Raw genomic sequence first — 55429 nt, forward strand, 5'->3', positions numbered from 1 at the left:
TGAAACCCTCGGCCTGCCGACCAGCCCGTACAAGTTCTGCGATTCGCTGGAAGAGCTGCAGGCCGCCATCGACGGCGGCATCGGCTACCCCTGCGTGGTCAAGCCGGTGATGAGCAGCTCGGGCAAGGGCCAGAGCAAGATCGACGGCCCGGCCGACGTGAAGGTGGCCTGGGACTACGCCATGGCCGGTGGCCGTGTCGGCCCGGGCCGCATCATCGTGGAAGGCTTCATCGACTTCGACTACGAAATCACCCAGCTCACCGTGCGCGCCCTGGGTGCCGACGGTGCGGTGGAAACCCAGTTCTGCGACCCGATCGGCCATGTGCAGGTCAGCGGCGATTACGTGGAGAGCTGGCAGCCGCACCCGATGAGCCCGGTGGCGCTGGCCGAATCGCGCCGCGTGGCCAAGGCCGTGACCGACAACCTCGGGGGCCAGGGCCTGTTCGGCGTCGAGCTGTTCGTCAAGGGCGACCAGGTCTGGTTCAGTGAAGTCAGCCCGCGCCCGCACGACACCGGCATGGTCACCATGATCACGCAGTGGCAGAACGAGTTCGAGCTGCATGCCCGCGCCATCCTCGGCCTGCCGGTCAACACCGCGCTGAAGAGCCCGGGCGCCAGCGCCGTGATCTACGGCGGGGTGGATGCCACCGGCATCGCCTTCTCGGGCGTGGATGAAGCGCTGCGTGTGCCCAACAGCGAAGTGCGCCTGTTCGGCAAGCCGGAAAGCTTCGTCAAGCGCCGCATGGGCGTGGCGCTGGTTCACGACGCGGACGTCGAAAAAGCCCGTGTCCAGGCCAAGCTGGCGGCCTCCAAGGTCAAACCGCACACAGCCTGATCAAAGGGCGACAGGCGCAAGCGGGCGGGGCGGGGCACAATCGCGCTTTTCCTCGCTCCTTGAATTGCATGTCGTCTTCGACCGAAAACGCGGCGCCGGCCGCTGAAAACCTGATCCCGGCTGACGTTCCGGACGCTACCCCCGTGGTGGCTGAAGCGGTGACGTCTGCTGACGCGATCGCAGCGCCGGCCGTGGTGGATGCTGATGCGGCGTCTGCCGACGCGGCAGACGCTGCGGCGGATGGCGATGTTGTCAATGACGTTGGCAATGACGCCGATGTTGCCAATGACGTTGGCAACGACGTTGCCGACAGCGATGCTTCCGACGACGCACCGGCCACCGGCGCTGCGCCTGCTGCCGCTGCTGCGCCCGGCATGTCGCCCGCTGCCTGCGCGCGTGAGCTGAAGAAGCGTTTCCCGGCGCTGTTCGGTGATTCGCCCAAGCCCCTGAAGCTGCGCATCCAGGCCGACATCCAGGAAGCCGCGCCCGGCGTGTTCACGAAGAAGGCCCTGTCCATCTTCCTGCACCGCCACACGGGCAGCACGGCTTATCTGGCCTCGCTGTCGCGCGCCACCAAGCGTTTTGATCTGACCGGTCAGCCGGCAGGCGAGCTGAGCGAAGAGCACCGCGCCGCGGCGGCTGAAGAACTCAAGCGCCGTCGTGCCATCAATGAAGAGCGCCGTGCCGCGGAAGACGAAGCCCGTCGCCAACGCATCCAGCTGCTGCGCGACTTCGAGCAGACCACGCTGACCCGCGCCAACTTCTGCGCCCTCAAGGGCGTGGCCGATGCCGACCTCGACAACCTGCTGGCTGCTGCCCGCGTGGAAGCAGCCGAGTGGGCTGCACGCCGCCCGGAACCGGGCCGAGGTGATCGTCGGGATGGTCGCGGTGACGGCCGCGGCGCCCCTCGTGGCGATCGCCCGCGTGGTGATGCACCGCGAGGCCAGGGCCCGCGCGGTGGTCGTCCTGACGGTGCGCGCCAAGCCGGCCCGCGTGGCCCGCGTCCGGACGGCGAACGCGCCGCGCCGCGCGGTGATCGTCGTCCGCCGCGTCGCGAAGGCGGCGGTGGTGGCCAAGATGGCAACCAAGGCGGCAATCAAGGCAACACGACCAGCTGATGCCTGCGCCGAGCCCCTGCAGGTCAGGGGCTTCGCTGCCAACATCAAGCGCCCGGCGAGAGCCCGGCGCTTTTTTCATGCCCGGCGGGCCTGCAGCCCCTCGCTCAGCGCCGCAACTCAGCGGGTTTGCAGCCAGGCCGCCACGGCCTGCAGCTGGGCCGGGCTCATCGGTGCCGTTTCCTGCTCCATCAGGATGCCGTGCGGCCGCTGGCGGGCCTGGAAGGCCTGCAGTTGCTGCAGCAGGTAGGGCGCATGTTGCCCGGCCAGGCGCGGGAAGCTCGCGGCACCCTCGGCCGCATCGCCGTGGCACGAGGCACAGGCGCGCACCCCGCGCTCCGGCTGTCCCTTGATGAACAGGCGCTGGCCCTCCGCCAGCACGTCGGCCGAGGCACCTGAGGGCCGGCCGGACAGCGGAATCTGCCGCTCGAAATAGTCCCCCAGGCTGCGAATGGCTGCGTCGTCCAGCCAGCCTGCCACGGCCTGCATGTCGCCGCTGCGGTGCACCTCGAAGCGCTCCTCGCTGCGCAAGGCCTTCAGCTGGCGCTGGATGTAGTTGGAACGCTGGCCCGCCAGCACCGGAAACTCCGGTCGCAGGCTGCGGCCATCTTCGCCGTGGCAGCTGGCGCAGATCTGCACCACGCGTTGCACGGTGGCTGACGACAGGGTGTCGGTGGGTGCTGTTGGCACTGGACCAGCCGCATTGCCAAGGGCGGGGGCCAGCAGGCAGATGGCGGCCAGGGCCAGGGCTGCGCGCGCATGACGCGGTCGGGTGGCTCGCCGTGGGGCGAGGCTTGGTGAGAGGCGTGTGGTGACCATCACCCATTCAACCGCAGCCCGGGGCTGCCTGGCGGTGCTGCAGCGCGCTTTGTCCCCTCTGATTGATGAAGCTCAAACTCCGACATCGCCTGATGACCGTGGCTAAACTTCGGGCCTACAAATATTCACGGAGTCCACATGACTGGTTCACGTTTCATGCGCGTGTCCTTCCTTCGCCCCTCGCTGCTGGCCCTGGCCAGCGCGGCCATGCTGGCCGCCTGCGGTGGCGGTGGTGGTGACAGCGGCGGCTCGTCCAGCACCCAGCTGGCCATCACGTCTGACAACGCCACCTCGGCTGCCCGTGCGGGCGTCGCCGGCATGATCACCAGCGAGATGGCCGGCACGGCCGACAACGGTGTTTTTGGCACGTCCGGCGTCAACGGCATCGTCGATCTGCAGACGCGCCGCGCCCAGTCGCTGGCCGCGCACGCGCTGGCCCAGGGCCGCAGCCATATCGCGGCTTCTGCCACGGTGAATTGCGCCGTCAGCGGCTCGATGACGGTGAACTTCGACGACAGGAACGGCAATGGCGCGTTTGATGCGGTGGGCGAGTCCATCAGCATCTCCGCAGCGAATTGCGTGCAGGACGCCGGCTCCTCACTCAGCGGCGCCTTCACCCTGACGCTGAACCAGTTCACCAGCCTGACCAACCTGACGCTGGGCCTGAGCTTCAGCAACTTCTCGGCTTCAGATGCCGCGTCCGGCATGTCGACTGCCATCAACGGCAGCCTGACGGCCGCGCGCAGCAGCGCCACGCTGGTGACCGTGCGCAGCGACGCGCTGACGGTGGGCGTCACGGCCAAGGGCAGCAGCCACAGCTACAGCGCGCAGGGCCTGGTGGCCACGGTGGACGCCAACAGCACCCGCACCCAGCAGACCCTGTCGGGCACCTTCAGCAGCAGCGACTTTGGCGGCAAGTCAGTCAAGGTCAGCACGCCGGTGGCGGTGCAGACGCTGGCTGCTGACGATTACCCGTCGTCGGGCACCGTGCTGGTGGAAGGTTCCACGGGCTCGGCCGTGAAGCTCGAGGCGGTGAGCGCCACTCAAGTGCGCCAGTCGCTGGATGCCAACGGTGACGGCACGTTCGAGAGCACGGTGGTCAAGCTCTGGAGCGAGCTGTTCTGACGACCGGCCGGCGTGAATGAAAAAGGGCGGCCCGAGAGGCCGCCCTTTTGTTTGGTGTTGCACCCACGCCCGCAAGGCGGACCTGGGCGCCACCCCTGTCTTACAGCCCAGCTGCGGCCCGAAGTGCCGCGGCCTTGTCGGTTCTTTCCCAGGTGAATTCCGGCTCTTCGCGGCCGAAGTGGCCGTAGGCGGCGGTCTTGGAGTAGATCGGGCGCAGCAGGTCCAGCATCTGGATGATGCCCTTCGGACGCAGGTCGAAGTGCGCCTGCACCAGCTCGGCAATCTTCTCGTCGGGGATGACGCCCGTGCCTTCGGTGTAGACGGTCACGTTCATCGGGCGGGCCACGCCGATGGCGTACGCCACCTGGATCTGGCACTGGCGCGCCAGGCCGGCGGCCACGATGTTCTTGGCCACGTAGCGTGCGGCGTAGGCGGCCGAGCGGTCCACCTTGGTGGGGTCCTTGCCCGAGAACGCGCCACCGCCGTGCGGGCAGGCGCCGCCGTAGGTGTCGACGATGATCTTGCGGCCGGTCAGGCCACAGTCACCTTGCGGGCCGCCAATGACAAAACGGCCGGTCGGGTTGATCAGGTACTTGGTGTCCTGCAGCCATTCCTTCGGCAGCACCGGCTTGATGATCTCTTCGATGATGGCTTCGGTGAACGAGGCCTTCATCTTGGTCGAGGTTTCGCTCTGGTCGGGGCTGTGCTGGGTCGACAGCACCACGGTGTCGATCGAGTGCGGCTTGCCGTCGACGTAGCGCATCGTCACCTGGCTCTTGGCGTCCGGGCGAAGGAAGGGCAGGCGGCCGTCCTTGCGCAGCTGCGCCTGGCGCTCCACCAGGCGGTGGGCGTAGTAGATCGGCGCGGGCATCAGCTCCGGCGTCTCGTCGCAGGCGTAGCCGAACATCAGGCCCTGGTCGCCAGCGCCGATGTTCAGGTAGTCGTCGGACGCGCGGTCCACGCCCTGGGCGATGTCGTTCGATTGCTTGTCGTAGGCCACGAGCACGGCGCAGCCCTTGTAGTCGATGCCGTATTCGGTGTTGTCGTAGCCGATGCGCTTGATGGTGTCGCGGGCGACCTGGATGTAGTCGACGTTGGCTTGCGTGGTGATTTCACCGGCCAGCACCACCAGACCGGTGTTGGTCAGGGTTTCAGCGGCCACGCGTGACAGCGGATCCTGCGCGAAGATCGCGTCGAGGATCGCGTCGGAGATCTGGTCCGCAACCTTGTCGGGGTGACCTTCCGAGACGGACTCGGAGGTAAAGAGATAATCGTTCGCCATGTTGTTCTCACTGGTTGCACTGACACTGAGGCGTCGTCCTGCTCGGCAACCAAAATGAGCGGCGAACGCTTTAGCGGCATTTGTCAGGTCGATTTCATGCGAAATCAGCCCGGCAGGATCGGTGAATAACCCCCTGCATCGCCCCGCAAGTTGTCCTGTTAACTCGGCGATGAATCGAATCTTATCTGAAGCATGAAGCTGTTGCTGCGCTGGATATCACGTTGGCCCTTGCCGCTGGTGCGCTTTTTGGGCGCCGGGCTGGGCTGGCTCGCCTGGGGCCTGTCGCCCACCTACCGCCGCCGTCTGGCGCTCAACGCCACGCTGGCCGGGCTCACGCCCGAGCAGCAGCGCCGTGCGGTGTCAGAGGCCGGCCGCACGGCCGCCGAAGTGCCCTGGCTGTGGTTCCGTGACGCCTCGCGGCCACTCGCGCCGCTGGTGCGCTGGACGGGCCGCGAGCTGGTCGCGCAGGCGCTCGACCACGGCAAGGGCCTGATCCTGCTGACGCCCCACCTCGGCTTCTTCGAGATGGCTGCCCGCGGCTACGCGGAAGAATTCGGTGCGCGCCAGCCCATCACCGTGCTCTACAAGCCGTCGCGCAACCCGCGGCTGGCCGAGATCCAGACCACCGCCCGTGAAGCACCCGGCATGAGCGCCGCACCTGCCAGCCTCTCTGGCGTGCGCCAGTTGCTGCGCGCCCTGCGCAAGGGCGAAACCCTGGGGCTGCTGCCCGACCAGGTGCCGCCAGATGGCCAGGGCGTGTGGGCGCCGTTTTTCGGCCGCACGGCCTACACCATGACGCTGGCCGCGCGCCTGGCCCAGCAAACCGGCGCCACCGTGCTGCTGTGCTGGTGCGAGCGTCTGCCGGGCAGCGCCGGGTTCGCGCTGCACTTCGAACCCATGAACCAGCCGCTGCCCACCGAGCCCGATGACGTGGCTGGCGCGCGCGCGGTGAATGCCGCAATGGAATCGCTCATCCGCCAGAAGCCCGAGCAGTACCTGTGGGCCTACAACCGCTACAAGCCGCCACACGGCTACAGCGGCCCGCCGCCCGAGGAGGCTGCGTGAAGGTGGGCGTGTGGGCGCGTGTGGGCGCCTGGGCGGCCATCGGCCTGATGTGGTGCCTGCACTGGTTGCCACTGCCGCTGCTGGCGGCGCTTGGCCGCGGCTTGGGCGCGGTGCTGTGGCGGGTGGCGCGCTCGCGCCGGCACGTGGCCATGACCAACCTCCGCCTTTGCTTTCCGGAGTTGACCGAAGCGCAGCGCCTGGCGCTGGGGCGTGAGCATTTCGACTGGCTCAGCCGCAGCCTGCTGGAGCGCAGCGTGCTGCTGTTTGCTTCAGCCGGCCGTCTCCGCCGACTGATCCGCATCGACGGCGACATCACCCAGGCCGGCCGGGAAGGCTGGGGCGTGATGTGGCTGCTGCCGCATTTCGTGGGCCTGGAGATCGTCGGCCCGGCGCTGATGCTCAACCAGAGCAAGCCCGGCGTCGACATCTACCAGCGCCAGAGCAACCCGGTGTTTGATGCCTTCCTGCTCAAGTCGCGGGCGCGCTTCGGCCATGCCATTCTGGTCGACCGCGCCTCAGGCATTCGCCCGGTGATGCGGGCCATCCAGCAGCAGGGCGCTGGCTTCGTCAACGCCCCCGACCAGGACTTCGGCCTGAAGGACGCGGCCTTCGTGCCCTTTTTCGGTGTGCCGGCCAGCACCTTGCTGTCGCCTGGCCGCATGGCCCGCAGCATGGGCCTGCGCATCCAGCCCATCGTGATGGAGATGCTGCCCGGGGGGCAGGGTTATGTGGCCCATGTGATGGCCAGCCCGCCCGGCATGGACGACCCCGACCCGGTGCTTGCGGCCACCGCGATGAACCGCTGGCTGGAGGCCCGCATCCGCGAGCGGCCGGCCCAGTACCTGTGGGTGCACCGCCGCTTCAAGAACCGGCCTGCGGGCGAGCCCGGGGTGTATTGAGCGACACCCCTGAGCCGCGCCCGGCCCGCGGCCCTGCAACAGCCCAGTTTTCAGAGGCGGCAGGGCCGATAATCACGGCATGAAGCTGCGATTCACCAAGATGCACGGCGCCGGCAACGACTTTGTCGTGATCGACGCCACGGCTGCACCGCTGTCCTTGAGCAATGCGCAGTTGCGCCTGCTGGGCGACCGCCGCTTCGGCGTGGGCGCCGACCAGATCCTGGTGGTGGAAAAACCCAGCCGCAGCGACGTGGATTTCCGCTACCGCATCTTCAACGGCGCCACGGGTGACGAGGTCGAGCAGTGCGGCAATGGCTCGCGCTGCTTCGTGCGTTATGTGCGCGACCACGGCCTGAGCGAGGCCCGAACCATCCGCGTCGAGACGATCAACAACCTGCTGGAGCTGACGCTGCAGGACGACGGCCGGGTGACGGTGAACATGAACACGCCGATGCTGGCGCCGGAGCAGCTGCCGTTCACGACCGAAGGCCTGCAGCCGCGCCGCGTGGGTGAGGCTGATCTGTGGCCGCTGGCGCTGCAAGGCGGCGTGGTGGCCGAGGTGGCGCTGGTGTCGATGGGCAACCCGCATGCCGTGTTGGTGGTGGCCTCTGCTGACGCTGCCCCGGTGGCCGACTGGGGCCCGCAGATCGAGGCGCATGAACGTTTTCCGCGCAAGGTGAATGCGGGCTTCCTGGAAGTGGTGAGCCGCAACAGCGTGCGGCTGCGCGTGTTCGAGCGCGACGCCGGCGAAACCCTGGCCTGCGGCACCGGCGCGTGTGCGGCCGTGGTGGCCGGCATTCGCCAGGGCCTGCTGGATGCGCGTGTTGATGTGCACACCCGAGGTGGTGTGCTGACGATTGAGTGGGCGGGCGGCCAAGCCCCCGTCATGATGACGGGCCCGGCCGTGACCGTGTTTGAAGGAGAGATGGAACTGTGAGCAGCACCCCCGAGCGCCTGGATGGCATCACCGAAGACGACATCGCGAATTACCTGGTGCACACGCCCGGCTTCTTCGACCGGCATGCCGATGTGCTGGCCACCGTGCAGCTGACGCACCCGCACAGCGGCCGCGCCGTGTCGCTGGCCCAGCGCCAGATGGACATGATGCGTGACCAGGTGCGCCTGCTCGAGCGCCGCATCATGGACATGATCCGAGCCGGCAATGACAACGTCGCTATCGCCGACAAGATGCACCGCTGGACCTGTGCCGTGATGCTGGCCCGCAATGCCAGCCTGCTCGGCCAGGTGCTGGTGGAAGAGCTGAAGCACGAGTTCATGGTGCCGCAGGCAGCGGTGCGGGTGTGGGGCGTGTCGACGCGCTATGCCGGCCTGCCGTGGGCGCAGCCGGTGAGCGAGGACGTGCGCGCCTTCGCCGCCAGCCTGTCCGGCCCCTTCTGCGGCTTGAACAGCAGCTACGAAGCGGCCAACTGGCTGGGCGATGCGTCGCCGGCGCAGTCGCTGGCCATGATCCCGCTGCGTCTGGGCAAGTCGGCCACCGAGTGCTTCGGTCTGCTGGTGCTGGGCTCGCCCGACGCGCTGCGTTACCAGGCCGACATGTCGACCGACTTCCTGGTGCAGATCGGCGACATCGCCAGCGCGGCGCTGGGCCGCATGCTCGTCGAAGACTGATACCTGCCATGCCCGGCGCCACTGCGCTGCCAGAACCCCTGCAGCGCTACCTGACGCACCTGCGGGTAGAGCGCCGGGTGGCCGACCGCACGCTGCAGCTCTACACCGAGGCCCTGGCCCGACTGGTGGCTGGCGCTGCTGACCAAGGCGTGGCCCTGGCCGCGGTGCAGCCCCACCATGTGCGGCGCTGGATGGCGGCGGCGCATGGCGGCGGTTTGTCGCCGCGCAGCCTGGCCCTGATGCTCAGCGCCTGGCGCGGCTTTTACCGCTGGTGGGGCCGCGAGGAAGCGCTCAAGCAGAACCCGGTGGAAGGTGTGCGCCCGCCCAAGGCGCCGCGCCCCTTGCCCAAGGCCCTGCCGGTGGACCAGGCCGTGGCCCTGGCCGACCACCGCAAGCGTGACGGCAACCCGGCCCTGCTGGCCCGTGACCACGCCATCGTCGAGCTGCTCTACGGCAGCGGCCTGCGGGTGGGCGAATTGGTGGGCCTCGATTGGCAAGCCGGCGATGAAGCCGCGGGCTGGGTCGATGTGCCTGACGCCACCGTGCATGTGCTGGGCAAGGGCCGCAAGCGGCGCAGTGTGCCGGTGGGCGGGCCGAGCCTGGCGGCGCTGGCCAACTGGCTGCATCACCGGGCTGATGTGGCCTCACCGGGCGAGCGCGCGCTCTTCGTGAGCCAGCGCGGCACCCGCATCACCGACAGCCAGGTGCGCAGCCGCCTGCGGGCGCTGGCGCAAGACGCCGGGCTGCCCGGTTCGGTGCATCCGCACATGCTGCGTCACAGCTTTGCCTCGCACCTGCTGCAATCCAGCGGTGATCTGCGCGCGGTGCAGGAGCTGCTGGGCCACGCCAACATCAGCACCACGCAGGTCTATACCCGGCTGGATTTCCAGCACTTGGCCAAGGTGTACGACGCCACCCATCCGCGGGCCCGCAAGCGCGATTGAGCCATCGCGGCTGAGCCAGCGAGGCCAGTGCGCGCTGGCTGCATTTCATCCCGCAGTTCTGCAGTCTGTCGCATCGATGCCCGGTGCCGGCGTGTCGCCGATACAGTGTGCTGCATCACCAACACACCGGAGTTCGCGATGCGCACCTGGGACGATCGACAGCCCATCTACCGCCAGCTGGCTGACCAGCTCGCAGGCCGCCTGCTGGACGGCGAGCCCACCGAGGGCGACCCCATGCCATCGGTGCGCCAACTGGCATCGAGCTTCATGATCAACCCGGTCACCGTCAGCCGGGCGCTGCAGGCGCTGAGCGATGACGGCTTGCTCGAAGCCCGACGCGGCATGGGCCTGTACGTGCGGCCCGGTGCCCGCCAGCGACTCAAGGACCTGGAGCGCCAGCGCTTCCTCGACCTGGAATGGCCGCAGCTGCAACAGCGCCTGCGCCGCCTGGGCCTGACACCCGAACAATTGAACTGGGAGGCATGACCACCATGAGCGACATCCTGATCGAGGCCCGTGGCCTGAACATGCATTACGGCAGCAAACATGCCGTGCGCGACCTGAGCTTCAGCATTCCCAAGGGCCGCGTGGTGGGCCTGCTGGGCCACAACGGCGCAGGCAAGACCACGCTGATGAAGGCGCTCTGCGGCCTGGCGCCGCATGAAGGCCATCTGAGCGTGCTGGGCATGGACCCGCGTGCTGACCGCACCGTGTTGCTGCAATCGCTGAGCTACATCCCTGATGTGGCCATCCTGCCGCGCTGGGCGCGTGTGGAAGAGCTCATTTCGCTGATGGCTGGCCTGCATCCGAAGTTCTCGGCGGAGCGGGCCCGGCACCTGCTGCAACGCACCAGCGTGGGCCTGAGCGACAAGGTGAAGAGCCTCTCCAAGGGCATGGTGGTGCAGGCGCACCTGGCGCTGATCGCAGCCATCGATGCCAAGGTGATGATCCTCGACGAGCCGACGCTGGGCCTGGATGTGCTGTCGCGCAAATCGTTCTACGAAATGCTGATCGACGAGTGGTGCGACGGCGAGCGCAGCGTGCTGATCTCGACCCACCAGGTGGAAGAGGTGGAATCGTTGTTGAGCGACGTGATGATGCTCAACGAAGGCCAGATGGTGCTGAACATTCCACTCGACCAGCTCGACCAGCGCTTCGTGGCCCTGAGCCACGACCCGGCCGCCGCTGACGCGATTGCCGCGGCCCACCCGCTGCTGCGCTACCGGCAGCACGGCCAGCAGGCAGCGCTGTTTGACGGCGCCCCGCCGGCCGATGTGCAGGCCCTGGGCCAGCGCCTGCGCCCCAACCTGGTTGATCTGTTCGTGGCCCTGACCCGCGCCCCTGAACTCAATGCCCGCAGCGCTCGCTGAGCCCGCGCCGAGGAGAACACGCATGACTTTCGCAATGACTTATTCGACCCTGCTGCGCCGCGAATGGCTGCAGCACCGCACCGGCTGGCTGGTGCTGGCCTTCGGCCCGATGGTGCTGATGGTGTGTGGCTGGCTGTTTGGCCAGGTGCAGGTGGACGGCACCGAGAGCGCGGCTTCCTTTTTCGCCATCAGTGCCGGCGCCTACGTGCTGGCCGTGACCGGCCTGGCCTGGCTGACCGTCGGCTTTCAGGTCGCCGGCCTGGCGCGCCGCGATGTGCAAGACCGCTCGATCGAGTTCTGGCGCTCGCTGCCGGTGAGTGATTCGGCCGCGGTGAGTGCCACGCTGGTCGCCCATCTGGTGCTGATGCCGCTGGCCGTGATGCTGGTGTCGCTGGCCTTCAGCGTGGTGGTCGCGGCTTTGCTGGTGAGCAAGGGCTTCGGCATGGCGGCCCTCGGGGCGGTGCCGATGGGTGAGGTGGGCAGTGCGCTGCTGGCGGCCTTGCTGCGCATGGCGGTGGGCCTGCCGCTGGCCAGCTTCTGGGCGGCGGCGCTGTTGATGCCCATCATGGCCGCCTCCGCCTGGCTCAAGCGCTGGGGCGCGCCGGTGGTGCTGGGTGTGGTGGGCGCCGGTGGTGCGCTGCTGAAAAACGCCTATGACATGCCCTTTGTGCTGGACACCGTGCATGGCCTGTTTTTGCAATTCAGTGTGGCTCTGGTACCGCTGAGCGCCATGGTCCAGCCCGACCCGACGCTGACCCGCCTGCCTGCCTTGCTGCTGCAGGACCTGCAAGCGCGCCTGGCTGATCTGGCTCACCCCCTGAGCCTGGTGGCGGTGGTGTTGATCGCAGGCAGCTTCGCGCTGCTGGTGCTGCGCCGCCAGCGCGCAGGTTGAGCGCTCACGCGTCAGCAGGGGCCGGTTACTTGTAGTAGCCGGCCTTTTTCATTTCCCGGTCTGCCGCGGCCTGCGACAGCTTCAGCGCATTGTCGACAGACGTCTTGCCCGCCAGCGCCATGCTGATCTGCTGGCCGACCGCGATGCCGATGGCCTGGAACTCCGGGATGGCCGCGAATTGCACGCCCACGTAAGGTGACTTCGGCAGCGTGGCGTCGGTCGGGTTGGCGGTGTCGATGGCCAGTTTTTCGGCGGTCGCAAACCGTGCGGCGCGCTGGAATTCCGGTTGCGCGTAGGTCGACTTGCGCGTGCCCGTGGGCACCGAGCCCCAGCCGTTGGTGCGCGCCACCAATTGCACGTACTCCTTGCTGGTGGCCCAGGTGATGAACTTCTGCGCCGCGTCCACCTTCTGCGAGCCCGCCGGAATGGCCAGGTTCCACGACCACAGCCAGTTCGCGCCCTTGGGCGACACGGCCACCGGCGCCTGGGTGAAGGCGATGCGGTCAGCCACCTTGGACAGCCGCGGATCCGACACAAAGGACGCCGCAATGGTGGCGTCCAGCCACATGCCGCACTTGCCGGCGTTGGTCAGCGCCAGGATCTCGTTGAAGCTGTTGGCGGCCGAGCCGGGCGGGCCGTAGCTCTTCAGCAGGTCGACGTAGAAGCTCACCGCGTCATGCCAGGGCTTGCTGTCGATCTGCGGCTTCCACTGCATGTCGAACCACTGCCCGCCGAAGGTGTTCACCATCGTCGAGATGAGCGCCATGTTGTCGCCCCAGCCCGGCTTGCCGCGCAGGCAGATGCCGAACACGCCTTCCTTCGGGTTGTGGATCTTCGCGGCCAACTCGCGCACCTGGGCCCAGGTTGGCCGCTCGGGCAAGGCGACGCCGGCCTTGTCGGCCAGGTCCTTGCGGTACATCAGCATCGAGCTTTCGCCGTAGAAGGGGGCGGCGAAGAGCTTGCCGTCCACCGACAGCCCGTTGCGCATCGCAGGCAGCAGGTCGTCCACGTCGTAGGCGGCATCGGTCACCAACTCCTGCAGCCAGCCTTTGCGGCCCCAGATGGGCGCCTCGTACATGCCGATGGTCATCACGTCGAACTGGCCGCCGCGGGTGGCGATGTCGGTGGTCACGCGCTGGCGCAGCATGCCTTCTTCCAGGCTCACCCATTTCAGCTTGATGCCCGGATTGGCGCTCTCGAAGTGCCGACCGAGCTTCTGCATCTCGATCATGTGGCCGTTGTTGACCGTGGCGATCACCAGCTCAGTCGCTGCATGTGCATGCAGGGCAGCAGCCAGACCGAAGGCCAGGGCAAGGGCGGCTTTGAGCTTCATGGAACCTCTCCGTTTTGGCGTGGCGCTGTGATGGTGCGGTGTCGATGTCAGGCGCACAGCGTGAAGCCATCCTACCCAAGCCGGCGGCCTTCTCCAATGCAGCAAATGCCTCCCCGTTGCGTGGGGCCACAGGTGACAATCCCGGCCATGAAAGTCATCCGATTGAGAGAAGGCAAGGACCGCTCGCTGCAGCGCGGCCACCCGTGGGTGTTTGCCGGCAGTGTCGAGAAGGGCAAGGCCGATGCCGGTGAGACCGTGCGCATCGACACCCACGACGGCCGCTTCCTGGCCTGGGGCGCGTTCAGCCCGGAATCGCAGATTCGCGTGCGCGCCTGGAGCCGAGATGAAGCCGAGCGCATCGACGCCGCCTTCTTCCAGCGCCGCATCGCGGCGGCGGTGGCCATGCGCCAGCGCCTGAACATCGCGAGCAACGGCATGCGCCTGGTGCACGGTGAGGCCGACGGCCTGCCCGGCCTGGTGGTGGACCGTTACGACGACATCCTCAGCGTGCAGTTCCTGTCGGCTGGCAGTGAGCGCTGGAAGCCGGTGATTGCCGACGCGCTGGTGGCCGCCACCGGCTGCACGCGCCTGTATGAGCGCAGCGACGTGGGCGTGCGCCAGCTGGAGGGCCTGGCCCCCGCCAAGGGCTGGCTGCGCGGCGACGGCAGCACCGTGGTGACGCTGCGCGAGCACGACCTGCAACTGACCGTGGACGTGGAAGAGGGCCACAAGACCGGCTACTACCTCGACCAGCGTGAGAACCGCGCCTTGTTTGCCCGGCTGGTGCGCCAGTTCGGCTGCAAGACGGTGCTGAACTGCTACAGCTACACGGGCGGCTTCAGCGTGGCGGCCCTGATGGGCGGTGCCACCGACGTGACCAGCGTGGACTCCTCCGGCCCGGCGCTGGAGCGCGCTTCAGCCCATGTGGCCTTGAACGGCTTTGATGCCGACGGCATTCACCACACGCTGGATGCCGACGTGAACGGCACGCTGCGGCGCTTTCTGGAAGAGGGCCGCACCTTCGACGCCATCGTGCTGGACCCGCCGAAGTTCGCGCCCAGTGCCGCCCACGCCGACCGCGCCAGCCGAGCCTACAAGGACATCAACCGCCTCGGCCTGAAGTTGTTGAACCCGGGTGGCTTGCTGCTCACCTTCAGTTGCTCCGGCGGTATCAGCGCTGATCTGTTCCACAAGATCGTGGCCGGCGCCGGCAACGACGCGGGGGTGGATGGCTACCTGCTGCAACGCCTGGAAGCGGCGCCTGACCACCCGACCACGCTGTGCTTCCCCGAGGGCGAGTACCTCAAGGGCCTGGTCATCCTGCGTCAGGCCTGAGGCGCAGCATCGGCGGGCAGCTCGAACCAGAACACGCTGCCTTGCCCGAGCTGGCTGCGCGCCCCGATGCGCCCGCCCATGCGCGACACCAGCTGCTTGCACAGCGCCAGCCCCAGGCCGGTGCCCCCGTGCTGTTGGGCAATGGTGTCGTCGGCCTGAACGAACTCCTGGAACAGCCGGGGCAGGGCGGCCGGGGCAATGCCCATGCCGGTGTCGGCCACCTCCACCCGCACGTTCAGGCTGATGGCCTTGGCTGGCACCGCGCACACCCGCACTTCCACCCCGCCGACCTTGGTGAACTTCAAGGCGTTGGATACCAGGTTGGCCAGCACCTGGCGCAGCCGCCGGGCATCGGCCTTCAGCGCGGTGGGCGTGCCCGGGGCCACATGGCAGTCCAGCGTCAGGCCCTTGAGCTGGGCATGCACCTGGTAGGGCGCCAGGCTCTCGGTCAGCCAGGCAGGCACATCAAACGGGGCCGGGTTCAGGCTGAACTGGCCGTGCTCCAGGCTGGCCATGTCCAGCACGTCGTTCACCAGTTGCAGCAGGTTGTCGGCCGTGCTTTTCATGGCGTGGGTGTGCTGCCGCTGGCGGTCGTCGAGGTCTGACATCAGCAGCAGCGTGGACAGACCCAGCATGCCGCTGATGGGGGTGCGCAGCTCATGTGCCACATGGGCCAGGAAGCGGGGCACCTTGGCGGGCGGTGGCGTTGGTGCTTGCGCGGCCTGCTGCACCGCCTGATCAACGGCCTGAAGGCGCTGCTCGTCCACCGCTGAAAACACCGCCGGCGCCAGCGGGTTCCGGGTAAGCCGGGTGTGCAGATAACGCGCCCGCGTTGAACGCCCGATGATGGGCAGGCACAGCGCTGTTGCGGCCAGTGCGGCGCTGGTTGCGCCTTCGGCATCGCCCAGGCCGGTGCAGGCCGCGTGCAGCAGGCGCAGCAGGGCCAGCTCGTCGTGCAGCGGGCGCTTGTGCGGCATCACGCGGTCGCGCTCGGCCAGGGCCAGTTGCCTGGCTTCGCTGAATTCACCGCGGGCGCACAGCAGGTGCAGGCGCATCAGCGCCGCCACGGCTTCGCGGTGTTCGCTGGAGGCGCCGTCGCCCGCCGGCAGCGCGTTCAGCCAGTCTTGTGCTTCGGCGAGCCGGCCCACGCCGATCAAGGCCTGCGTCAATCGCAGCCGCGCCAGCGCCATCACCAGGCCCGGGCCTGTCAGCAACTCGGCGGCCTCCGGGCGGGCCATCTCTTCGGTGAACACGGCGTGGGCGCGGGCGGGCTCGTCCAGTTGCTCCAGCGCCATCACCAGCTGGCTGGCGCACAGCAGCGCGGCCGGGCAAGGCGGCAGGCCGGCGTTGATGTGCCTGGCCCGCTCCAGATGGGGCAGGCCAGCCTCGGGGTTCAGCGTTTCGATGCAGAGAAGCTGGCCGAGCGCGGTGCAGGCAGCGGCCAGCCAGCGTGCGTGTGGTGCTTCGTTGGCGTGGAACAGCGCGCGGTGGCTGCAGCGCAGCGCGTCTTCCAGCTGCCCCGAAAACTGGTGGGCCCGCGCCAGCAGCAGCAGGCTGATGCTGCGCTCGAAGGGTGGACGCGCTGCTTCCGGATGCCGCAGTTGCCGGGTGCCGATGTGCACGGCCTGCTGGTGCTTGCCGGCCATCGTGAGGGCGAACACCTGCAGGTCATCCAGCAGCCACAGCGCCCGGGGCACGGCCAAGGCCTGGCAGCGCTGGCGGGCGGTGTCGATGCGCTGGATCAGCGTGCTTTCCGGCAGCACCACTACCAAGGGGTACAGCGCGTAGAAGCAGGCCAGCGCTTCGGATTCATGGTCGCCGCAGGCCCGGGCCAGCCATTGGGTCTGCTCGGCCAGATGGCCCATTGGCGAGTGCCCGAAATGCCCGTCGCCCAGCAGACTTTCCACTTGTCGCAGCAACTGTCTGGAGGCCGCAAATCGGGCGTTGATCGAAGACATGGCGGGGTCCAAAGGTGGGCGCCGAGCGGGCGCTTGGGTGGCCATTGGACACGGCCTGCCGGCGCCGTGCAGCCCTGGCGCGAACTGCTGCTGCGCTGGTGCCACGTGCGGTGGCGCTTGGCCATCAAACGCGGCGCAACTGGCGTAGAGTTGGGCGACAGGCTGAGGGTTGCAGCATCCGTTGTAGCCAGTGCCTGATCAGGAGAGCGCCATGCTGTTGCTTGTTCCGGTGGATGGTTCCTTGGCGGGGATGGACGCCGTGCGCCATGTGTGGACGCTGGCCCGTCAGGGCCTGGACGTTCAGGTGCTGCTGGCCAATGTGCAAGACGGCCCGCACTTGTATGAGGTGGTGCTGGCGCACGATGCCGACCTGCTGGCCGGCGCCAGCCACGACGCTGGCGAACATGTGCTGGCGCCCGCGATGGCGCTGCTGCGATCGGCCAAGGTGCCGGTGCGCGGCGAGGTGCTGATCGGCGAGCCTGGCCACCAGCTGGTGGATCTGGCCGAGCGCGAGCAATGCCACGGCATCGTGATGGGCAGCCAGGGCGTGGGGCTGCTGGGCGGCGCACGGCTGGGCTCGGTGTGCCAGTGGGTGCTGCTGCATGCCAGCGTGCCCGTCACCATCGTGCGGCACGCGGCGCCGGACACCGACTGAGCGCTTGACCGCGCTCAGGGCGCCGGCACGCGCGGGTCGAACTTCGCCCGCTTCAGCGCGAAGAAGCTCTTCACGTTGCGCACGTTGGCGTTCTGGGTGAACAGGGCCTGGCTGAGCGCCAGAAACGCGGACATGGTGGCGCTGTGGATCACCAGCACGAAGTCAGGCCCGGGCGACACCCGCCAGCATTGCTGCACCGCCACCTGCGCCACGGCCAGGGCCTCGAAGGCATCGAGGTGCTCGGCGCCCTGGCGGTCGAGCGTCACTTCGCAGATCGCTTGCAGGCCCTGGCCGGCAAACGCCGGCGCCAGCAGCGTGGTGTAACGCTCGATCACGCCTGCGTCACGCAGCCGCTTGATGCGCCGCAGGGCGGTGGCCGCCGACACATGCGCGGCCTCGGCCAGCGCCTGGTTGGTCAGGCTGGCATCGGCTTGCAGCAGGTCCAGCAGGCGCCAGTCGGTGGCGTCCAGGGTCAGGCTGGCGGTTGATTCGTTCATCTGATGAGTCTAAGTGATGATTAATTTCACTCAGGTGATGTGATGAATGAATTGATTGTTTTTATCTGATTTTTGCAAACTTCATTCACGGTGAGGCGCCTACGATGCGCGCACTCTTCAACTGAATCAAGCGAGCAGCACCATGTGTGGCATCGTCGGCGCCGTCAGCAGCCAGAACATCGTTCCCATCCTCGTGCAGGGCCTGCAGCGGCTGGAGTACCGCGGCTATGACTCCTGCGGCGTGGCCGTGCACCAGAACGGCGAGCTGCGCCGCACGCGCAGCACCGCCCGCGTGGCTGAGCTGCAAGGCCAGGTCGACGCCGACGGCGTGGCCAGCGGCACCGGCATCGCCCACACCCGCTGGGCCACGCACGGCGCGCCCGCGGTGCACAACGCGCATCCGCACTTCAGCAGCGGGCGCATTGCGCTGGTCCACAACGGCATCATCGAGAACCACGACGAGCTGCGCGACGAACTCAAGGCCAAGGGCTATGTGTTCGAGAGCCAGACCGACACCGAGGTCATCGCCCACCTGGTGCACCACCTGTATGACGGCGACCTGTTTGATGCCGTGCAGCGTGCCACCGCCCGCCTGAAGGGCGCCTATGCCATCGCCGTGTTCTGCCGCGACGAGCCGAACCGCGTGGTGGGTGCGCGTGAGGGCTCGCCGCTTATTCTGGGCGTGGGCACCGATGACACTGGCGCCAACTATCTGGCGTCTGATGCCATGGCGCTGGCCGGCGTGACCGACCGCATCGTCTACCTGGAAGAGGGCGACGTGGTCGACGTGCAACTGGGCAAGTTCTGGGTGGTGGCCCGCCAGCCTGACGGCCAGTTCAAGCCCGTGCAGCGCGAGGTGAAAACCGTGCGCGCGCACAGCGGCGCGGCCGAGCTGGGCCCGTATCGCCACTACATGCAGAAGGAAATCTTCGAGCAGCCGCGCGCGATTGCCGACACGCTCGAAGGCGTGGAGGGCATCACCCCCGAGCTGTTCGGTGACGGCGCCTACCGCGTGTTCAAGGACATCGACCGCGTGCTTATCCTGGCCTGCGGCACCAGCTACTACTCAGGCTCCACCGCCAAGTACTGGCTGGAGAGCATCGCCAAGATCCCCACCAGCGTGGAGATCGCCAGCGAATACCGCTATCGCGATTCGGTGCCCGACCCGCGCACGCTGGTCGTCACCATCAGCCAGAGCGGCGAAACCGCCGACACCCTGGCCGCGCTGAAGCACGCGCGCAGCCTGGGCATGCCGCACTCGCTGACCATCTGCAACGTGTCCACCAGCGCCATGGTGCGTGAGTGCGAACTGGCCTACATCACCCGCGCCGGCGTGGAAGTGGGCGTGGCCAGCACCAAGGCCTTCACCACCCAGCTGGCGGGCCTGTTCCTGCTGACGCTGGCGCTGGCGCAGGTGCGCGGGCACCTGACCGACGAGCAGGAAGCGCAGCACCTCAAGGCCATGCGCCACCTGCCCGTGGCCCTGCAAGCCGTGCTGGCGCTGGAGCCGCAAGTGGTGGCCTGGGCCGAAGCCTTCGCCCGCAAGGAAAACGCGCTCTTCCTGGGCCGCGGCCTGCACTACCCGATCGCGCTGGAAGGCGCGCTCAAGCTCAAGGAAATCAGCTACATCCACGCCGAGGCCTACCCGGCCGGTGAGCTGAAGCACGGCCCGCTGGCGCTGGTGACCGCCGAGATGCCCGTGGTGACCGTGGCCCCCAACGACGCCCTGCTGGAAAAGCTCAAGAGCAACCTGCAGGAAGTGCGCGCCCGCGGCGGCGAACTCTTCGTGTTCGCCGATGCCGACACCCGCATCGAAAACGGCGAAGGCCTGCACGTCATCCGCATGCCCGAGCACTACGGCGCACTGTCACCCCTGCTGCACGTGGTGCCGCTGCAGCTGCTGGCGTATCACACGGCCTGCGCGCGGGGCACGGATGTGGACAAGCCGCGGAATTTGGCGAAGAGCGTCACCGTGGAGTGATGGGGGAGGGAGGTCGCGAGACGTTGGGCCGTCAGGGCAGGCGCCCGATCAGCTTCAAACCGCCCACCTGGGGCTGCAGCACCACGCCCGAACCCGACTCGGGCACCACCCCGGTCAGCGCCGTGATGTTGACTTGGTGCGTGATGACCACCAACACGCCGGGGCCACGCCAGGTCTGAAGCTGGGCCAGCGCCGCGCGTGTTTGTGCCTCTTCCGACGCTGGACTCCCAAAGAAAGAGTTGAAGGTCGGTTGGTCTTGCCGCTGACCGGGGAAGGCGAGGTCAGCGGTTTCGCGCGTCCGGCACCACTGCGAGGACCACACCGCGCCGACCTTGACGCCGCGTTCAGCAAACGCCCGCCCGATGCGCTGCGCTTGCTCGCGGCCTTCCTGGCTCAGGTTGCGCTGGGTGTTGCAGTCGTCGAGCTTGAACTCCGCCGGATCGCCGCCGCCAGGCGCGAGCGCATGGCGCATCAGCACGACCGAATCAGGCGGCAGGTCGGGCCAGTCTGACGCACCCGCAAATCGGGACAAGCCCAGCAACAGCAGCACAAAGAGTCGTCTCATCCGTTGAGTATCTGGCGCCCGCAATGTCCCTGCCCGGCTCCCCGTCAATGACGCCATCAAGCGCAGATCAGTGGCTGCGGCCACAGCGCCAGCGCGTGCCGGATGGCTCAGTGTTGACGATCGCGGCGGCCCGATCCAATTTTCAGCCTCGTTGGCGGTTCGAATTGACCTAGCAGATTGGCGAGCCTCCAGAGGACAACGGATGCCAACGATGGGTCGACCCGACGCGATCCACGCGAGTCAGTTGGCGGCGATCATCAACGGTGTTCACGACTGTTTTCCGGCCCCGGCCGTTCCACGGCGCCAATCTGCAGGTCGTTGACGACTTCCCGGGCGCGAGTGGTCGAGTCGCCAAGCCTGATGTCCAGGTTTCTCGGGGTGTCCGGTTTACGACTCTATTCGGTCGAAACACCTGACATTCGGCGACAACCGCGTCACCAATCACCCGCACGAGACCGCGCCAGTGCAGGTGGATTTCCCGCCCGCACCGGCAAAGCGCGCCCATCTCACGCCTTGATAGGCTCCGCATCCATCCGCACCGCCGCCCTTCGCAGCAGGCTGCGCAACCACACCAGCCCCGGGTCCTGGGACTTGTACTTGTGCCACTGCATGCATTGCTCCATCGGGGCGATGGGCAGGGGCGAAGGGCGCAGCTCGATCGGGTAGATCTGCTGCATCTGGCGCGCCAGGCGGGCATGCACGGTGGCCACGAAGTCGGTGCCCACCACCAGCGCGGGCAGGGTGGCGAAGCCGTAGCTCGTCACGGCCACGCGCCGTGTCACGCCGTGCCGCGTGGCCATCTCCTGCTCGAACGAGCTGCCGGTGCCGCCCTGCGGCTGCATCACCACATGGCCGGCGGCCAGGTAGCGCTCGGCGCTGAGCGGCCCGCGCGCCATCGTGCCGTCGCGCCACACCGCACAGACGAAGTCCTCGGCATACAGCAGCTCCTGCGGATGGTCGGGTGAGAGAAAACCCCGCGGGATGATGAGCAGATCGGCCTCGCCGCGCTCCAGGCTGCGCTGCGGGTTGCTCACCTGCGGCAGGAAGTCGAAGCGCGCGGCGCAGCGCTCGGCACTGGCCAGCGCCAGCAGGTGCGGCACGAACACCAGCTGCGTGTAGTCCGAAGCAAAGATGCGGAAGGTCCGGTCCGACGTGGACGGATCGAATTGCGGCGGAATCGCGATCGCACTGTCGACGCGCACCAACACATCGCGCACGGCTTCTTCCAGCCCGAGTGCGCGCGGCGTCGGCGCCATCTTGCGGCCGACCTGCACCAGCAACTCGTCGTCGAAGTACTCGCGCAGCCGCGCCAGCGCATTGCTGGTGGCCGACGGACTGAGGTTCAGACGCTCTGCGGCGCGCGTGATGCTGCGCTCGGTCAGCAAGGCGTCCAGGGCGACCAGCAGGTTCAGGTCAAGGCGGTTGAAGCGCATGGCGACGTGTGGATGGGATCAAGGGTTAACCCACGAAGTATTCACCAAACCGAATCATTGATTGGAAACAACCCATTTTTCTTGAAGGCCGTGAGTCCGTACGCTCTCGTTGAACCTTTACCAAAACAACAAAGGAGACACGGAATGAGCATCCGACAAGCTGCGGGCACGCGCCTGCTGCACTCACCACATCGACGTCGTCTGGGCGCCCTGGCGCTGGCTGCTTTCGCCGCTTGCGGTGCACACGCGGTGGAGATCGACACCGACGTCCCCGACCTCAAGCTGCGTTGGGACAACACCGTCAAGTACAGCGCTGCGGCGCGACTCAAGAAGGCGTCGCCGGGCCTGTCGCAAACGGCGTTCGGCCCCACCGGCATCGTGGGCGCCAACAACATCAACCAGGATGATGGCGACAACAACTTCGGCCGCGGCCTGGTGTCGAGCCGCCTCGACCTGCTGAGCGAGTTCGACCTCAGCTATCGCAACATCGGTGCGCGCGTCAGCGCCGCCGGCTGGTACGACCAGGTCTACAACCGCAGCAACGACAACACCACCTTCACGGCCAACCACACGCCGGGCAACGCCTTCACCAGCGAAACCCGTGAGCTGATGGGCCGCAAGCTGGAGCTGCTCGACGCCTTCGTGTTCGGCAAGTTCGAGCTGGCAGACAAGCCCGTCACGGTGCGCCTGGGCCGCCACACACTGCTGTGGGGCGAGAGCCTGTTCTTCGGTGCCAACGGCATTGCCGGCGGCCAGGCGCCGCTCGATTTGCCCAAGCTGCTGTCGGTGCCCAACGCGCAGTTCAAGGAGATCGCACGCCCCACCGGCAAGCTCTCGGGCCAGGTGCAGCTGTCGGCCGATGTGTCGGTCGGCGCGTACGTGGGCTACGAGTGGGAAAAGACCCGGCTGATGCCGGTGGGTGCGTATCTCTCGACCAGCGATTCGCTGGGCGCGGGTGGTGAGCGCATCAACGCCGGCGCCACCGGCCAGTTCGTCAACGCGGGCGATCTGGAAGCGCGCAACGGCGGCCAGTACGGCCTGCAGGTGCGCTGGCGTGTTGAAGACATCGATACCGACCTCGGCTTCTACGCCATTCGCTACAACGCCACCGGCCCGAGCAACATCTGGACGACGCTCTCTGGCGCGCCGCCGGCCCTCTCGGCCAGCAGCTACCGCTGGGCGTACCACGAAGGCATTCGCGCCTTCGGCGTCAGCTTCGCCAAGAGCGTGGGCGAGTGGGGCTTGGCCGGTGAGGCGTCGTACCGGCAGAACTCGCCGCTGGCCAGCTCGGGCCAGTCGGTGATCCCGGCCATCGGCTTGGGCGTGGGCTTCGACAACAACAGCAACCCCGGTTATGCGGTGGGCGACACGGCACATGCGCAGTTCTCGTGGCTCGCCAGCCTCGGCCCCAACTGGCTCGCGAATGAGACGAGCTTCCTCGGCGAAGTGGCCTGGAACACCCGCGTCAAGGTGACCAAGAACGAAGCGATGCTGAACCCGAATGCACAAAAGTCCGCGACGGCGATGCGCTTGGTGTTCGCGCCGTCGTACCGCCAGGTGCTGCCGGGTCTGGACCTCACGCCCAGCGTAGGTCTGGGTTATGGCTGGGGCAAATCTTCGGCAGTCGGGCCGGGCTTCGCCGTCGACAAGGGCGGTGATCTGACCTTCGGCCTGGGGGCGGTGTACCTCGGCACCTGGAATGCCAACCTCAGTGTTGTGCATTACCTCGGCCGCGAAGCGCCCACGCTGGACAACGCCAACAACGCGCAATTCCTGCAGGCCCTGAAGGACCGCGATTCCGTGACGCTGTCGCTGCGCACCACGTTCTGATTTCCGGAGACTGATTTATGCGAACCCTCTCTCACGGCGCGCTGCTGGCCGCCACCTTGCTGGCGGGCGTGGCCCACGCCGCCGTCACCGCTGACGAAGCGGCCAAGCTGAAATCCACCCTGACCCCGTTCGGAGCCGAAAAGGCCGGCAACGCCGACGGCAGCATCCCGGCCTGGACCGGCGGCTACACCACACCCGTGGCCGGCTACAAGAGCGGTGGCCGCCGCGGCGACCCCTTCGCCAACGAAAAGCCGATCTACAGCATCACCGCCGACAACCTGGCCCAGCACGCATCGAAGCTGACCGAAGGCACGCAGGCGCTGCTCAAGAAGTACCCGAAGACCTTCCGCGTGGATGTCTACAAGACGCACCGCACGGCCGCTGCGCCGCAATGGGTCTACGACAACACCTTCCAGAACGCCACCAGCGCCAAGCTCGACGGCGAAGTGTTGAAGGGCGCGTTTGGCGGTATCCCGTTCCCGATCCCGAAGTCGGGCAAGGAGATCGTCGCCAACAACGAACTGCACTGGCGCGGTGAAGCCTGGCAGGCCGACTTCCGCGGCTACCTGGGCACGGCCAGCGGCCAGCGCGTGCTGTCGGTCGAGGGCACGGGTGATTTCCAGATGCCCTATTACGCCCAAGGCCAGGACAGCAAGTTCAGCGGCGACTACTGGCTGATCCGCCTGGTCAACAGCGGCCCGCCCGTGCGTGCCGGCGAGGCCATCACCGGCCGCCAGCATCTGGACCAGGACAAGACTGGCGTCTGGGTCTACCTGACCGGCCAGCGCCGCGTGCGCAAGCTGCCCAACGCCTGCTGCGACACGCCCACCCCGGCATCGGGCGGCGTGGCGAGCTTCGACGAAGTGGACGTGCTGTCGGGCCGCACTGACCGCTTCGACTGGAAGATCGTCGGCAAGCAGGAAATGCTGATCCCCTACAACAGCAACCGCCTGCACACACCCACCAAGGACAGCGATGTGCTGCTGGCCAACCACCTGAACCCTGACCATGTGCGCTGGGAGCTGCACCGCGTGTGGGTGCTGGAATCGACCCTGAAGGCAGGCCAGCGCCACCAGGCGCCCAAGGCCCGCTACTACGTCGATGAAGACACCTGGGTGGCCGTGCTGGGTGACCGCTGGGATGCCAACGGTCAGCTGTGGAAGACGCTGTGGTCGCACCCGGTGGTGATGCCGGACCTGCCTGCCACCACGCCGCAACAGCAGTGGGGCTTCAATGACCTGATCTCCGGTGCCTGGTACGCCAGCGGCGTGGTCAATGAGCGCAACAAGCACTACCAGATCGTCCCGCGTCGCCCGGACAGCTTCTTCACACCCGATGCCATGGCTGGCGAGGGCGTTCGCTGAGGCGACCAGAACCATGCGACTTTCTCTTGTGATTGCTACCACCTGGGCTGCGGCCTTGGTGGTGGCCCAGGGTGCCACGGCCGCGGCGGCCCCCGGAGCTGCCACGCCGGCAGCCCCGGTGGGTGATGCCCTGCAGCGCCCGGCCCTGGCCACGGCTGCGCCGGAACGCGCGGTGCTGCTCAGCGCCGCCCGGGCTGGCCAGCGCCTGGTGGCCGTGGGTGAGCGCGGCCTGGTGGCGCTGAGTGACGATGAAGGGCGCACCTGGCGCCAGGCGCCGTGCCCGGTGAGCGTCAGCTTGACGATGGTGCGGTTTGCCGATGCACGGAACGGTGTGGCCGTGGGCCATGCCGGCACCGTGCTGACCACCGCCGATGCCGGCGCCAGCTGGACGCTGCGGCTCGATGGCCGCCGCGTGGCCGCTGCCGCGCAGCAGGCCGCCGCCACGCCGGCAGCCCAGCAAGAGGCCGCCCGCCTGGTGGCCGACGGCCCCGACAAACCCTTCCTCGATGTGCTGCTGTGGGACGCCAAGCGCATGCTGGCCGTGGGCGCTTATGGCCTGGCCATGCACAGCGCCGACGGCGGTGTGACCTGGCAGCCGTGGATGGACCGCCTGCCGAATCCGAAAGGCCTGCACTGGTACGTCGCGCAGCGCGCCGGCGACACCCTGCTGCTGGCCGGTGAACAAGGCCTGCTGGCCACGTCAACTGACGGCGGCCGCAACTTCCGTGCGCTGGCTTCGCCGTATGCCGGCAGCTGGTTCACGGGGGACGTGAGCGCCTCGGGCGAATGGCTGCTGGCCGGTTTGCGCGGCAACGTCTGGCGGTCGATCGATGGCGGTGCGCAGTGGCAGGCCCTGGCCTCGCCCGTGCCCGCCAGCATCACCGCCGCGGTGCGCGGCAGCAACGGGCAATTGCTGCTCGCCAGCCAGGCCGGCCTGGTGTTGCAGGTGCAGGGCCAGGCACTGGTGCCGCTGCGCGCTGCGCCACTGGCCTTGCCCTCGGCCCTGCTGCCGCTGCGCGACGGCCGCCTGCTGGCGCTGGGTGCCACCGGTGTGACGCTGGTCTCGCCTGCTGAAGACAAGGCAAAAGCAAAAGAAACAGGAGAGCGCCCGTGAACGCGCCGGCATTTGATACCCGCTCAGGCTCACTGATTGAGCGAGCCCTGTTCAACCACCGCCGTGTGGTGCTGCTGCTGTGCGCGCTGGTCACGCTGCTGCTGGGCTGGCAAGCCACGCACCTGCAACTGCATGCCAGCTTCGAAAAGACCATTCCCACCCGCCACCCGTACATCCAGAACTTCCTGGCCAACCAGCATGAGCTGAGCGGCCTGGGCAATGCCGTGCGCATCGCCGTGGCCCAGCCCAAGGGCAGCATCTACCAGGCCGCTTACCTGGACACGCTGCGCCGCTTGTCCGACGAAGTCTTCCTGATGCCCGGCGTGGACCGCGCGCGGATGAAGTCGCTGTGGACGCCCACCACCCGCTGGGTCGGCGTCACCGAAGACGGGCTTGAAGGTGGCCCGGTGATCCCGGACGGCTTCGACGGCTCACCGGAAAAGCTGCAGGCGCTGGCCAGCAACGTGGCCCGCTCGGGCGAGATCGGCCAGCTGGTGGCGCGTGATGCGCAGTCGAGCGTGCTGTTCGTGCCGCTGCTGGCCAAGGGCGCCGATGGTCAGGCCATCGACTACGCCGAGCTGTCGACACGGCTGGAAGCCCTGCGCACCAAGTACGAGGCGGAAGGCGTGCAGATGCACATCACCGGCTTCGCCAAGATCATCGGCGACCTGATTGAAGGTGTGCGCGCCGTGCTCGTGTTCTTCGCGCTGGCCGTGGCCATCGCCACTGCCATGGTGTTCTGGTACACGCGCTGCATGCGCTCCACCGCGCTGGTGGTGCTGGCCTCGCTGATCGCGGTGGTGTGGCAGCTCGGCCTGCTGCCGGTGCTCGGCTTTGCGCTCGACCCCTACTCCATCCTCGTGCCCTTCCTCGTGTTCGCCATCGGCATGAGCCACGGTGCGCAGAAGATGAACGGCATCATGCAGGACGTGGGCCGCGGCGTGGACAAGCTGGTCGCTGCGCGCTTCACCTTCCGCCGCCTGTTCCTGGCCGGCCTCACCGCCTTGCTGGCCGACGCGGTGGGCTTTGCCGTGTTGCTGGTCATCGACATCCAGGTGATCCGCGAGCTGGCGATTGCCGCCTCCATCGGTGTCGGCGTGTTGATCTTCACCAACCTGATCCTGCTGCCCATCGGCCTGAGCTACACCGGCGTCAGTGCCTCGGCCGCGGCACGCAGCCTGCGTGACGAGCAGGCCGATGCGGCCGGTGCCGCCAAGCACCCGCTGTGGGCTTTCCTTGATCGCTTCACGCAGCGTCGCTGGGCCACGGTGGCTGTGCTCGCCGGCCTTGTGATGGGCGTGGGTGGTTATGCCGCCAGCACCCAGTTGAAGATCGGTGACCTGGACCCCGGCGCGCCCGAACTGCGGGCCGACAGCCGCTACAACCGCGACGTGGCCTTCATGACCTCGGCCTACGGCGCGGGCAGTGACGTGCTGGCCGTGATGGTGAAAACGCCCGACGGCCAGTGCTCGAACTATGCCGCGCTGAACAAGATCGACGCGCTGGAGTGGCAGCTGCGCCAGCTGGACGGCGTGGAGAGCACCAACACGCTGTCGTTGCTGAACCGCCGCGTGCTGTCGGGCCTGAACGAGGGCAACCCGCGCTGGTACGAGTTCCTGCCCAACCAGGACATGCTCAACACCGTCACCGCCGGTGCGCCGCGCGGGCTCTACAACGACGCCTGCAACCTGCTCACGCTGTACGTGTACCTGCGTGACCACAAGGCCGACACCCTGGCCCGCGTGGTGCAGCACGTCGAGGCATTCGCCAGCGTCAACAACAGCCCCGAGGCCACATTCATGCTGGCCGCAGGCAGCGCCGGCATCGAGGCCGCCACCAACATCGTCGTGCGTGACGCCTGGCACACCATGCTCGCCATGGTCTACGGCGCGGTGGTGCTGCTGTGCTTCATCACCTTCCGCTCGTGGCGGGCCGTGGTGGTGGCCGTGCTGCCGCTGGTGCTGACGTCCTTCCTGGCCGAGGCCTTGATGGTGGCGCTGGGCATGGGCGTGAAGGTGGCCACGCTGCCGGTGATCGCGCTGGGCGTGGGCATCGGCGTGGATTACGCGCTCTACATCCTGTCCGTCACCCTGGCCCAGCTGCGCGAAGGCAAGAGCCTGTCGGAGAGCTATTACCGCGCGCTGCTGTTCACCGGCAAGGTGGTGATGCTCACCGGCGTGACGCTGGCTGTGGGCGTCATCACCTGGGTCGCCAGCCCCATCAAGTTCCAGGCCGACATGGGCTTGCTGCTGGCCTTCATGTTCGTCTGGAACATGCTCGGCGCACTCGTCCTGGTGCCGGCGCTTGGCCACTTTCTGCTGAAACGTCAGCACCGCGTCGCTGAAGATTCAGCGGCTTTCTACGGCTCGCTCACCGCGAAGCATTGACACACCATGTTCAAGTACTTTCCCACCAACTACGTCTGGAATCTCTCGGTCGATCTGGCCATTGAAATGGGCGCGCGCATCGGCGAGATCGAAGCCATGTGCGCCCCGCTGCAGGAGGCCGCCAAGGCGCCTGACGCCGCCGGCACGAAAGCCTTCCGCGAGACCTGGGTACGCATGGCTGACCAGCTGTGCGAACTAGCCGATGAAGACCTGGCGCGTGGCCGCCAGCGCTCGGCCGGCGAGAAGCTGCGCCGCGCGTCCAGCTACCTGATCACGGCCGAGCGCCTGCAGGCCCATGACGCACCGGGCCGCCTGGCGATGTACCGGCGTGAGCTGGCGCTGTTCCAGGAGGGCTCGCGCCTGCTGGGTGATCCGGTGCAGCGCGTCGAGATTCCGTACGAAGGCCGGTACCTGTCGGCCCTGTACCTGCCCGCGCAAGGCCTGCGGCCGGGTGAGCGCGCGCCGGTGCTGGTGCAGCTCAACGGCCTGGATTCAACCAAGGAAATGAAGCACCTGGTGGGCCTGCCGGGCTGGCTGGCGCAGCGCGGCGTGTCGTCGCTGGTGGTGGACCAGCCGGGCACCGGCGAAGCCCTGCGCCTGCAAGGCCTGACTGCCCGCTTCGACACCGAACACTGGGCCAGCCGCGTGGTGGACTGGCTGGAAACGCGCGACGACGTTGATGCCAAGCGCATCGGCTGCGAAGGCGTGTCGCTGGGCGGCTATTACTGCCCGCGCGCCGTGGCCATGGAGCCGCGTTTTGCCGCCGGCGTGTGCTGGGGCGCGAACCACGACTGGCGCGACGTGCAGAAGCGCCGCCTGGAAAAGGAAGGCGATTTCCCCGTGCCGCATTACTGGGCCCACGTCTGCTGGGTATGGGGCGCCAAGGACGTCGACGACTTCATGCGCATCGCCGAAGACGTGCACCTGGACGGCGTGATCGAGAAGATCCGCGTGCCCTTCCTGGTCACCCACGGCGAGAAGGATTCGCAGATCCCGCTCAAGTGGGCGCACCGCACCTACGAGCAACTGGTGAACAGCCCGAAGCGCGAACTCAAGGTCTTCACCGACCGCGAAGGCGGCGCGCAGCACGCCAGCTTCGACAACTCGATCAACGCCGGTCAGTACATCGCCGACTGGGTGGCCGAGACGCTGGGCGGCCGGACGTAACCCCCGCTGCAGCGGCTGCTGGCTGTGACGGCGGCCCCTCCAACAACGATTCGAATTCTGAGGAAGAAACCCACCATGAACATCATTGGACTCGACGCCCTCGTCTTCGGCGTGGACGACCTGGCCGGTTGCCGGCAATACCTGATCGACTACGGCCTGAGCGATGCTGGCAATGGCCGCTTCGAAGCGCTGGACGGCACCGCGGTGCTCATCCGCGCCAAGGACGACCCCAGCCTGCCGGCTGATCTGGGCACCGCCAGCCTGCTGCGCGAAACCGTATACGGTGTGGCCGACTTGGCCACGCTCGACGCGATCGAGGCCGAGCTGCAACGCGACCGCACCGTCACCCGCGAAGGCGGTGTGCTGCGCAGCGTGGATGACCTCGGCTTTGCGCTGGCCTTCCAGGTCACGGTGCGTCGCCCGCTCTCGATGCCGGCTGAAACCGTGAACGCCCCCGGCGCCGTGTCGCAGCGCGGCGTCAACGCCCTGGGCCTGCCCCCTGAGATGCCAGCGCTGCCGCGTTCGCTCTCGCACGTCGTGTACTTCGTGCCGGACACAGCCAAGGCCGAGGCCTTCTATGCGCGCCTGGGCTTTGTCTGCACCGACCGGTTCACCGGCGTCGGCCCCTTCCTGCGTCCGGCCGGCACCACCGAACACCACTCGCTGTTCATGATCCAGACACCGCCGTTCATGAAGGGCTGCGAGCACTTCACCTTCCACATGGGCGGCCCCACCGAGGTGCTGCTGGCCGGCAGCCGTTTCGTTGAGAAGGGCTACCAGAGCTTCTGGGGCCCGGGCCGCCACCGCTTCGGCAGCAACTGGTTCTGGTACTTCAACTCGCCGCTGGGTTGCCATGTGGAATACGACGCCGACATGGACCTGCATGACGACAGCTGGACCGCGCGCGAGGTGCCGATGAGCGCCGACGCCTCACAGCTCTTCCTGTTCCAGAACCGCGAGAAGTGGGCGCCTTCGGGCCCGCCTCCCGGTGGCAAGCCAGCGCACTGAGGGCTGAGCGATGCGCCTGTGCCACGTGCATGACATTCCTGACGGCGGTGCCCGCGGTTTCGACACCGCAGGCGCCGGTCAGGACACGCTGTTCGTGGTGCGCCGTGGCGAGCAGCTGGCGGCCTACGTCAACAGCTGCCCGCACCACGACACGCCGCTGGCCTGGCGCCGCGATGCGTACCTCAATGCTGCGGGCGACCGCATCGTGTGCGCGGCCCACGGCGCGCTGTTCGAGATCGACACCGGCCGCTGCACGCTCGGCCCCTGCCTGGGCGATGCACTGACCCCGCTGTCGCTGCGCACAGACCCCGACGGCGAGGTGTTCCTCGCCCCTCAACAAGATTCGGAGACAACCCCATGAACCTCTCAACCCAACGCATCCTCATCATCGGTGGCGGCTTCTCCGGCATGTCCGCGGCCATCCAGCTGCGCAAGCTCGGCGCCAGTGTCGACCTCGTTGAAATCGACGCGGGCTGGCGCAGCTACGGCGCCGGCATCAGCCTGGGTGGCGCCACGCTGCGCGCCTTCCGCACGCTCGGCATCCTCGACGCCTTCATGGCCGAGGGCAGCGCCACCGACGGCGTGCACCTGCACCTGCCGCATGGCCCGAAGGTCGCCGAGATCCCGACCCCGCGCATCGCTGGCGCCGACGTGCCGGGCGGCGGCGCCATCATGCGGCCGGTGCTCGCCCGCATCCTGGCCGATGCCACGCGTGCCTCGGGTACGCACGTGCGCCTGGGCTGCACCTTCACCGCCATCGAGCAAGACGCGGACGGTGTGACCGTCACCTTCAACGACGGCGACAGCCAGCGCTATGACCTGGTGATCGGCGCCGACGGCCTGTACTCGAAGGTCCGCGAAACCGTGTTCCCGGACGCGCCGAAGCCGCGCTACAGCGGCCAGGCCGTGTGGCGCGCCGTGCTGCCGCGCCTGCCTGAGGTCGAGACCGCCACCATGTGGATCGGCCCGCAGGTGAAGCCGGGCGTGAACCCGGTGTCGGCCACTGAGATGTACCTGTTCGTCACCGAGCCCAAGCCGGTCAACGAGCACGTCGACCCCGCCACCTTCGCCGACCGCCTGCGCGATCTGCTGGCCGATTTCCCCGCACCGGTGCTGCGCCAGATCCGCGAACAGATCACCCCGGAATCACAGATCAACTACCGCCCGCTGGAAGGCTTGTTGATGCCGCGCCCGTGGGCCAACGGCCGCGTGGTGATGATCGGCGACACCGTGCATGCCACCACGCCGCACCTGGCCTCAGGCGCCTGCATTGGCGTTGAAGATGCGCTGGTGCTGGCCGAAGAGCTGGGCCGTGGTGATGACCTGCCCACCGCGCTCGCGGCGTTTGAAGCGCGTCGCTGGGAGCGCTGCCGGATGGTGGTGGAGAACTCCACCCGCCTCGGCGAGATCGAGATCAGCGGGGGCGACAAGGAAGAGCACGGTCGCATCATGCGCGACTCGCTGATGGCCCTGTCCCAGCCCATCTGACCGGAGCACACCGCATGATCAAGACCGATAGCCGGACCGGGCGCCTGGCCCTGGCCGTGGCGCATTGCGCCGGCATGGTGGATCTGGTGGCGCTGCCCGTGTGGGTGGGCACACTGATCGCCCACTACGCGTTCGACCCGCAGCAGGCGGGCGCGCTGGTGACCTTGTTCCTCGTGGGCGCGGTGCTGGCCAGTGCGGTGTTCGCGCCGCGCTTTCACCGGCTGCGCGGCCGGCCCGCGGCAGCGCTGGGCTTTGGTGTGGCCGCGGCGGCCTTCTTTGCGGCCTCCACCACCACGGCGTTCAACCAACTGGCGGTGCTGCATGCGGTGGCCGGTTTCAGCGCCGGCACGGGCTTGAGCTTCACGCACGGCACGATCGGCCGCAGCGCCAATCCGCACCGCCTGTTCGCCATCGTCGGCATGGCGCTCGGGGCGTTTGCGGTGTTGTTCCTCGGCGGCACGCCGCAGCTGGTGGCGGCCCTGGGCGGCCCGGTGCTGTTCATCGTGTTCGGCGGCGTGATGGCGCTGGCCGCGATCACGTCAACGCTGGCCTTCCCGGTGCCCGATGAAGAGTCGCAAGCCTCGCAGTCGTTTCGCGCGTCGGGGCAGCGCCTGCCGGGTGTCATCTGGTACGGCATCGCCGCGATCAGCTGCATGGCCGTGGCGCAGGCCATGGTGTTCAGCTTCGTCGAGCGCGTCGGCGTGGACCGCGGCTTTGGCACGGAGCGTGTCACGGCCGTGCTCATCGCCATCGGCCTGGTGAACTTGTTCCCGGCCGCCATCGCCGCGCTGCTGCAGCGCCGCGTGGATGCCCGCACCGTGGTGCTGGCAGGCCCGGCCGTGCAGGGCGTGCTGGCGCTGACCATCGCGGTCAGCAGCGGCTTCGAGGCCTACGCGCTGGCCACTGCCGTGTTCGTGGTGCCCATGCTGTTCACCCACACCTTTGCCTTCGGCCTGCTGGCCAAGCTCGACGTGACCGGCCGCGCTACCGCCGCCACCCCCGCCATGCTGATGATCGGCTCGGCCATCGGGCCGGTGCTGGGCGGCACGCTCGTCAAGGCCTTCGGCTACGGCGGGCTTGGCGCCGCAGCCCTGCTCATCGACATCGTTGCCATCGTTCTCTTTGCCCGCTTGATGCCGACCACCCGGTCGGCCGAGGCCACCCCATGAACTCGAACCTGCCCACCCGCCCGAAGCGCCGTTTCGTGGATCTGTCGATCTACCTCGAAAACGATGTGCTCTCTGACCCGCCGCCGCTGGCGCCGAAGATCACCTACCAGCAGCATGCCGACACGCTGCCGGAGTTCATGGCCATGCTGCCCGGCACCACGGCGGAGGACTACCCCGACGGTGAAGCCGCAGCCGCCGAGTGGGTGACGTTGACGACCCACAACGGCACCCACCTGGATGCGCCCTGGCATTTCCATTCCACGCAGGACGCCAAGAACGGCGGCAGCCGGCCCAGCATCACGATTGACGAGGTGCCGCTGGAGTGGTGCTTCCAGTCGGGTGTGAAGCTCGACTTCCGTCACTTCCCCGACGGCTATGTGGCCACCGCCGCCGACGTGGAGGCTGAGCTGGCGCGCATCGGCCATGAGCTGCAGCCGCTGGACATCGTGGTGGTGAACACCCGCGCCGGCAGCCGCTACGGCCACAAGGATTACCTGGGCGCCGGCTGCGGCATGGGCTATGAGGCCACCATGTACCTGCTCGAGCGCGGCGTGCGGTTGACCGGCACCGACGCCTGGAGCTGGGACGCGCCGTTTTCATACACCGCGAAGAAGGTGGCGGAGACCGGCAACAAGGCGCTGATCTGGGAAGGCCACAAGGCCGGCCGCGACATCGGCTACTGCCACCTCGAGAAGCTGCACAACCTCGAAGCCCTGCCAGCGCATGGCTTCACCATCAGCTGCTTCCCGCACAAGATCCGCGGCGCATCTGCCGGCTGGACCCGTGCAGTCGCCATCTTCGAAGGAGAGGCCGCATGAGCGCGCCAGTCAATCACTTTCCCGCCATCCACCGTGTGGTGACGGGCCACGATGCAGAAGGCCAGGCCATCGTGGCCAGCTCAGGCCCGTTGCCCAGCGTGGTCGAGATTGCCGCGATTCCCGGCACGGTGTTCCACGAGGTGTGGAGCACCACGGAAACGCCGGCCCCGCTGAACAACGGCGCCGACCCGACGCTGGGCCCGTTGACGTTGCCGCCGCCACCACGCGGCACGCGCGTGCGCTTCGTCGACATTCCACCCGACACCGACGAGTTCCTCGCCCACGGTGCGGCCCGCATGAAGCAGGCCTTCTCCCAGATCGGCGACGAGGCGGCCTCCACCGTGCAGGCGCACTCACCCCACCCGCTGATGCACCGCACCGAGTCGATCGACTTCGGCGTGGTCATCGCTGGCGAGTTGACGCTGGTGCTCGACACCGGTGACGTGCAATTGCTCGCCGGCAGCGTGGTGGTGCAACGTGGCACCAACCACGCCTGGGCCAACCGCTCGGGCCAGCCCTGCCGCATGTTGTTCGTGCTAGTGGACGGGCAGTTTGACCCGGCCATCACGGCCACCTTCGCCAACCCCACCGATGTCCCGGTCGCACCATGAAATTCGCATCCCTTCGCAACGGCAGCCTGGACGGTCGCCTGGTCTTGGTGTCAGCCGATCTGAGCCGCGCCGTGGCCGTGCCGCAGATTGCCCCCAGCCTCATCGACGCCCTGCCGCGCTGGGACGAGGTGCAGCCGCAGCTGCAGCAGGTGGCTGCCGCACTGGAAGCCGGCCAGGCCGCTGAGGCCTTCGACTTTGACCCGCAAGCCTGTGGTGCGCCGCTGCCGCGCAGCCCGCAGTGGCTCGACGGCTCGGCCTTCCTGAACCACGGGCACCTGATGGAGCAGGCCTTCAACACGCCGCCGATTCCGCAGTTCGACACCACGCCCGTGATGTACCAGGGCGCCAGCGACGACTTTCTCGGCCCGCACGCCGACGTGCCACTGCCCAGCGAAGCCGACGGCATCGACTTCGAGGGCGAGTTCGGGGTGGTGTGCGGCCCGGTGCCGATGGGCGTGTCAGCGGACGCGGCGCTCGGCTGCATCCGCCTGATCGTGCAAGTCAATGACTGGAGCCTGCGTGCCCTCGGCCCGCATGAGATGAAAACCGGCTTCGGCTTCCTGCAGGCCAAGCCGTCATCGTCGTTCGCGCCGGTGGCCGTGACGCCCGACGAGCTGGGCAGCGCCTGGCAGGGCGGCCGGGTGCAGATGCGCCTGCATGTGCAGTGGAACGGCGAGCGTTTTGGCGAGCCACATGGTGGCGAGATGAACTTCCACTTCGGCCAGCTGGTGGCGCATGCCGCGCGCACGCGGCGGCTGACGGCAGGCTGCATCGTCGGCTCGGGCACGGTGTCGAACGTGTCTCGCAGCGCGGGCTCGGCCTGCATCGCCGAGCGCCGCGTGATCGAGAAGATCGACCTCGGCGAGATCCGCACGCCGTTCATGCGCTTCGGTGACGAGGTGCGCATGCAGGCGCGTTTCGAGGACGGACGCGACGGCCCGTTTGGCGTCATCCGCCAGCGCGTGCTGGCCGCAGGCTGAGGTTGGCGCCATGAATGTGCTGATCACCGGCGCGGCCGGTTTTGTGGGCGGGGCGTTGGCGCGCCGGTTGCAGGCAGCGGCCAGCCTCGGCGGCCGCCCTCTTCAGCGCCTGATCCTGACCGACCTTGGTTTTGGCGACTCGCCAGCGCCGGGCGGCATCACCCAGCACCTGGCTGGCGACTTGACGGATGCCGCGTGGCTGGATGCTGCCTTGACGGCCGCACTGGGCACCGAGCCCATCGACGTGATCTTCCATCTGGCCAGCGTGCCGGGTGGCATGGCCGAGGCGGACCCGACACTGGCGCGGCGTGTGAATCTGGATGCGACGCAGTGGCTGCTGGCGCGTGGCCAGCAACAGGTCGAGGCCGGCGGGCGGGCGCCGGTGTTCGTATTCGCCAGCTCCATCGCGGTGTTTGGTGCGCTGCCCGCGGAAGTCAACGATGACACGGCGCTGCGCCCGTTGTTGACCTACGGCGCGCACAAGGTGGTGGGCGAGGTGCTGGTCGACGACTTCAGCCGCCGCGGCTGGGTAGATGGCCGCTCGCTGCGCCTGCCCGGTGTGCTCGCCCGTCCGCCGCAGCGCACGGGGCAACTGTCGGCCTTCCTGAGCGACATGATCCGCGAGGTGGCCGCGGGCCGCAGCGTGATCTGCCCGATGTCGCCGGAGGCCACGACCTGGGCCTCGTCCATCACCAACGTGGTGGACAACCTGCTGCATGCCGCCGTGGTGGACACCACGGGTTGGGGCCAGTCGTGCGCCATCACCTTGCCGGCGGTGCGGTACTCGATGAGCGAGTTGGTGGACGCCCTGGTGGCGCAGCACGGGCCGGCGGCGCGCGGCCTGGTCAGCCACGCACCGCAGCCGCACATCGAAGCGCTGTTCGGGCGCTTCCCACCGCTGAGCACGCCGCGGGCGCTCGCGGCCGGTTTTCAGAGCGATGCCAGTCTGGCGGCGCTGGTGACGTCGGCGCTGAATTGAGGAGCGCGCAAGGCGAGGCCAGGTGCCTCGTCAAGCGGCGGTTTGGCTGGCCTGCCCGCGCACCGCGGCCAGCACCATCGGCCACAGCCCGCGGTGTGATTGCCTGAACCAGTCGAGGTGCCCGATGTGGCGCAGCCCGTGGTCGGCCGGGTGGACGGTGTGCACGGTGTAGGGTGCGGCGGGCAGGGTGCGCAGCAGGTCCTTCACGGTGGCGCTGGTGGCGATGTCGTCGTCGGTGGCGTGGAACACGGTGATCGGCGTGGTCACGTCAGCGTGGAAGTCAGCTGCGCCGTGGTGGCGCACGGCGTTGGTGGCATAGCCCCCGGCGGCGCACCACTGGCCCCATTGGCGGCCCACGGCGGCGGGCAGGTTTTCGCCGAGGCCGAACCACGAAGTAGGCGCGTAGCCCTTGAACACGGTGGCCAGTGGCACCAGCACGCCCAGGCCCAGCTTGGCCTTGAGCGCAAACGCCGGGCGCATGCCGCCGAACCAGCCTGTGGACGCCGCCATGCCCACCAGCCGCGCCACCCGGTGGTGGTTGGGCAGCAGGCCGATCATCTGGGCGCCCGCGCTGTGGCCGACCAGCACGAGTTGGGTGGCGCCGCTGCGCTGCAGCACGACCTGGATGGCGGCGACCTGGTCTTGCTGGCCCCACTCCACCAGTTGCGCCGGGTGCCCGGCCAGCGGTCGATCGAGCGAGAGGCCGATGCCGCGGTAATCAAACACCATCACGTGGTGGCCCTGGCTGGCCAGCCAGTCTGCGAAGCGCCAGTAGAACTGCTGCCGCACGCCGGTGGCCGGGCTGATCAGTACCGGGTGCGGATGCACCTCGCCGCGCGCACCGAACCAGTGGGCTTGCAGGCGCTGGCCGTCGGCGCAGGTCACGGTCATGGGCTCGGGGGCTGGGGCCGTGACCGGAGCGGCTGGGGCAGGGGCTGCGGTTGGGGTGCGGTCAGTCATGGGTGTCTCCAAGGGCTTGCACGTGCGTCAGCCAACGCGCCACGGTCTGCAGCTCGTCCTCGCTGAAGCCGGCTGTCAGGCGGCGGTTGACGCGGGTGAGGGCCGTGCGCAGGCCGGGCAGTTGGGCGGCGCCTTCAGCGCTGAGCCACACGCGCTGGGTGCGGGCGTCGGCTTCGCAGGGGCGGCGTTCCAGCCAGCCCAGCAAGGCCATGCGCTGCACCAGGCCCGAGATGGCGGATGGCGCCAGGTCCAGCGCTTGCGCCAGCTGGCCCATCGGCACACCGTCGGTGCGGGCGAGGATGAACAGCACGCCGCTTTGCACGGGGGTAGGCAGGCGATCGCCTGACAAGGCGGCGCGTTCCTGCTCGGTCGCCATCCACTGGTGCAGGCGGCGCTGGGCGCTGTTGAGCAGGAATACAAGACGGGGAGGGCGGGTGGCCACGGGCAGGCTCCAGATACTTCGCATGCGAACAGTTCGCGTGCGAAGTATAGAGCCGGGCGGCTGTCAGTCCTCGATGCTGCCGTGGTGGTCGGCTGCGCCGGGCTTCCAGTAGGCGGCGGCACGGATCTGGTCTTTGCGCACGCCCTTCTCGTTCACCAGCACCGCGCGCAGGGCGGTCATGGCGGCGGCTTCGCCGGCGCACCAGGCATAACCTTCGCCGTCGGGCAGTGTCAGGGCGCGGGCTGCGGCCAGCAGGGCGCTGGTGCCGTCCACCCACGTCAGGCTCACCTGTGCCCGGCTGGGCAGGGCGCGGCGGTCTTCCGGGGCCACGTCGGCCAGCACGGTCACCCGGGCACCGGCGGGCAGCTCTTCCAGGCGCCGGGCGATGGCGGGCAGGGCCGACAGATCACCCACCAGCAGGTGCCAGTCGTAGTCGAGCGGGATGATGAAGGAGCCGCGCGGCCCGCCCACCATCAGCGGCTGACCCGGCTGGGCCTGCGCGGCCCAGGCCGCTGCGGGGCCGTCGCCATGCAGGGTGAATTCGATGTCGAGCTCGCCGGTGGTGGTGTCGAAACGGCGCGGCGTGTAATCGCGGCGCACGGGCTCGGCGCCTTCGGGCGTGGGCCAGATCACCTTGACGTGGTCGTCGAAAGAGGCGCTGATGAAGTCGGCCATGTCGGCGCCATGCAGGGTGATGCTGCGCACATGGGGGCTGAGGTCGGTCACGCGCAGCACGGTCAGGTCGCGGCGCTTGAGTTCGTGGCGCACGCGTTCGACGCGGCGGGCTGGGGCATGGGTGTCTTCACGCATGGTGTGGCTTTGAATATTGATTGACAATGTCATCAATCATGCGCAAAGCAATTGACAATGTCAACCATGTGGGCAAGCCGGCTGCATCAGGCCTGAAGGACGGTGCCGACGCCGTGCTCGACCTGGTGCACACGCTGATGCACCAGGTGCGCGCGCAGCAATACCAGCCGCTGCAGGCCGGTGACGCGCCGCTGACGCACATGGAAGCCAAGGTGCTGGGCTTCTTTGGCCGGCGGCCCATGGCCACGCAAAGTGACCTGGCCGTGCACAGCGGGCGCGACAAGGCGCAGCTGGCCCGGCTGATCAAGGGCCTGCGTGAGCGCGACCTGCTGGGCGCTGCCCCCGACCCTGCCGACAAGCGCAATGTGCTGCTGTTCGTCAGCCCGCAGGGCCAGGCCTTGCTGGCGCGCTTGAACGACATCAGCCGCTCGGTGAGCGCACGTGCTTCAGCCGGTTTGACCCAGGCGGAGCTGGCCACGCTGCAGGCGCTGCTGCAGCGCATGCGGCAGAACCTCGACGAGCCGGGTTGATGCCGGCGGTGGGTGCGGCGGCGCACCCGCCGCACCCACCGCTCACACCGGCAGGAAGGTCTGCCCGTCCAGTCGCACGCACCGGTTGCGGCCTTGCCGCTTGGCCTCATACAGCGCCCGGTCGGCGGCGTCCATCAGGGCATCGGGCGCCAGCAGCATGGGTGGGCCGGTCACCACAAAGCCCACGCTGATGGTGACCAGCGGCTGCCCCGCCAAGCCGTTGTGCGTGATGCCGGCGGTCACCACCGCGGCCCTCAGCCGCTGCGCCAGCCGGGTGGCTGACGACACCGTGGCGGGCTGCAGCAACACGGCAAACTCTTCGCCGCCAATGCGCGCGAGGTGGTCGTTGTCACGCACCGCAATGCGCATGGCGCAGGCCACGCGGCGCAGGCAGTCGTCACCGGCGGCGTGGCCGTGCAGATCGTTGAACTGCTTGAAGTGGTCGATGTCGATCAGCAATGCCGCCATGCCCAGGCCGTTGTTGGCGGCATGCGCCCAGCGGCGCGGCAGTTCCTGATCGAAGGCGCGGCGGTTGGCCAGGTCAGTCAGTGCATCGGTGTCGGCCAGGGCGGCATAGCGGCTGGCCGCTTGCAGGGCCATGTCGCTGCGCGTGATCTCTCGAAGCACATGCAGGTAGTTCCTGCGTTCTGCGCGTTCCAGGCGGTAGCAGGCCAGCGCGGTGAACAGCGCCGTCGCCACCATCAGACCCATGGCGTAGGTCTTGGCGTGGTGGGGCTGGGTGTCGGGCCCAAACAGGTAGAAGGCGGCGACCAGCAGCCCGATCATCGAGCTGCCCAAGGCACAGGCAAAGCGCAGCTGGAACACGACGTTGCCAGCTAGGAAGATCAGGCTGAACAGGAAGATGTCGTAGATCCCATCGGGTGACGTGGTCTGCTGGAACAGCTTGCAGCCCGCCACCAACGCGAGGATCAGCAGGCTGCCGATCGCGCCTTCTCGCCAGACGCGTGGCAGGCCGCGTCGCACCAGGGCCAGCACCAGCAGGGCATAGGGCGTGGCCACCCCCAGGCGCCACCAGCAGGCCAGCAGCAGCACCTCCGGTCGGCTGATCCAGTCGTTCAGCAGCAGGCTGTCAAAAATGCCCAGCGCCAGCAAACCCGCGGCTTGCAGATCACGGCTGCGCTGCGCTGCAGTGTTGGCCTCGAAGCGCGCCTCCAGGCTGGGCGGGAAGCGCAGGTGCCAGCGCTCCTGCTTGCCCATCGCCAGCAAGGCTGCCATGGCCGCACCACCGTCTGACGGGCCGAGCTCTGGAGCGGTGGTGAAGCGGTGGTGGAGGGGGGGCATGCGGTGGACGTGTGCGGCTTGTCCCGTTATCGGTGCATTGGCGACCGCCGGGCACCCAAGGGCCGCCACATGCCCCCGCAATGGCAGCCAACTTGTGCATCGACTACGCTTGACGCCTGAACTTGCTTCGCCAACCTCACCTGCCCAACGAGCCCACCATGAGCGACACGCCTGACACCTACACCCCGCCCAAAGTCTGGACCTGGAACAAGGGCAACGGCGGCCAGTTCGCCAGCATCAACCGCCCGGTGGCCGGCGCCACCCACGAGAAAGACCTGCCCGTTGGCCAGCACCCGCTGCAGCTGTATTCGCTGGCCACGCCCAACGGCGTGAAGGTGACGGTGATGCTCGAAGAGCTGCTGGCCCTGGGCCACGCGGGCGCCGAGTACGACGCCTGGCTGATCCGCATCAATGAAGGCACGCAGTTCGGCAGCGGCTTCGTGGCCGTCAACCCGAACTCGAAGATCCCGGCGCTGCTCGACACCAGCACGGCCACGCCGACGCGCGTGTTCGAGTCCGGCGCCATCCTGCTGTACCTCGCGGAAAAGTTCGGCGCCTTGCTGCCGTCTGATCCAGCCCAGCGCGCGGAATGCCTGTCGTGGCTTTTCTGGCAGATGGGCAGTGCGCCTTACCTCGGCGGCGGCTTCGGCCACTTCTACGTGTATGCGCCGGTGAAGATCGAATACGCCATCGACCGCTTCACGATGGAGGTCAAGCGCCAGCTGGACGTGCTGAACCAGCGCCTGGCCCAGCACCGTTTCCTGTCAGGCGACGACTACACCATCGCCGACATCGCCAACTGGGGCTGGTACGGCCAGGTGGTGCGCGGCCAGCTGTACGAGGCCGCAGAGTTCCTGCAGGTGCACGAGTACCCGCATGTGCAACGCTGGGCGAACGAGATTGCGGCGCGGCCGGCGGTGGTGCGCGGTCGCATGGTCAACCGCGCGTGGGGGCCGCTGGAAGAGCAGCTGCACGAGCGCCATGACGCCTCTGACTTCGAGCTGCGCATGCAGGACAAGCTCAACCCGGCCTGACAAACGAGCCGTGGGGGGCCGCCGGGCCTGAGGCCTCCTTGTGCCTCAGGCCTCGGTGGTTTCGCGCCCGGTGAGGATGCGCGGCAGATTGCCTTCGATCCAGTCGACCAGCTCGGCCACCTGACGCGCGGCTTCTTCGCCCATCCGCGTCAGCGAATACTCGACATGCGGCGGTACCACCGGGTGGGCCGTGCGCCGCACGAAGCCGTCAGCCTCCAGGGTTTGCAGCGTCTGCGCCAGCATCTTTTCGCTGACGCCGTCGATCTTGCGACGCAGCTCGCTGAAGCGGTGCGTGCCGCCCAGCAGCAACGCCACCAGCACCAGCACACCCCAGCGGCTGGTGAGGTGCTGCAGCACCTCGCGCGACGGGCACATCGCTGAAAACACCTCGCCGCGGCGTGCGGTGTGCAGCGGCTGCTCGGCCGGGGGCGCCGATGAGGAGCCCGCCTTGACCGGCTGGTCTTGCGCGCTGCGGGTACGGGCGTGAGCGCGTGGTGATGTGGCCATGGGTACTTACCTTTTTGTGCGTACTTACGAAAAGTAAGCGCCATCGGTATTCTGCCTGCATCAACCACTTTTTGCAGCTCGCTGCCCCATCACCATGATCGCCATCACCGGAGCCACTGGCCAATTGGGCCGCCTCGTCATCCACGCCCTGCTCAAGCGCGTGCCGGCCCAGCACATCATTGCCGCCGTGCGCACCCCCGCCAAGGCACAAGACCTGGCCGCCCTCGGCGTGCAGGTTCGCCAGGCCGATTACACCCGCCCGGACACCCTGGACAACGCCTTCCACGGCGCCACCAAGGTGCTGCTGATTTCGTCCAGCGAAGTGGGCCAACGCGTGCCGCAGCACCAGGCCGTGATCGAGGCCGCTGCCCGCGCCAAGGTGCAGTTGCTGGCCTACACCAGCCTGCTGCGCGCCAGCACCTCGCCGCTGGGCCTGGCAGCTGAGCATGTGGCGACCGAAGCGCTGCTGGCAGCCTCCGGCGTGCCCTTCGTGCTGCTGCGCAACGGCTGGTACACCGAGAACTACCTGGCCTCGGTCGCCCCTGCGCTGGCACATGGCGCCCTGATTGGCAGCGCAGGCGCGGGCCGCATCGCCTCAGCCACGCGCGCTGATTACGCCGAAGCAGCCGCCGCCGTGCTCACGGCCGAGGCCCCGCAAGCCGGGCTGGTGCATGAGCTGGCCGGTGACACGTCCTACACGCTGGCCGAGTTCGCGGCCGAGCTGTCGAGCCAGTCGGGCCGCGCGGTGGTGTACCAGGATTTGCCGCAAGCCGCCTACCAGGGCGCGCTGCAGCAAGCCGGTCTGCCGGAAGGCTTCGCCGCGCTGCTGGCGGATTCGGACGTCGGTGCCGCCCAGGGCGGGCTGTTTGATGACAGCCACACGCTGAGCCGTCTGATCGGCCGCGCCACCACGCCGCTGTCGGTGGCGATGGCACAAGCGCTGAAGGCCTGACGCCAGCAGCGAAGCGCTCAGCCCGCCGTGCGGGTGAGCGCGCGCAGCAGCTGCCGCACTGGCGCGTCCACCTTGCCTTGCCGGCAGGTGAGCACGATGTCTTGGCAGTGGCTGAAGCGCGTCGGCTGCACCCGGCGCAGCGGGCCCCAGGCCGCGCGGCCGGCCACCAGGTGGTCGGGCAGGAAGCCGGCAAAGCAGCCGGTGGCCACCAGCACCGCCACGCCTTCGAGGCTGTCGGCCTGGGTGCGGCTGGCGGCCAGGCCGGCCAGCTCGGGGTGGGGCAGGTCGGCCGAGTAGGGGTCGCAGACCCACGCGGCCTGCTGCAGCTCGGCGTCGCTCAAGGCGGCGTCAGGTTTGCGAAACCACGGGTGCCCCTTGGCCACATACAGGCTGTTGGGTTCGCTGTAGATCACATGCTGAGCCAGCCCGGCCGCAGGCGAGCGGGCCGCCACCACGCCGGCGTCCAGCGCGCCCGTCAACACGCGGCGCTCGATGTCGATCGGCCGCAGCGTCTGTACCTGCACGTCCAGGCCCGGCAGCGCGGCCACGCACGCACGCAGGGCCTCCGTCAGCGGGGCCGACATCAAGGCATCCACAAGGCCCAGCCGCAGCAGCGGCCCGGGTGGCCGGGCGATGCGCGCCACATCGGCGCGGAAGGCGCCCAGCGCATCAAACAGCCGGGTGGTGATGGCGTGCAGTTCCTGCCCGGCGGGCGTGAGCGCAAAGCCGCTGCGGCCGCGCTTTGCCAGCGGGGCGCCCACGCGCGATTCCAGCTCCTTGAACTGCCGGCTGATGGTGGAGAGATCGGTGCGCAGCTCGGCGGTGGCCGCCGACAGCCCGCCTGCGCTCACCACCACACTGAACACCTGCAGCAGGCGCAACTCTGCGTCGCTGGCGGTGGCCAGGTGGCGCACGGCATCGCTGGCAAACAGGGTCCGGCGATCAAGTGAACTTGCAGGCGTGGTCATTGCAATGGCGTGGTGTGACGGCTAGCCTTCAGCGGCATCGGGCGTCTGGATTGTCAGGCACGCCCGCCCAGCCCTGGAGCCCGCCGTGACCGACTTTGCCTTCCGTTCCGATTCGCACTTCCTGAAGGTGGGCGCGCCCGCCGCCACGCCGCGGCCCTACGGCCTGGCCGGTGTGGCCTGGGACAGCTCGACCACCAACCGCCCGGGCGCGCGCTTCGGCCCCCGCGCCATCCGCGAAGCCAGCCACATGCTGTGCGACGGCATCCACCCCTTGTTCAACACCACGCCGGTCGGCCACCTCGACGACCTGGGTGACCTGGCCCTGCCCAATACCAGCCTGGAGCGCATGCGCGCCGAGATGGCGCGGCAGCTGCCGGCCCTGCTGGCGCAGCGCCACATGGTGTGGCTGGGCGGTGATCACTCCATCACCCTGCCCATCCTGCGCGCACTGAAGGCGCAACTCGGCCGCCCGCTGGCCGTGTTCCATGTGGATGCGCATTGCGACACCTGGGAAGACCACTTCGGTGAGCCCAGCGGCCACGGCACCTGGGTGTACGAGGCCATCCAGGAAGGCCTGGTGGTGAATGAATGCTTCACGCAGGTGGGCATCCGTTCCGCCGGTGAGCGGGAGGCCCGCGAATACGTGCGCGACCAAGGCGGGCAGATCTTCACCGCCCGTGACCTGCGCGGCCTGGAAAGCCCCGCGCAGCTGGCCGGCGTGATGGCCAGCGTGCGTGAGCGCCTGGCTGCGCACGGCAACCCGCCGATCTACCTCAGCCTCGACATCGACGGTCTGGACCCGGCGTTTGCACCCGGCACCGGCACGCCCGAGCCTGGTGGCCTGAGTTCGGCCGCATTGCTGACGCTGGTGGAAGAACTGGCCGACCTGCCCTGGGTGGGCATGGACTGCGTGGAAGTGGCACCTGCGTATGACCATGCCGAGCTGACCTCGAGCGCCGCGGCCACGCTGGTCTGGACTTACCTCGCAGGACGCGTGGCACAACATAGGGGGTGAGCCCGGGGGGTGTCACGCAGGTTTCACGGGCGGTGGCGAACATGCGCTTTTGCATATTCCAAGAACGCTTCGGAGAACACCATGCGCACACCCCGTTTTGCCCTGGCCGCCATTGGCGCCGCCGCCCTGATCACCGTGCTGGCCGCTTGCGGTGGCAGTGACAACAAGTACCAGACCCTGAACGGCGAAGCGCCGCTCGTCATCGGCCACCGCGGTGCCTCGGGCACGCTGCCGGAGCACACGCTGGAAGGCTATCAACTGGCCATCGACCAGGGCGCCGACATCATCGAGCCCGACCTGGTGCTGACCTCTGACGGCGAGATGATCGTGCGCCACGAGCCGATGCTCGACAGCACCACCGACGTGGCCACCAAGTTCCCGGCCAGCCGCATGGCCACGCGCATGGTGGACGGCGTGTCGACCACCGCCTATTTCGCCAGCGATTTCACCCTGGCTGAAATCAAGACGCTGCGTGCCGTGCAGGCGCGCGCCAACCGCTCGCAGGCCTACAACGGCCTGTACGGCATCCCGACGCTGGCCGAAGTCATCACGCTGGCCAAGAACGCCAGCCTGAAGACGGGCCGCACGATCGGCATCTACCCGGAAGTGAAGCACTCCACCTTCCATGCCGGCCTGTTCGGCGCCAACGTGTTCGAGAACAAGCTGGTGGCCATGCTGCACCTGGCTTACGGCAACACCGTCACCGCGCCGGTGTTCATCCAGTCGTTTGAAGTGAGCAACCTGCAGTACCTGCACACCAAGACGGCCATCCGTCTGGTGCAGCTGATCGATGCGGACGACGTCAATGCCGACGGCAGCATGTCGCTGGTCGCCCCGTACCGCCAGCCGTATGACTTCGTCGTCAAGGGCGATACCCGCACCTTCGCAGACCTGCTCACCGGCACCGGCCTGGACTTCGTCAAGACCTATGCCTACGCCGTCGGTCCGTGGAAGCCATACCTGTTGAAGACGGTGGATGACGGCGTGGAGCGTACCGGCGACACCACCCTGACCATCAACGACCGCCGCGTCGCGGGCAGCACCGGCGTGATCGAGGCAGCGCACCAGCGTGGCCTGGCCGTGCACACCTGGACCTTCCGTGACGACGCCAGCGGCTACGGCTTCAAGGACCCGAAGGCAGAGATGACCTACTACATGAACATGGGCATTGACGGCGTGTTCACCGACTTCCCCGCCACCGGCGTGGCAGCCCGCAACGGCCTGTGAAGCTCAAGTGTCCACGCTGTTCGCCGGCGTGGACAACTCGAAGCGGTTCACCACCGCATTGAGCTGAACGGCCTGCCGCTGCAAGCTCTCCGCTGCAGCGGCACTCTCTTCCACCAGCGCGGCGTTCTGCTGGGTGCCACTGTCGAGCTGGCGCACGGCACTGTCCACCGCGCTGATGTCCCGGGTCTGGTGCCGGGTGGCATTCGAGATGTGGCCGATCAGCGTGCTCATCCGCTGCACCTGCGCCACGATCTCCGTCATGCAGGCGCTGGCACCCCCCGCCAGCTCGGTGCCGATGCGCACCTGCGTCGCCTCCTCGTCGATCAGCTGCCGGATCTCCAGTGCGGCCTCCGCCGTGCGGCGCGCCAGTGAGCGCACCTCGCTGGCCACCACCGAGAACCCGCGGCCATGCTCGCCCGCATGTGCGGCTTCCACGGCGGCATTCAGGGCCAGCACATTGCTCTGGAAGGCCAGCCCGTCAACCACGGCATTGATGGCACCGATGCGCGCGGCGGCCTCGGCCACCGCTGCCATGCGCGTGACCACGGCCTGCATGGCATCGCCGCCATGCACGGCGACTTCGGCGGCGGTGCGCACGAGGTTGTCGGCGTGGTCGGCGTTGTCAGCCGTCAGCTGCACCTGTCCGGCCAGGGCCGACATGGCTGCGGCGGTGGCCTGCAGGTTGCCGGCCTGGCGCTCGGTGCGCTGGCTCAGATCCTGGTTGCCCATGGCGATGTCGCGGGCGGCGTCTTCCACCGACCGGGCCGCCACGCGCACCTCCTGCAGCGCGGCATCGATCTTGAGCAGCGCGCCCTTCAACATTCGCGCCACCGGGCCCGTGGCGGCTGCCTGCGTCATGTCCAGGCACAGCGCATGGCGGCCATCCACGGCATGCACGATGGCCGTCAGCTCGGCGCTTTCGATCGCGGCGCGCTGCAGCTGCCTAACCATCACCAGCTCGACCCCGGTCTGCACCACCACGTACACCGCGTGGGTCAGCGTCACCGCCAGGTCGGCCTGCGGCGTGCAATAAACCGGCAGGCCCAGCGCCTGCAGCCGGTCAAACAGCACGTGGTGCACCGCGAACAGCACGGCGGCCAGCAGGATCGGCGTGTGGCTGCGATAGACCATCAGCACTGCCAGCAGCACGAAGACGCCGAAGTGCATCTCGATGTCGCCGCGCGCCAGGTGGATGTGCACCACCACCATCAGCACATGGCTCACCGTCAGCACGGTCTGGCTGAGCCGGCTGCCGCGGGCCAGCAGCACGGCCAGGGCGGCAATGGGCAGCAGGAAGGCCGCCAGGCCCAGCGGCACGGCCACATTCACCGAGTCATGCAGCAGGCTCAGCAACAGCGCGACCACGCCACTGCCGCACAACGCCCAGAGCAGCCAGCCGTCGGCCTCGCGGTTCACGTCCTGCAGTGCGGCCGGGCCGTTGGCGCCGGCCGGGTGTGCCATGGCGATAGAAACCATCTCGATGCTCCGCTACGAAGGAGATCGGGTTTCTAGGTGAAAGCCGCTGTCCCGGCGCCGCAGCGCGGGACATGCTGGCCGGGGCTACACGGCCGTGTCGCGATCTGCCTGGTCCTGGGCGCGGCGCGCTTGTTCCGCGTCGCTGAGGCCGCCGGGCGGCGTGGGCGGCACCATGCGGTCGCCGTCCCATTGCTGGCCGCACCAGCAGTGGCCGTCAGGGTCGATCAGGCACGCGCCGGTGCCGCAGTTGCGAGGGTCGGTGTCGCTCATGGGCGGGGAACTCCGTGGGGCGTTGGCAAGGCTGGAAAAGCGTGTGGGCAAGTCACGACGAGATCGTTGCGCCGGCCTACACTGCCGTTCACAGAATACACAAGGAGGCCGCACACATGGCATGGAATGAACCCGTCCTCTGGTGGGCGTTGGCCGGGGTGCTGGTGGTGGTGGAACTGCTCACCGGCACCTTTTACCTGCTGATGCTGGCGCTGGGCGCCGCAGCGGCCGCCGTGGCCGCGCACCTGGGCCTGAGCGGCACGCATCAGGTGCTGGCCTTTGCCGCGGTGGGCGGCGGTGCGGTGGCCGTGTGGCACTGGCGCCGGGCGCAGTCGCCGCGCAGCGCGCCGGCCGACAGCAACCGCGATGTGCACCTGGACATCGGCGAGCGTGTGACCGTGGAGGCTTGGGCGCCTGACGGCACCGCGCGCGTCAACTACCGCGGCTCGCAGTGGTCGGCCCGGCTGGCGCCCGGTGCCGCCGCCCCGGCGCCCGGGCCGCACCGGGTGCAGGCGCTCGACGCCAACTGGCTGGTGCTGGTGGCCGACACGGCGACCAGCAAAGCCTGCGCAACTGCATCCGCAACCGCCTCTGCCCATTCCTGATTCATCACCCCGAGCACCTTATGGAAATCGCAATCATCCTGGCGATCATCGCCATCGTCTTCGTGGTCCGCACGGTCAAGATCGTCCCGCAACAGCATGCGTGGGTGGTGGAGCGGCTGGGCAAGTACGACCGCACGCTCACCCCGGGCCTCAAGTTCGTCGTGCCCTTCATCGAGCGCGTGGCCTACCAGCACTCGCTCAAGGAAGTGCCGATGGATGTGCCCAGCCAGGTCTGCATCACGCGTGACAACACCCAGCTGCAGGTCGACGGCATCATCTACTTCCAGGTGACCGACCCGATGCGCGCGAGCTACGGCTCCAGCAACTACGAGTTCGCCATCACCCAGCTGGCACAGACGCTGCTGCGTTCGGTCATCGGCAAGATGGAGCTCGACAAGACCTTTGAAGAGCGCGACCAGATCAATGGCGCGGTGGTGAGCGCGCTGGACGAAGCTGCCGCCAACTGGGGCGTGAAGGTGCTGCGCTACGAGATCAAGGACCTGACGCCGCCCGCGGAAATCCTGCGCTCGATGCAGGCCCAGATCACCGCCGAGCGCGAGAAGCGCGCGCTGATCGCCGCCAGTGAAGGCCGCAAGCAGGAGCAGATCAACATCGCCACCGGCGAGCGCGAAGCCTTCATCGCCCGCTCGGAGGGCCAGCGCCAGGCCGAGATCAACAACGCCCAGGGCCAGGCCGCGGCCATCATCGCCGTGGCCGATGCGACCGCCGATGCCATCCGCAAGGTCGCCGAGGCCATCCAGCAGCCGGGCGGTGAACAAGCCGTGCAGCTGAAGGTCGCCGAGAAGGCCGTCGAGGCCTATGCCCAGCTCGCCCAGAAGAACAACACCATGATCGTGCCGGGCAACATGAGCGAGGTCTCGGCGCTGATCGGCACGGCCATGACGCTGCTCAAGGCGCCGGCGGCCCGCCAGCCCTGAGCTTCCACCGCGCCCTCCCCGGAGTACCCCATGAGCCACGACCCCTCTGACGACAGCAGCCACGATGGCCATGACGATGTGCCCGAGGCCCTGAACGTGCTTGGCACGCCGCTGGTGCCTTGCTCATACGACCCGCTGACCGGGTACTTCCGCGACGGCTGTTGCAATACCCGCGCCGATGACCTAGGCACGCATGTGGTGTGTGCCCGCGTGACGGCCGACTTCCTGGCGTACTCGCTCAAGCGTGGCAATGACCTCGTCACGCCGCGCCCGGAATACCGCTTCCGAGGCCTGCAACCCGGTGACCGCTGGTGTCTGTGTGCGCTGCGCTGGAAAGAGGCGCTGCAGGCCGGCGTGGCCCCGCCGGTGGTGCTGGAATGCACCCACCAGGCCGCGCTGCAGCATGTGACGCTGGCGCAGCTGGAGGCGCACGCACTGGGTTCGGCGTGAGCAGGGTGCCGAAGGCGATGAAGACGATGAACGTGCGTGGGGCTGGCATGCCCACGCGGCGCAGCTGGCTGCTGCACATCGGCGCGCGGGCCGGCGCCGGGATGATGCTGCAGGCGATGGGCGCGCTGGCACTGGCCACGCCCTCGGGGTTTCAGGCGCCGCAACGCCTGCAGGGGGCGCCGCGGGGCGCGCGCGTGCTGGTGCTGGGCGCCGGCATGGCGGGCCTGGTGGCGGCGCATGAGCTGCGCGCGGCGGGCTACCAGGTTCAGGTGCTGGAGTACAACCAGCGCGCCGGTGGCCGCAGCTGGACGCTGCGACCCGGCGACGTGCACACCGAGCTCGGTGGCGTCACGCAGCAATGCCGCTGGGCGCCGGGCCAGTATTTCAACCCCGGCCCCTGGCGCATCCCCCACCACCACCATGCGCTGCTGCATTACGCCCAGCTGTTCAAGGTGCCGCTGGAGCCGTTTGTCCAGGTCAACCACAACGCCTACCTGCATGCCCGCGGGGCCTTTGGCGGCCAGCCGCTGCGCTACCGCGAGGTGATGGCCGACTTCCATGGCGAGCTGGCCGAGTTGCTGGATCGCCTGGCGCCGGCCGCCGCCCTTGACCAGCCGCTCGACGGCATCGACCGCGAGCGTTTGAGAGCCGCCCTGCGCGCCTGGGGTGCGCTGGATGGCGAAGGACGCTACCGCAGCAACCCGGGGCGCGGTGATCGCCGTGGCTGGGCCGTGCCACCCGGTGGTGGCCGCATGTCCGTTGAGCAACCGTCCACGGCCTTGCCCACCGACGCACTGTGGCAATCCGGCCTGTGGGAATACCTGGCCGATGACCAGTCGATCGAACACCAGACCACCCTGCTGCAACCGGTGGGTGGCATGGACCGCATCGCCCAGGCCCTGTACGCCAGCCTCAAGCCGCTGGTGCGCCTGGGGGCCCGCGTGCAGGCCGTGCAGCAGGACGAGCGCGGCGTACGTGCGGTGTGGACCGACACCCGCACCGGCACCACGCACACATCAACGGCGGATGCCTGCGTCTGTACGCTGCCGCTGTCCATCCTGGGCCAGCTCGATGTGCAGGTGCAGCCGGCGATGCGCGCCGCGATCGAGGCCGTGCCCTATGCGTCCGCCGTGAAGGTGGGGCTGCAGTTCAAGCGCCGCTTCTGGGAGCAGGACGAGGCGATCTACGGCGGCATCTCGCACACCGACATGGCGATTGGCCAGATCGGCTACCCCAGCCATGGCCTCGGCTCACACGGGCCGGGCGTGTTGCTGGGCGCGTATGTGTGGGGACCGAACGCCTTCACGATGACCGGCATGAGCCCGGCGCAGCGGGTGGAGGTGGCACTGGCCCAAGGGGCGGTGCTGCACCCGGCTTACCGCAAGGAATTCGAGGTGGGCATGAGCGTGGCCTGGCACCGCGTACCGTTCACGCTGGGCTGTTTTGGCCAGTGGTCGAACGACGCGCGGGCCCGCCATTACGAGGCCCTGACCGCCATCGACGGCCGGCTGGTGCTGGCGGGTGAACATGCCTCTCGCCTGCCGGCCTGGCAGGAAGGGGCGGTGCTGTCTGCGCTGGACGCCACGAGCCGCCTGCATGCGCATCTGCGGGCCACGATGAAGGGGGCGGCATGACGCATGCAGTGAACCGGTACCGCGCAATCCCGGCCGCAGTGTTGGCCGTGGTTTTGACCGCGGTGTTGACCGCGGTGTTGACGCTTGCGCCAACGCCCGCCAGCGCAGCCACCGATGTGCCCACCACCGCCTTGTCGCGCGGCTGGGTGTTTGATGCCCGCGACGGCGCCGCGCTGTACGTGGCCGCCTGTCAGGGCTGCCACATGGCCGACGGCCGCGGTGCGCAGGGCGCCGGCCGCTACCCGGCCCTGCTGGGCAACCCGCGGCTGGTGGCCGCACCTTACGTGGTGCGCATGGTGCTGCACGGCAACCGCGCCATGCCGGCACTGGGCCGCATGATGGATGACGCGCAGGTGGCCGCCGTGGCCACGTTTGTGCAGCGGCGCTGGGGCGGGCTCGATGTGCCCGCCATCACGCCCGCGGAAGTGGCCGCACAGCGCCAACCCTGAACGCAGCCACCCCTTTTCAACATCGATTGGAGATGACGATGTCGCAACACCGCCCCTTCTTCCGTCTGGCCACTGCGCGCGCCGCATCGGCCTTGTGCGCAGCCCTGCTGCTGCCCGCCTGCGCGCTGGCCCAGGACGTGATCCGCCACCGCATCCCGGGCTCTGATTTCCCCATCGCCCGCGCCGTGGAAGTGCCCGCCGGCAAGACCATGGTGCACCTCAGCGGCGCAGGCCCGGTGTGGCTGGATCGCAGCTTGCCGGCCACCTCGCCGGCGGCTTATGGCAACACTCGCGCACAAACCGTGAGCACGCTCAAGGCCATCGAAGCCACGCTGACTGATCTGAAGCTGGGCATGGGCGATGTGGTGCGCATGCAGGTGTTTCTGGTAGGTGATCCGGCGCTGAACGGCGAGATGGACTTCGCTGGTTTCATGGCCGGCTACCGCGAGTTTTTCGGCACGTCGGCGCAGCCGAACCTGCCGGTGCGCTCGACCATGAAAGTGGCGGGCCTGGCCAATACCGGCTGGCTGGTCGAGATCGAGGTCAGCGCCGTGCGCCCTTGAAAGGTGCATGCAACTGCGCCGTTTAACACCGCTTCATCAAAGGCTCCCCGCAGGCGGGCGTTGCCTACATTGATCGCTCCATCGAACACCGTCGCCACTGCGCTGATCAACCTCCCGAGAGAGGGCGCGCAGGCCGACGCATCAGGGAGTGACCATGTTCATGCTTTTTGTGCGCAACCGATCCATCGGGGCGCGACTTGCAGTTGGTTTTGCGTTGGTGATTGCCGCGGGGATCGTGGCCTCGATGCTGGTGTACGGCAGCCTGGAGCGCATACGCGCCGAGGTGAGTCTGCTGGCCCATGACCGGCTGTCGCAGGTGCTGATCATCCAGCAGATCAAGGAAAACGCAGACACCGCGGCGTTGGCGGTGCGCAACATCGCCCTGCTCACCGTGGTGGAACAGCAGGAGGCCGAGAAGAAGCAGATCGCTGCCATCCGCGAAGACAACGTCCGGCTGAACAAGCAGCTCGAAGGTTTCGAGCAGGATGCCCGCAGCACGCTGCTGATCCAGCAATCGGTGCAGACGCGTGGTGCCTACCGCGAGGCCGTGAACAAGGCGATCGACTTCGGCATGACCGGCGATTCGGCGGCCGCGTCGGTCTACATCACCCAGACCCTGGCGCCCAAGCAGGCGGCCTATTTCAAGGCACTGGACGCCCTGTCTGATCACATCACCGGGCAGATGCATGAGGCGGCCACGCGGGTAGAGGAGCGCGCCGCCACCGCCAACCAGGTGATGCTGGGCCTGGCGCTCGGCGCCGCCCTGCTGGGCACGATCGTGGCCTGGCTGGTGACGCAATCGATCACCGCGCCGCTGGCCGATGCCGTGAACTGGGCCCGGCGCATTCGCGACGGCGACCTCAGCCGGCATGTGGCCGTGATGGGCAAGGACGAAACCGCGCAGCTGTTGACGGCGATGGACGAAATGCAGACGGCGCTGGAAGGGCTGGTGGCCGTGGCCCGCCGCAATGCCGACAACGTGGCCACGGCCAGCATGCAGATTGCCACCGGCAACCATGACCTGAGCCAGCGCACCGAGCAGCAGGCCAGCGCGCTGGAGCAGACCTCCGCGACCATGGACGAGCTGGGCCACACCGTGCGGGCCAATGCCGAACATGCGCGCACTGCAGCGCAGCTGGCAGGCGAAGCCGCCGAGGTGGCGTTGCGCGGCGGCAAGGTGGTGGCCGACGTGGTCGACACCATGCACGGCATCCATGCGTCGTCCAGCAAGATCGCCGACATCATCGGCGTGATCGATGGCATTGCCTTCCAGACCAACATCCTGGCGCTGAATGCGGCGGTGGAAGCCGCGCGGGCGGGTGAGCAGGGCCGCGGTTTTGCCGTGGTGGCGTCCGAGGTGCGCAGCCTGGCAGGGCGGTCGTCCGAGGCTGCCAGAGAGATTCGTCAGCTCATCCTGGCCAGCGTCGAGCGCATGGACCAGGGCAGCGCGCTGGTCGATGAAGCAGGCCACACCATGCAGAGCATCGTGACGGCGATCGGGCGCGTCAGCGGCATCGTCAAGGACATCAGCCAGGCCAATGCCGAGCAGGACCACCGGGTGCACGAGGTGACGGAAGCCGTGAGCCAGATCGACACCGCCACGCAGCAGAACGCCGCCTTGGTGGAAGAAGCTGCTGCGGCGGCGGAGAGCCTGCGGCAGCAGTCGCGTGCGCTGGTGACGGCCGTCTCGGCCTTCCGGCTGGCGGGTGATGCTGAGCCCTCGGGCGGAGTGCCCAGGTTGGCCATGGCGGCGTGAGGCCTGGGCCGCGCAGCCACTCAAGACGCCTGTGCCTCGGCCATCAACCACGCGCGAAAGCTGGCCAGCGCCGGTGAGTCAGCCCGGCCTTCAGGCGTGATGAGCGCCACCGTGCGCGGGGCGCTGGCAGCGCTTTGGCACAGCTCCACCAGCTGACCGGCAGTCAGCTCGTCCTGCACCAGCAACCTCGGCAGCAGCGCCACGCCCTGGCCTTGCACGGCGGCAGCGGCCAGCATCGAAAACAACTCATAGCGCGGCCCGGCCACGGCGGCTTCGGCCGCATGGCCGTGCGCGTCGAACCAGTCGCGCCAGGCCTCGGGTCGGGTGCTGGCCTGCAGCAGCGGCAGTGCGGCCACCTCCGCCGCCGTGAGCGCCTTGCGGCGCGCCGGCAGCCAGCTGGGCGCACCCACCACGATCATCTCTTCTGGCAGCAGCGCGGCCCGCCGGGTGCCGGGCCAGCGCATCAGCTCTTCAGGCGTGCCGGCCGCCACGGCGGCGTCGAACGGCGTTTCCGCGAACAGGAAGGGGCGGGTGCGGATGTCGATGTGCAGCACCAGCTCCGGGTGGGCGGCGCGCAGGGCCGGCAGACGCGGCATCAGCCAGCGGCTGGCGAAGGTGGGCACGGTGGCCAGGTGCACGGCACCGCCCTGGCCCTGGTTGGCCATGGCATCGAGCGTGTGGCGTTCCAGCGTGTCGAGCTGCTGGCGCACCTGCCGGGCATAGGCGCTGCCGGCCGGCGTGAGGGCCACGCCATGCCGCGTGCGCCGGAACAGCGCCAGGCCCAGAAAGCGCTCCAGCGCGGCGATCTGGCGTGAGACGGCGCCCTGCGTCATGGCCAGTTCTTCAGCGGCGCGGGTGTAGCTGTCGTGCCGCGCGGCGGCATCAAAGCAGCTC

55 protein-coding genes (2 of these 55 running past the window's edge) are annotated in these 55429 nt (G+C 68.3%); 39 read left to right on the top strand and 16 right to left on the bottom strand.

The window, feature by feature from the left end:
- Together purT and AACH00_RS00270 are read left to right on the top strand one after the other, a co-directional pair.
- Positions 1 to 835 carry the 3' portion of a formate-dependent phosphoribosylglycinamide formyltransferase gene (gene purT / locus AACH00_RS00265; RefSeq protein ID WP_341396932.1) on the top strand. 368 nt of this gene lie to the left of the window's left edge, so only the last 835 of its 1203 coding nucleotides appear in the window; its start codon lies beyond the left edge, outside the window; its stop codon occupies positions 833 to 835.
- Positions 836 to 903: 68 nt separating this feature from the next.
- Positions 904 to 1953, top strand: a complete 1050-nt coding sequence (locus AACH00_RS00270) for a ProQ/FINO family protein (RefSeq protein ID WP_341396933.1) — start codon at positions 904 to 906, stop codon at positions 1951 to 1953.
- A gap of 117 nt (positions 1954 to 2070) precedes the next feature.
- Here the strand turns inward: AACH00_RS00270 and AACH00_RS00275 are convergent, their stop codons facing one another.
- Positions 2071 to 2769, bottom strand: a complete 699-nt coding sequence (locus AACH00_RS00275) for a c-type cytochrome (RefSeq protein ID WP_341396934.1) — start codon at positions 2767 to 2769, stop codon at positions 2071 to 2073.
- A gap of 138 nt (positions 2770 to 2907) precedes the next feature.
- On the opposite strand from AACH00_RS00275, the gene AACH00_RS00280 reads away from it, so the two are divergent.
- Positions 2908 to 3894: a hypothetical protein gene (locus AACH00_RS00280; protein ID WP_341396935.1), complete on the top strand. Its 987-nt coding sequence runs from the start codon at positions 2908 to 2910 to the stop codon at positions 3892 to 3894.
- Positions 3895 to 3994: 100 nt separating this feature from the next.
- Here the strand turns inward: AACH00_RS00280 and metK are convergent, their stop codons facing one another.
- Positions 3995 to 5176, bottom strand: a complete 1182-nt coding sequence (gene metK, locus AACH00_RS00285; RefSeq protein WP_341396936.1) for a methionine adenosyltransferase — start codon at positions 5174 to 5176, stop codon at positions 3995 to 3997.
- Between the two features lie 192 nt (positions 5177 to 5368).
- Between metK and AACH00_RS00290 the strand changes: the two genes are divergently transcribed.
- The 8 genes from AACH00_RS00290 to AACH00_RS00325 all read left to right on the top strand — a co-directional run bounded on the left by AACH00_RS00290 (position 5369) and on the right by AACH00_RS00325 (position 11975).
- Positions 5369 to 6241 (top strand): lysophospholipid acyltransferase family protein, encoded by an 873-nt coding sequence (locus AACH00_RS00290; protein WP_341396937.1) that lies wholly within the window; start codon positions 5369 to 5371, stop codon positions 6239 to 6241.
- Positions 6238 to 7140: an LpxL/LpxP family acyltransferase gene (locus AACH00_RS00295; protein ID WP_341396938.1), complete on the top strand. Its 903-nt coding sequence runs from the start codon at positions 6238 to 6240 to the stop codon at positions 7138 to 7140. The genes AACH00_RS00290 and AACH00_RS00295 overlap by 4 nt, the downstream gene beginning before the upstream one ends.
- A gap of 79 nt (positions 7141 to 7219) precedes the next feature.
- Positions 7220 to 8077, top strand: coding sequence for a diaminopimelate epimerase (gene dapF / locus AACH00_RS00300; RefSeq protein ID WP_341396939.1), 858 nt, complete (start codon positions 7220 to 7222; stop codon positions 8075 to 8077).
- Positions 8074 to 8769 carry a DUF484 family protein gene (locus tag AACH00_RS00305; protein ID WP_341396940.1) on the top strand — a complete coding sequence of 232 codons (696 nt, stop codon included), beginning with the start codon at positions 8074 to 8076 and terminating at the stop codon, positions 8767 to 8769. Before dapF ends, AACH00_RS00305 begins: the two co-directional genes overlap by 4 nt.
- Positions 8770 to 8777: 8 nt before the next feature.
- Positions 8778 to 9713 (top strand): tyrosine recombinase XerC, encoded by a 936-nt coding sequence (gene xerC, locus AACH00_RS00310; protein WP_341396941.1) that lies wholly within the window; start codon positions 8778 to 8780, stop codon positions 9711 to 9713.
- Between the two features lie 138 nt (positions 9714 to 9851).
- Complete coding sequence (locus tag AACH00_RS00315) at positions 9852 to 10199, top strand: GntR family transcriptional regulator (RefSeq protein WP_341396942.1); 348 nt, start codon at positions 9852 to 9854, stop codon at positions 10197 to 10199.
- On the top strand, positions 10196 to 11083 hold the full coding sequence (locus tag AACH00_RS00320) for an ABC transporter ATP-binding protein (protein ID WP_341396943.1): 888 nt from the start codon (positions 10196 to 10198) through the stop codon (positions 11081 to 11083). The genes AACH00_RS00315 and AACH00_RS00320 overlap by 4 nt, the downstream gene beginning before the upstream one ends.
- Before the next feature lie 22 nt (positions 11084 to 11105).
- A complete protein-coding gene (locus tag AACH00_RS00325) occupies positions 11106 to 11975 on the top strand; it encodes a hypothetical protein (RefSeq protein ID WP_341396944.1) in 870 nt (289 codons plus the stop codon).
- Between the two features lie 25 nt (positions 11976 to 12000).
- On the opposite strand, the gene AACH00_RS00330 is transcribed toward AACH00_RS00325, so the two are convergent.
- Complete coding sequence (locus tag AACH00_RS00330) at positions 12001 to 13308, bottom strand: ABC transporter substrate-binding protein (protein WP_341396945.1); 1308 nt, start codon at positions 13306 to 13308, stop codon at positions 12001 to 12003.
- 147 nt (positions 13309 to 13455) lie between these two features.
- Here AACH00_RS00330 and AACH00_RS00335 point away from each other — a divergent pair, with 147 nt between their 5' ends.
- On the top strand, positions 13456 to 14643 hold the full coding sequence (locus AACH00_RS00335) for a class I SAM-dependent rRNA methyltransferase (protein WP_341396946.1): 1188 nt from the start codon (positions 13456 to 13458) through the stop codon (positions 14641 to 14643).
- Here AACH00_RS00335 and AACH00_RS00340 read toward each other — a convergent pair.
- Entirely contained in the window at positions 14634 to 16601 is a 1968-nt protein-coding gene (locus AACH00_RS00340; protein WP_341396947.1) for an ATP-binding protein, read from the bottom strand. The two genes, AACH00_RS00335 and AACH00_RS00340, sit on opposite strands and share 10 nt — an antisense overlap.
- 211 nt (positions 16602 to 16812) lie before the next feature.
- Here AACH00_RS00340 and AACH00_RS00345 point away from each other — a divergent pair, with 211 nt between their 5' ends.
- A complete protein-coding gene (locus AACH00_RS00345; protein WP_341396948.1) occupies positions 16813 to 17256 on the top strand; it encodes a universal stress protein in 444 nt (147 codons plus the stop codon).
- Between the two features lie 14 nt (positions 17257 to 17270).
- Here AACH00_RS00345 and AACH00_RS00350 read toward each other — a convergent pair whose 3' ends face one another.
- Positions 17271 to 17753, bottom strand: a complete 483-nt coding sequence (locus tag AACH00_RS00350; RefSeq protein ID WP_341396949.1) for an Lrp/AsnC family transcriptional regulator — start codon at positions 17751 to 17753, stop codon at positions 17271 to 17273.
- Positions 17754 to 17895: 142 nt separating this feature from the next.
- Between AACH00_RS00350 and glmS the strand changes: the two genes are divergently transcribed.
- Complete coding sequence (glmS, locus tag AACH00_RS00355; protein ID WP_341396950.1) at positions 17896 to 19734, top strand: glutamine--fructose-6-phosphate transaminase (isomerizing); 1839 nt, start codon at positions 17896 to 17898, stop codon at positions 19732 to 19734.
- Positions 19735 to 19765: 31 nt separating this feature from the next.
- Here the strand turns inward: glmS and AACH00_RS00360 are convergent, their stop codons facing one another.
- Both AACH00_RS00360 and AACH00_RS00365 read right to left on the bottom strand, forming a co-directional pair.
- Positions 19766 to 20299 (bottom strand): histidine phosphatase family protein, encoded by a 534-nt coding sequence (locus AACH00_RS00360; protein WP_341396951.1) that lies wholly within the window; start codon positions 20297 to 20299, stop codon positions 19766 to 19768.
- 506 nt (positions 20300 to 20805) lie between these two features.
- Positions 20806 to 21732 (bottom strand): LysR family transcriptional regulator, encoded by a 927-nt coding sequence (locus tag AACH00_RS00365; protein ID WP_341396952.1) that lies wholly within the window; start codon positions 21730 to 21732, stop codon positions 20806 to 20808.
- 144 nt (positions 21733 to 21876) lie between these two features.
- Here AACH00_RS00365 and AACH00_RS00370 point away from each other — a divergent pair, with 144 nt between their 5' ends.
- The 13 genes from AACH00_RS00370 (at position 21877) to AACH00_RS00430 (ending at position 36647) form a co-directional block, all read left to right on the top strand.
- Positions 21877 to 23562 (top strand): DUF1302 domain-containing protein, encoded by a 1686-nt coding sequence (locus AACH00_RS00370; RefSeq protein WP_341396953.1) that lies wholly within the window; start codon positions 21877 to 21879, stop codon positions 23560 to 23562.
- A gap of 17 nt (positions 23563 to 23579) precedes the next feature.
- Positions 23580 to 24926 carry a DUF1329 domain-containing protein gene (locus AACH00_RS00375; RefSeq protein WP_341396954.1) on the top strand — a complete coding sequence of 449 codons (1347 nt, stop codon included), beginning with the start codon at positions 23580 to 23582 and terminating at the stop codon, positions 24924 to 24926.
- A gap of 13 nt (positions 24927 to 24939) precedes the next feature.
- Positions 24940 to 26040, top strand: coding sequence for a WD40/YVTN/BNR-like repeat-containing protein (locus tag AACH00_RS00380; protein ID WP_341396955.1), 1101 nt, complete (start codon positions 24940 to 24942; stop codon positions 26038 to 26040).
- The gene (locus tag AACH00_RS00385; RefSeq protein WP_341396956.1) at positions 26037 to 28427 is read left to right on the top strand and encodes an efflux RND transporter permease subunit; all 2391 of its coding nucleotides are present in this window, start codon (positions 26037 to 26039) and stop codon (positions 28425 to 28427) included. Before AACH00_RS00380 ends, AACH00_RS00385 begins: the two co-directional genes overlap by 4 nt.
- Positions 28428 to 28433: 6 nt before the next feature.
- On the top strand, positions 28434 to 29594 hold the full coding sequence (locus tag AACH00_RS00390) for an alpha/beta hydrolase family protein (RefSeq protein ID WP_341396957.1): 1161 nt from the start codon (positions 28434 to 28436) through the stop codon (positions 29592 to 29594).
- A 75-nt stretch (positions 29595 to 29669) separates the two neighbouring features.
- Entirely contained in the window at positions 29670 to 30602 is a 933-nt protein-coding gene (locus AACH00_RS00395; RefSeq protein ID WP_341396958.1) for a VOC family protein, read from the top strand.
- 10 nt (positions 30603 to 30612) lie between these two features.
- Complete coding sequence (locus AACH00_RS00400; protein WP_341396959.1) at positions 30613 to 30963, top strand: Rieske (2Fe-2S) protein; 351 nt, start codon at positions 30613 to 30615, stop codon at positions 30961 to 30963.
- Complete coding sequence (locus AACH00_RS00405; protein ID WP_341396960.1) at positions 30960 to 32090, top strand: FAD-dependent oxidoreductase; 1131 nt, start codon at positions 30960 to 30962, stop codon at positions 32088 to 32090. Before AACH00_RS00400 ends, AACH00_RS00405 begins: the two co-directional genes overlap by 4 nt.
- Before the next feature lie 14 nt (positions 32091 to 32104).
- Positions 32105 to 33259, top strand: a complete 1155-nt coding sequence (locus AACH00_RS00410) for an MFS transporter (protein WP_341396961.1) — start codon at positions 32105 to 32107, stop codon at positions 33257 to 33259.
- Positions 33256 to 34077 carry a cyclase family protein gene (locus AACH00_RS00415; RefSeq protein ID WP_341396962.1) on the top strand — a complete coding sequence of 274 codons (822 nt, stop codon included), beginning with the start codon at positions 33256 to 33258 and terminating at the stop codon, positions 34075 to 34077. Before AACH00_RS00410 ends, AACH00_RS00415 begins: the two co-directional genes overlap by 4 nt.
- Positions 34074 to 34688, top strand: coding sequence for a cupin domain-containing protein (locus AACH00_RS00420; RefSeq protein WP_341396963.1), 615 nt, complete (start codon positions 34074 to 34076; stop codon positions 34686 to 34688). Before AACH00_RS00415 ends, AACH00_RS00420 begins: the two co-directional genes overlap by 4 nt.
- Positions 34685 to 35668 carry a fumarylacetoacetate hydrolase family protein gene (locus tag AACH00_RS00425; protein WP_341396964.1) on the top strand — a complete coding sequence of 328 codons (984 nt, stop codon included), beginning with the start codon at positions 34685 to 34687 and terminating at the stop codon, positions 35666 to 35668. The genes AACH00_RS00420 and AACH00_RS00425 overlap by 4 nt, the downstream gene beginning before the upstream one ends.
- Before the next feature lie 10 nt (positions 35669 to 35678).
- The gene (locus tag AACH00_RS00430) at positions 35679 to 36647 is read left to right on the top strand and encodes an NAD-dependent epimerase/dehydratase family protein (RefSeq protein WP_341396965.1); all 969 of its coding nucleotides are present in this window, start codon (positions 35679 to 35681) and stop codon (positions 36645 to 36647) included.
- A gap of 30 nt (positions 36648 to 36677) precedes the next feature.
- Here the strand turns inward: AACH00_RS00430 and AACH00_RS00435 are convergent, their stop codons facing one another.
- The 3 genes from AACH00_RS00435 to AACH00_RS00445 are packed head-to-tail and all read right to left on the bottom strand — an operon-like array spanning position 36678 to position 38859.
- Positions 36678 to 37607: an alpha/beta hydrolase family protein gene (locus AACH00_RS00435; protein ID WP_341396966.1), complete on the bottom strand. Its 930-nt coding sequence runs from the start codon at positions 37605 to 37607 to the stop codon at positions 36678 to 36680.
- Entirely contained in the window at positions 37600 to 38073 is a 474-nt protein-coding gene (locus AACH00_RS00440) for a MarR family winged helix-turn-helix transcriptional regulator (protein WP_341396967.1), read from the bottom strand. Before AACH00_RS00440 ends, AACH00_RS00435 begins: the two co-directional genes overlap by 8 nt.
- Before the next feature lie 39 nt (positions 38074 to 38112).
- Positions 38113 to 38859 carry a siderophore-interacting protein gene (locus tag AACH00_RS00445; protein ID WP_341396968.1) on the bottom strand — a complete coding sequence of 249 codons (747 nt, stop codon included), beginning with the start codon at positions 38857 to 38859 and terminating at the stop codon, positions 38113 to 38115.
- 38 nt (positions 38860 to 38897) lie between these two features.
- Between AACH00_RS00445 and AACH00_RS00450 the strand changes: the two genes are divergently transcribed.
- Complete coding sequence (locus tag AACH00_RS00450) at positions 38898 to 39389, top strand: MarR family winged helix-turn-helix transcriptional regulator (protein WP_341396969.1); 492 nt, start codon at positions 38898 to 38900, stop codon at positions 39387 to 39389.
- 42 nt (positions 39390 to 39431) lie between these two features.
- Here the strand turns inward: AACH00_RS00450 and AACH00_RS00455 are convergent, their stop codons facing one another.
- Complete coding sequence (locus tag AACH00_RS00455) at positions 39432 to 40691, bottom strand: GGDEF domain-containing protein (protein WP_341396970.1); 1260 nt, start codon at positions 40689 to 40691, stop codon at positions 39432 to 39434.
- A gap of 158 nt (positions 40692 to 40849) precedes the next feature.
- On the opposite strand from AACH00_RS00455, the gene yghU reads away from it, so the two are divergent.
- On the top strand, positions 40850 to 41725 hold the full coding sequence (gene yghU, locus AACH00_RS00460) for a glutathione-dependent disulfide-bond oxidoreductase (RefSeq protein ID WP_341396971.1): 876 nt from the start codon (positions 40850 to 40852) through the stop codon (positions 41723 to 41725).
- 45 nt (positions 41726 to 41770) lie between these two features.
- On the opposite strand, the gene AACH00_RS00465 is transcribed toward yghU, so the two are convergent.
- Positions 41771 to 42100: a winged helix-turn-helix transcriptional regulator gene (locus AACH00_RS00465; protein WP_341397455.1), complete on the bottom strand. Its 330-nt coding sequence runs from the start codon at positions 42098 to 42100 to the stop codon at positions 41771 to 41773.
- Between the two features lie 226 nt (positions 42101 to 42326).
- On the opposite strand from AACH00_RS00465, the gene AACH00_RS00470 reads away from it, so the two are divergent.
- The gene (locus AACH00_RS00470; protein ID WP_341396972.1) at positions 42327 to 43184 is read left to right on the top strand and encodes an SDR family oxidoreductase; all 858 of its coding nucleotides are present in this window, start codon (positions 42327 to 42329) and stop codon (positions 43182 to 43184) included.
- 17 nt (positions 43185 to 43201) lie between these two features.
- Here the strand turns inward: AACH00_RS00470 and AACH00_RS00475 are convergent, their stop codons facing one another.
- Positions 43202 to 44152 carry a LysR family transcriptional regulator gene (locus tag AACH00_RS00475; protein ID WP_341396973.1) on the bottom strand — a complete coding sequence of 317 codons (951 nt, stop codon included), beginning with the start codon at positions 44150 to 44152 and terminating at the stop codon, positions 43202 to 43204.
- 85 nt (positions 44153 to 44237) lie between these two features.
- On the opposite strand from AACH00_RS00475, the gene speB reads away from it, so the two are divergent.
- Both speB and AACH00_RS00485 read left to right on the top strand, forming a co-directional pair.
- Positions 44238 to 45167 carry an agmatinase gene (speB, locus tag AACH00_RS00480; protein ID WP_341396974.1) on the top strand — a complete coding sequence of 310 codons (930 nt, stop codon included), beginning with the start codon at positions 44238 to 44240 and terminating at the stop codon, positions 45165 to 45167.
- An 81-nt stretch (positions 45168 to 45248) separates the two neighbouring features.
- On the top strand, positions 45249 to 46394 hold the full coding sequence (locus AACH00_RS00485; protein ID WP_341396975.1) for a glycerophosphodiester phosphodiesterase family protein: 1146 nt from the start codon (positions 45249 to 45251) through the stop codon (positions 46392 to 46394).
- Positions 46395 to 46397: 3 nt separating this feature from the next.
- Here the strand turns inward: AACH00_RS00485 and AACH00_RS00490 are convergent, their stop codons facing one another.
- A complete protein-coding gene (locus AACH00_RS00490; protein WP_341396976.1) occupies positions 46398 to 47870 on the bottom strand; it encodes a methyl-accepting chemotaxis protein in 1473 nt (490 codons plus the stop codon).
- 84 nt (positions 47871 to 47954) lie between these two features.
- Positions 47955 to 48140 carry a hypothetical protein gene (locus AACH00_RS00495; protein ID WP_341396977.1) on the bottom strand — a complete coding sequence of 62 codons (186 nt, stop codon included), beginning with the start codon at positions 48138 to 48140 and terminating at the stop codon, positions 47955 to 47957.
- A gap of 116 nt (positions 48141 to 48256) precedes the next feature.
- Between AACH00_RS00495 and AACH00_RS00500 the strand changes: the two genes are divergently transcribed.
- From AACH00_RS00500 to AACH00_RS00530, 7 genes are all read left to right on the top strand, one after another.
- Positions 48257 to 48745 (top strand): NfeD family protein, encoded by a 489-nt coding sequence (locus tag AACH00_RS00500; RefSeq protein ID WP_341396978.1) that lies wholly within the window; start codon positions 48257 to 48259, stop codon positions 48743 to 48745.
- Positions 48746 to 48765: 20 nt separating this feature from the next.
- Entirely contained in the window at positions 48766 to 49683 is a 918-nt protein-coding gene (locus AACH00_RS00505) for an SPFH domain-containing protein (RefSeq protein WP_341396979.1), read from the top strand.
- A gap of 30 nt (positions 49684 to 49713) precedes the next feature.
- Positions 49714 to 50133: a DUF2237 family protein gene (locus AACH00_RS00510; RefSeq protein ID WP_341396980.1), complete on the top strand. Its 420-nt coding sequence runs from the start codon at positions 49714 to 49716 to the stop codon at positions 50131 to 50133.
- 17 nt (positions 50134 to 50150) lie between these two features.
- On the top strand, positions 50151 to 51767 hold the full coding sequence (locus AACH00_RS00515; protein ID WP_341396981.1) for a flavin monoamine oxidase family protein: 1617 nt from the start codon (positions 50151 to 50153) through the stop codon (positions 51765 to 51767).
- Positions 51764 to 52216: a c-type cytochrome gene (locus AACH00_RS00520; protein WP_341396982.1), complete on the top strand. Its 453-nt coding sequence runs from the start codon at positions 51764 to 51766 to the stop codon at positions 52214 to 52216. Before AACH00_RS00515 ends, AACH00_RS00520 begins: the two co-directional genes overlap by 4 nt.
- 32 nt (positions 52217 to 52248) lie before the next feature.
- Positions 52249 to 52779 carry a RidA family protein gene (locus AACH00_RS00525; RefSeq protein WP_341396983.1) on the top strand — a complete coding sequence of 177 codons (531 nt, stop codon included), beginning with the start codon at positions 52249 to 52251 and terminating at the stop codon, positions 52777 to 52779.
- Between the two features lie 154 nt (positions 52780 to 52933).
- Positions 52934 to 54535 (top strand): methyl-accepting chemotaxis protein, encoded by a 1602-nt coding sequence (locus AACH00_RS00530; RefSeq protein ID WP_341396984.1) that lies wholly within the window; start codon positions 52934 to 52936, stop codon positions 54533 to 54535.
- Between the two features lie 20 nt (positions 54536 to 54555).
- Here the strand turns inward: AACH00_RS00530 and AACH00_RS00535 are convergent, their stop codons facing one another.
- On the bottom strand, positions 54556 to 55429 hold the 3' portion of the coding sequence (locus AACH00_RS00535; RefSeq protein ID WP_341396985.1) for a LysR substrate-binding domain-containing protein. It continues 32 nt past the right edge of the window; only the last 874 of its 906 coding nucleotides appear in the window; its start codon lies off the right edge, out of view; the stop codon is at positions 54556 to 54558.

Origin of the sequence: Ideonella margarita (assembly GCF_038066635.1) — a bacterium.
In the GTDB taxonomy this organism is placed as follows: domain Bacteria; phylum Pseudomonadota; class Gammaproteobacteria; order Burkholderiales; family Burkholderiaceae_C; genus Ideonella; species Ideonella margarita.

Bases quoted from the DNA above. Each gene is read 5' to 3' on its own strand.
- AACH00_RS00270 (WP_341396933.1), top strand. From the start codon at position 904: ATGTCGTCTTCGACCGAAAACGCGGCGCCGGCCGCTGAAAACCTGATC.
- AACH00_RS00275 (WP_341396934.1), bottom strand. From the start codon at position 2,769: ATGGTCACCACACGCCTCTCACCAAGCCTCGCCCCACGGCGAGCCACC.
- AACH00_RS00280 (WP_341396935.1), top strand. From the start codon at position 2,908: ATGACTGGTTCACGTTTCATGCGCGTGTCCTTCCTTCGCCCCTCGCTG.
- metK (WP_341396936.1), bottom strand. From the start codon at position 5,176: ATGGCGAACGATTATCTCTTTACCTCCGAGTCCGTCTCGGAAGGTCAC.
- AACH00_RS00290 (WP_341396937.1), top strand. From the start codon at position 5,369: ATGAAGCTGTTGCTGCGCTGGATATCACGTTGGCCCTTGCCGCTGGTG.
- dapF (WP_341396939.1), top strand. From the start codon at position 7,220: ATGAAGCTGCGATTCACCAAGATGCACGGCGCCGGCAACGACTTTGTC.
- xerC (WP_341396941.1), top strand. From the start codon at position 8,778: ATGCCCGGCGCCACTGCGCTGCCAGAACCCCTGCAGCGCTACCTGACG.
- AACH00_RS00315 (WP_341396942.1), top strand. From the start codon at position 9,852: ATGCGCACCTGGGACGATCGACAGCCCATCTACCGCCAGCTGGCTGAC.
- AACH00_RS00320 (WP_341396943.1), top strand. From the start codon at position 10,196: ATGACCACCATGAGCGACATCCTGATCGAGGCCCGTGGCCTGAACATG.
- AACH00_RS00325 (WP_341396944.1), top strand. From the start codon at position 11,106: ATGACTTTCGCAATGACTTATTCGACCCTGCTGCGCCGCGAATGGCTG.
- AACH00_RS00330 (WP_341396945.1), bottom strand. From the start codon at position 13,308: ATGAAGCTCAAAGCCGCCCTTGCCCTGGCCTTCGGTCTGGCTGCTGCC.
- AACH00_RS00335 (WP_341396946.1), top strand. From the start codon at position 13,456: ATGAAAGTCATCCGATTGAGAGAAGGCAAGGACCGCTCGCTGCAGCGC.
- AACH00_RS00340 (WP_341396947.1), bottom strand. From the start codon at position 16,601: ATGTCTTCGATCAACGCCCGATTTGCGGCCTCCAGACAGTTGCTGCGA.
- AACH00_RS00345 (WP_341396948.1), top strand. From the start codon at position 16,813: ATGCTGTTGCTTGTTCCGGTGGATGGTTCCTTGGCGGGGATGGACGCC.
- AACH00_RS00350 (WP_341396949.1), bottom strand. From the start codon at position 17,753: ATGAACGAATCAACCGCCAGCCTGACCCTGGACGCCACCGACTGGCGC.
- glmS (WP_341396950.1), top strand. From the start codon at position 17,896: ATGTGTGGCATCGTCGGCGCCGTCAGCAGCCAGAACATCGTTCCCATC.
- AACH00_RS00360 (WP_341396951.1), bottom strand. From the start codon at position 20,299: ATGAGACGACTCTTTGTGCTGCTGTTGCTGGGCTTGTCCCGATTTGCG.
- AACH00_RS00365 (WP_341396952.1), bottom strand. From the start codon at position 21,732: ATGCGCTTCAACCGCCTTGACCTGAACCTGCTGGTCGCCCTGGACGCC.
- AACH00_RS00370 (WP_341396953.1), top strand. From the start codon at position 21,877: ATGAGCATCCGACAAGCTGCGGGCACGCGCCTGCTGCACTCACCACAT.
- AACH00_RS00375 (WP_341396954.1), top strand. From the start codon at position 23,580: ATGCGAACCCTCTCTCACGGCGCGCTGCTGGCCGCCACCTTGCTGGCG.
- AACH00_RS00380 (WP_341396955.1), top strand. From the start codon at position 24,940: ATGCGACTTTCTCTTGTGATTGCTACCACCTGGGCTGCGGCCTTGGTG.
- AACH00_RS00390 (WP_341396957.1), top strand. From the start codon at position 28,434: ATGTTCAAGTACTTTCCCACCAACTACGTCTGGAATCTCTCGGTCGAT.
- AACH00_RS00395 (WP_341396958.1), top strand. From the start codon at position 29,670: ATGAACATCATTGGACTCGACGCCCTCGTCTTCGGCGTGGACGACCTG.
- AACH00_RS00400 (WP_341396959.1), top strand. From the start codon at position 30,613: ATGCGCCTGTGCCACGTGCATGACATTCCTGACGGCGGTGCCCGCGGT.
- AACH00_RS00405 (WP_341396960.1), top strand. From the start codon at position 30,960: ATGAACCTCTCAACCCAACGCATCCTCATCATCGGTGGCGGCTTCTCC.
- AACH00_RS00410 (WP_341396961.1), top strand. From the start codon at position 32,105: ATGATCAAGACCGATAGCCGGACCGGGCGCCTGGCCCTGGCCGTGGCG.
- AACH00_RS00415 (WP_341396962.1), top strand. From the start codon at position 33,256: ATGAACTCGAACCTGCCCACCCGCCCGAAGCGCCGTTTCGTGGATCTG.
- AACH00_RS00420 (WP_341396963.1), top strand. From the start codon at position 34,074: ATGAGCGCGCCAGTCAATCACTTTCCCGCCATCCACCGTGTGGTGACG.
- AACH00_RS00425 (WP_341396964.1), top strand. From the start codon at position 34,685: ATGAAATTCGCATCCCTTCGCAACGGCAGCCTGGACGGTCGCCTGGTC.
- AACH00_RS00430 (WP_341396965.1), top strand. From the start codon at position 35,679: ATGAATGTGCTGATCACCGGCGCGGCCGGTTTTGTGGGCGGGGCGTTG.
- AACH00_RS00435 (WP_341396966.1), bottom strand. From the start codon at position 37,607: ATGACTGACCGCACCCCAACCGCAGCCCCTGCCCCAGCCGCTCCGGTC.
- AACH00_RS00440 (WP_341396967.1), bottom strand. From the start codon at position 38,073: ATGCGAAGTATCTGGAGCCTGCCCGTGGCCACCCGCCCTCCCCGTCTT.
- AACH00_RS00445 (WP_341396968.1), bottom strand. From the start codon at position 38,859: ATGCGTGAAGACACCCATGCCCCAGCCCGCCGCGTCGAACGCGTGCGC.
- AACH00_RS00450 (WP_341396969.1), top strand. From the start codon at position 38,898: ATGCGCAAAGCAATTGACAATGTCAACCATGTGGGCAAGCCGGCTGCA.
- AACH00_RS00455 (WP_341396970.1), bottom strand. From the start codon at position 40,691: ATGCCCCCCCTCCACCACCGCTTCACCACCGCTCCAGAGCTCGGCCCG.
- yghU (WP_341396971.1), top strand. From the start codon at position 40,850: ATGAGCGACACGCCTGACACCTACACCCCGCCCAAAGTCTGGACCTGG.
- AACH00_RS00465 (WP_341397455.1), bottom strand. From the start codon at position 42,100: ATGTGCCCGTCGCGCGAGGTGCTGCAGCACCTCACCAGCCGCTGGGGT.
- AACH00_RS00470 (WP_341396972.1), top strand. From the start codon at position 42,327: ATGATCGCCATCACCGGAGCCACTGGCCAATTGGGCCGCCTCGTCATC.
- AACH00_RS00475 (WP_341396973.1), bottom strand. From the start codon at position 44,152: ATGACCACGCCTGCAAGTTCACTTGATCGCCGGACCCTGTTTGCCAGC.
- AACH00_RS00485 (WP_341396975.1), top strand. From the start codon at position 45,249: ATGCGCACACCCCGTTTTGCCCTGGCCGCCATTGGCGCCGCCGCCCTG.
- AACH00_RS00490 (WP_341396976.1), bottom strand. From the start codon at position 47,870: ATGGTTTCTATCGCCATGGCACACCCGGCCGGCGCCAACGGCCCGGCC.
- AACH00_RS00495 (WP_341396977.1), bottom strand. From the start codon at position 48,140: ATGAGCGACACCGACCCTCGCAACTGCGGCACCGGCGCGTGCCTGATC.
- AACH00_RS00500 (WP_341396978.1), top strand. From the start codon at position 48,257: ATGGCATGGAATGAACCCGTCCTCTGGTGGGCGTTGGCCGGGGTGCTG.
- AACH00_RS00505 (WP_341396979.1), top strand. From the start codon at position 48,766: ATGGAAATCGCAATCATCCTGGCGATCATCGCCATCGTCTTCGTGGTC.
- AACH00_RS00510 (WP_341396980.1), top strand. From the start codon at position 49,714: ATGAGCCACGACCCCTCTGACGACAGCAGCCACGATGGCCATGACGAT.
- AACH00_RS00515 (WP_341396981.1), top strand. From the start codon at position 50,151: ATGAAGACGATGAACGTGCGTGGGGCTGGCATGCCCACGCGGCGCAGC.
- AACH00_RS00520 (WP_341396982.1), top strand. From the start codon at position 51,764: ATGACGCATGCAGTGAACCGGTACCGCGCAATCCCGGCCGCAGTGTTG.
- AACH00_RS00525 (WP_341396983.1), top strand. From the start codon at position 52,249: ATGACGATGTCGCAACACCGCCCCTTCTTCCGTCTGGCCACTGCGCGC.
- AACH00_RS00530 (WP_341396984.1), top strand. From the start codon at position 52,934: ATGTTCATGCTTTTTGTGCGCAACCGATCCATCGGGGCGCGACTTGCA.